Source organism: Solibacillus cecembensis, assembly GCF_050272495.1.
In the GTDB taxonomy this organism is placed as follows: Bacteria; Bacillota; Bacilli; order Bacillales_A; family Planococcaceae; genus Solibacillus; species Solibacillus cecembensis.
The window spans coordinates 1-57671 of sequence record NZ_JBNNMF010000007.1 but is presented as its reverse complement, the minus strand read 5'-3'; the positions used below and the strand labels follow the sequence as shown (position 1 = coordinate 57671).

The 57671-nt window shown below is 37.6% G+C and carries 51 protein-coding genes, 1 rRNA gene and 1 pseudogene (1 of these 53 running past the window's edge); 33 read left to right on the top strand and 20 right to left on the bottom strand.

Going from position 1 to position 57671, the window contains the following annotated elements; translation table 11 throughout:
- The 3 genes from ACQKIH_RS07910 to ACQKIH_RS07900 all read left to right on the top strand — a co-directional run.
- Nucleotides 1–1062, top strand: partial view of an acetamidase/formamidase family protein gene (locus ACQKIH_RS07910; protein WP_427764817.1) — the 3' portion only. It extends 318 nt beyond the left edge of the window; 1062 of the gene's 1380 nt are visible here — the last part of the coding sequence; its start codon lies beyond the left edge, outside the window; its stop codon occupies nucleotides 1060–1062.
- A gap of 61 nt (nucleotides 1063–1123) precedes the next feature.
- Nucleotides 1124–1639 carry a hypothetical protein gene (locus ACQKIH_RS07905; RefSeq protein ID WP_057985470.1) on the top strand — a complete coding sequence of 172 codons (516 nt, stop codon included), beginning with the start codon at nucleotides 1124–1126 and terminating at the stop codon, nucleotides 1637–1639.
- Between the two features lie 197 nt (nucleotides 1640–1836).
- Nucleotides 1837–3297 (top strand): Fe-S-cluster redox enzyme, encoded by a 1461-nt coding sequence (locus tag ACQKIH_RS07900; RefSeq protein ID WP_427764815.1) that lies wholly within the window; start codon nucleotides 1837–1839, stop codon nucleotides 3295–3297.
- 242 nt (nucleotides 3298–3539) lie between these two features.
- Here the strand turns inward: ACQKIH_RS07900 and ACQKIH_RS07895 are convergent, their stop codons facing one another.
- Together ACQKIH_RS07895 and ACQKIH_RS07890 are read right to left on the bottom strand one after the other, a co-directional pair.
- The gene (locus ACQKIH_RS07895) at nucleotides 3540–4724 is read right to left on the bottom strand and encodes a CaiB/BaiF CoA transferase family protein (RefSeq protein WP_057985472.1); all 1185 of its coding nucleotides are present in this window, start codon (nucleotides 4722–4724) and stop codon (nucleotides 3540–3542) included.
- 236 nt (nucleotides 4725–4960) lie between these two features.
- Complete coding sequence (locus tag ACQKIH_RS07890; RefSeq protein WP_427765004.1) at nucleotides 4961–6139, bottom strand: CAP-associated domain-containing protein; 1179 nt, start codon at nucleotides 6137–6139, stop codon at nucleotides 4961–4963.
- Nucleotides 6140–6713: 574 nt separating this feature from the next.
- Between ACQKIH_RS07890 and ACQKIH_RS07885 the strand changes: the two genes are divergently transcribed.
- A complete protein-coding gene (locus ACQKIH_RS07885) occupies nucleotides 6714–11093 on the top strand; it encodes an S-layer homology domain-containing protein (RefSeq protein ID WP_427764813.1) in 4380 nt (1459 codons plus the stop codon).
- A gap of 147 nt (nucleotides 11094–11240) precedes the next feature.
- On the opposite strand, the pseudogene ACQKIH_RS07880 reads toward ACQKIH_RS07885, so the two are convergent.
- A pseudogene (locus ACQKIH_RS07880) lies at nucleotides 11241–11978 on the bottom strand (SLC13 family permease); the annotation flags it as partial.
- Between the two features lie 908 nt (nucleotides 11979–12886).
- Between ACQKIH_RS07880 and ACQKIH_RS07875 the strand changes: the two are divergent.
- The 9 genes from ACQKIH_RS07875 (at nucleotide 12887) to ACQKIH_RS07835 (ending at nucleotide 22173) form a co-directional block, all read left to right on the top strand.
- Nucleotides 12887–14821: an S-layer protein gene (locus ACQKIH_RS07875; RefSeq protein WP_427764811.1), complete on the top strand. Its 1935-nt coding sequence runs from the start codon at nucleotides 12887–12889 to the stop codon at nucleotides 14819–14821.
- A gap of 843 nt (nucleotides 14822–15664) precedes the next feature.
- Nucleotides 15665–16441: an ABC transporter ATP-binding protein gene (locus ACQKIH_RS07870; RefSeq protein ID WP_427764808.1), complete on the top strand. Its 777-nt coding sequence runs from the start codon at nucleotides 15665–15667 to the stop codon at nucleotides 16439–16441.
- 10 nt (nucleotides 16442–16451) lie between these two features.
- Nucleotides 16452–17381, top strand: coding sequence for an ABC transporter substrate-binding protein (locus ACQKIH_RS07865; RefSeq protein ID WP_427764806.1), 930 nt, complete (start codon nucleotides 16452–16454; stop codon nucleotides 17379–17381).
- A gap of 19 nt (nucleotides 17382–17400) precedes the next feature.
- Nucleotides 17401–18162, top strand: coding sequence for an ABC transporter permease (locus tag ACQKIH_RS07860; RefSeq protein WP_427764804.1), 762 nt, complete (start codon nucleotides 17401–17403; stop codon nucleotides 18160–18162).
- A 20-nt stretch (nucleotides 18163–18182) separates the two neighbouring features.
- Nucleotides 18183–18698 (top strand): DUF4242 domain-containing protein, encoded by a 516-nt coding sequence (locus ACQKIH_RS07855; RefSeq protein WP_427764802.1) that lies wholly within the window; start codon nucleotides 18183–18185, stop codon nucleotides 18696–18698.
- A gap of 19 nt (nucleotides 18699–18717) precedes the next feature.
- Nucleotides 18718–19758 carry an acyl-CoA dehydrogenase family protein gene (locus tag ACQKIH_RS07850; RefSeq protein ID WP_427764799.1) on the top strand — a complete coding sequence of 347 codons (1041 nt, stop codon included), beginning with the start codon at nucleotides 18718–18720 and terminating at the stop codon, nucleotides 19756–19758.
- A gap of 131 nt (nucleotides 19759–19889) precedes the next feature.
- Nucleotides 19890–20012 (top strand): RAxF-45 family protein, encoded by a 123-nt coding sequence (locus tag ACQKIH_RS07845; RefSeq protein ID WP_427764797.1) that lies wholly within the window; start codon nucleotides 19890–19892, stop codon nucleotides 20010–20012.
- A 110-nt stretch (nucleotides 20013–20122) separates the two neighbouring features.
- A complete protein-coding gene (abc-f, locus tag ACQKIH_RS07840) occupies nucleotides 20123–21736 on the top strand; it encodes a ribosomal protection-like ABC-F family protein (RefSeq protein ID WP_427764794.1) in 1614 nt (537 codons plus the stop codon).
- Nucleotides 21733–22173 carry an ASCH domain-containing protein gene (locus ACQKIH_RS07835; RefSeq protein WP_427764792.1) on the top strand — a complete coding sequence of 147 codons (441 nt, stop codon included), beginning with the start codon at nucleotides 21733–21735 and terminating at the stop codon, nucleotides 22171–22173. The genes abc-f and ACQKIH_RS07835 overlap by 4 nt, the downstream gene beginning before the upstream one ends.
- Nucleotides 22174–22310: 137 nt before the next feature.
- On the opposite strand, the gene ACQKIH_RS07830 is transcribed toward ACQKIH_RS07835, so the two are convergent.
- Both ACQKIH_RS07830 and ACQKIH_RS07825 read right to left on the bottom strand, forming a co-directional pair.
- Nucleotides 22311–23591: a histidine--tRNA ligase gene (locus ACQKIH_RS07830; RefSeq protein ID WP_427764789.1), complete on the bottom strand. Its 1281-nt coding sequence runs from the start codon at nucleotides 23589–23591 to the stop codon at nucleotides 22311–22313.
- Between the two features lie 289 nt (nucleotides 23592–23880).
- The gene (locus ACQKIH_RS07825) at nucleotides 23881–24144 is read right to left on the bottom strand and encodes a Parvovirus coat protein VP1-like protein (RefSeq protein ID WP_427764786.1); all 264 of its coding nucleotides are present in this window, start codon (nucleotides 24142–24144) and stop codon (nucleotides 23881–23883) included.
- Between the two features lie 239 nt (nucleotides 24145–24383).
- On the opposite strand from ACQKIH_RS07825, the gene ACQKIH_RS07820 reads away from it, so the two are divergent.
- The 3 genes from ACQKIH_RS07820 (at nucleotide 24384) to ACQKIH_RS07810 (ending at nucleotide 27295) form a co-directional block, all read left to right on the top strand.
- Nucleotides 24384–25442 carry a PQQ-dependent sugar dehydrogenase gene (locus ACQKIH_RS07820; RefSeq protein WP_427764783.1) on the top strand — a complete coding sequence of 353 codons (1059 nt, stop codon included), beginning with the start codon at nucleotides 24384–24386 and terminating at the stop codon, nucleotides 25440–25442.
- 439 nt (nucleotides 25443–25881) lie between these two features.
- Entirely contained in the window at nucleotides 25882–26580 is a 699-nt protein-coding gene (locus tag ACQKIH_RS07815; protein ID WP_427764780.1) for a hypothetical protein, read from the top strand.
- Nucleotides 26573–27295, top strand: a complete 723-nt coding sequence (locus ACQKIH_RS07810; RefSeq protein WP_427764778.1) for a hypothetical protein — start codon at nucleotides 26573–26575, stop codon at nucleotides 27293–27295. Before ACQKIH_RS07815 ends, ACQKIH_RS07810 begins: the two co-directional genes overlap by 8 nt.
- Nucleotides 27296–27340: 45 nt before the next feature.
- Here the strand turns inward: ACQKIH_RS07810 and ACQKIH_RS07805 are convergent, their stop codons facing one another.
- From ACQKIH_RS07805 to ACQKIH_RS07780, 6 genes are all read right to left on the bottom strand, one after another.
- The gene (locus ACQKIH_RS07805; RefSeq protein ID WP_057985500.1) at nucleotides 27341–27979 is read right to left on the bottom strand and encodes a LysE family translocator; all 639 of its coding nucleotides are present in this window, start codon (nucleotides 27977–27979) and stop codon (nucleotides 27341–27343) included.
- Nucleotides 27980–28318: 339 nt separating this feature from the next.
- Nucleotides 28319–28516 (bottom strand): helix-turn-helix transcriptional regulator, encoded by a 198-nt coding sequence (locus ACQKIH_RS07800; RefSeq protein WP_427764775.1) that lies wholly within the window; start codon nucleotides 28514–28516, stop codon nucleotides 28319–28321.
- Between the two features lie 6 nt (nucleotides 28517–28522).
- Nucleotides 28523–29041 carry a DUF6773 family protein gene (locus ACQKIH_RS07795; protein ID WP_427764773.1) on the bottom strand — a complete coding sequence of 173 codons (519 nt, stop codon included), beginning with the start codon at nucleotides 29039–29041 and terminating at the stop codon, nucleotides 28523–28525.
- 319 nt (nucleotides 29042–29360) lie between these two features.
- Entirely contained in the window at nucleotides 29361–30344 is a 984-nt protein-coding gene (locus ACQKIH_RS07790) for a threonine ammonia-lyase (protein WP_427764770.1), read from the bottom strand.
- A 13-nt stretch (nucleotides 30345–30357) separates the two neighbouring features.
- Nucleotides 30358–30819 carry a RidA family protein gene (locus ACQKIH_RS07785; protein WP_427764767.1) on the bottom strand — a complete coding sequence of 154 codons (462 nt, stop codon included), beginning with the start codon at nucleotides 30817–30819 and terminating at the stop codon, nucleotides 30358–30360.
- A gap of 81 nt (nucleotides 30820–30900) precedes the next feature.
- Entirely contained in the window at nucleotides 30901–32082 is a 1182-nt protein-coding gene (locus ACQKIH_RS07780) for a M20 metallopeptidase family protein (protein WP_427764765.1), read from the bottom strand.
- Between the two features lie 123 nt (nucleotides 32083–32205).
- On the opposite strand from ACQKIH_RS07780, the gene ACQKIH_RS07775 reads away from it, so the two are divergent.
- Nucleotides 32206–32775, top strand: a complete 570-nt coding sequence (locus ACQKIH_RS07775; protein WP_427764763.1) for a hypothetical protein — start codon at nucleotides 32206–32208, stop codon at nucleotides 32773–32775.
- Nucleotides 32776–32921: 146 nt separating this feature from the next.
- On the opposite strand, the gene ACQKIH_RS07770 is transcribed toward ACQKIH_RS07775, so the two are convergent.
- Nucleotides 32922–33323, bottom strand: a complete 402-nt coding sequence (locus ACQKIH_RS07770; RefSeq protein ID WP_427764761.1) for a PH domain-containing protein — start codon at nucleotides 33321–33323, stop codon at nucleotides 32922–32924.
- A gap of 137 nt (nucleotides 33324–33460) precedes the next feature.
- On the opposite strand from ACQKIH_RS07770, the gene ACQKIH_RS07765 reads away from it, so the two are divergent.
- Nucleotides 33461–33895, top strand: a complete 435-nt coding sequence (locus ACQKIH_RS07765; RefSeq protein ID WP_057985514.1) for a MerR family transcriptional regulator — start codon at nucleotides 33461–33463, stop codon at nucleotides 33893–33895.
- Nucleotides 33888–34235: a DUF4260 domain-containing protein gene (locus tag ACQKIH_RS07760; protein ID WP_057985516.1), complete on the top strand. Its 348-nt coding sequence runs from the start codon at nucleotides 33888–33890 to the stop codon at nucleotides 34233–34235. Before ACQKIH_RS07765 ends, ACQKIH_RS07760 begins: the two co-directional genes overlap by 8 nt.
- Nucleotides 34236–34368: 133 nt before the next feature.
- On the opposite strand, the gene ACQKIH_RS07755 is transcribed toward ACQKIH_RS07760, so the two are convergent.
- A complete protein-coding gene (locus ACQKIH_RS07755) occupies nucleotides 34369–35475 on the bottom strand; it encodes a cysteine desulfurase family protein (RefSeq protein WP_427764759.1) in 1107 nt (368 codons plus the stop codon).
- A gap of 60 nt (nucleotides 35476–35535) precedes the next feature.
- Between ACQKIH_RS07755 and nadB the strand changes: the two genes are divergently transcribed.
- From nadB to nadA, 3 genes are read left to right on the top strand one after another with little or no spacing between them, the layout of a single operon-like run.
- The gene (gene nadB, locus ACQKIH_RS07750; protein WP_427764756.1) at nucleotides 35536–37158 is read left to right on the top strand and encodes an L-aspartate oxidase; all 1623 of its coding nucleotides are present in this window, start codon (nucleotides 35536–35538) and stop codon (nucleotides 37156–37158) included.
- The gene (gene nadC / locus ACQKIH_RS07745; protein ID WP_427764754.1) at nucleotides 37112–37972 is read left to right on the top strand and encodes a carboxylating nicotinate-nucleotide diphosphorylase; all 861 of its coding nucleotides are present in this window, start codon (nucleotides 37112–37114) and stop codon (nucleotides 37970–37972) included. Before nadB ends, nadC begins: the two co-directional genes overlap by 47 nt.
- Nucleotides 37973–37976: 4 nt before the next feature.
- Complete coding sequence (nadA, locus tag ACQKIH_RS07740) at nucleotides 37977–39065, top strand: quinolinate synthase NadA (protein WP_427764752.1); 1089 nt, start codon at nucleotides 37977–37979, stop codon at nucleotides 39063–39065.
- 84 nt (nucleotides 39066–39149) lie between these two features.
- On the opposite strand, the gene ACQKIH_RS07735 is transcribed toward nadA, so the two are convergent.
- From ACQKIH_RS07735 to ACQKIH_RS07725, 3 genes are read right to left on the bottom strand one after another with little or no spacing between them, the layout of a single operon-like run.
- A complete protein-coding gene (locus ACQKIH_RS07735) occupies nucleotides 39150–39950 on the bottom strand; it encodes an ABC transporter permease (protein ID WP_057985522.1) in 801 nt (266 codons plus the stop codon).
- On the bottom strand, nucleotides 39928–40683 hold the full coding sequence (locus ACQKIH_RS07730) for an ABC transporter ATP-binding protein (protein WP_057985524.1): 756 nt from the start codon (nucleotides 40681–40683) through the stop codon (nucleotides 39928–39930). Before ACQKIH_RS07730 ends, ACQKIH_RS07735 begins: the two co-directional genes overlap by 23 nt.
- Nucleotides 40684–41664 carry an ABC transporter substrate-binding protein gene (locus ACQKIH_RS07725; protein ID WP_427764748.1) on the bottom strand — a complete coding sequence of 327 codons (981 nt, stop codon included), beginning with the start codon at nucleotides 41662–41664 and terminating at the stop codon, nucleotides 40684–40686.
- Nucleotides 41665–41854: 190 nt separating this feature from the next.
- Here ACQKIH_RS07725 and ACQKIH_RS07720 point away from each other — a divergent pair, with 190 nt between their 5' ends.
- From ACQKIH_RS07720 to ACQKIH_RS07705, 4 genes are all read left to right on the top strand, one after another.
- Nucleotides 41855–42370, top strand: coding sequence for an RNA polymerase sigma factor (locus ACQKIH_RS07720; RefSeq protein ID WP_427764745.1), 516 nt, complete (start codon nucleotides 41855–41857; stop codon nucleotides 42368–42370).
- Nucleotides 42367–43302: a hypothetical protein gene (locus tag ACQKIH_RS07715; RefSeq protein WP_427764743.1), complete on the top strand. Its 936-nt coding sequence runs from the start codon at nucleotides 42367–42369 to the stop codon at nucleotides 43300–43302. Before ACQKIH_RS07720 ends, ACQKIH_RS07715 begins: the two co-directional genes overlap by 4 nt.
- 238 nt (nucleotides 43303–43540) lie before the next feature.
- Entirely contained in the window at nucleotides 43541–44209 is a 669-nt protein-coding gene (locus tag ACQKIH_RS07710; protein ID WP_427764740.1) for a hypothetical protein, read from the top strand.
- Between the two features lie 79 nt (nucleotides 44210–44288).
- Nucleotides 44289–44438: a hypothetical protein gene (locus tag ACQKIH_RS07705; protein ID WP_160320454.1), complete on the top strand. Its 150-nt coding sequence runs from the start codon at nucleotides 44289–44291 to the stop codon at nucleotides 44436–44438.
- A gap of 261 nt (nucleotides 44439–44699) precedes the next feature.
- Here ACQKIH_RS07705 and ACQKIH_RS07700 read toward each other — a convergent pair whose 3' ends face one another.
- Nucleotides 44700–46031: an arsenic transporter gene (locus ACQKIH_RS07700; protein ID WP_083493667.1), complete on the bottom strand. Its 1332-nt coding sequence runs from the start codon at nucleotides 46029–46031 to the stop codon at nucleotides 44700–44702.
- Nucleotides 46032–46598: 567 nt separating this feature from the next.
- Between ACQKIH_RS07700 and ACQKIH_RS07695 the strand changes: the two genes are divergently transcribed.
- From ACQKIH_RS07695 to ACQKIH_RS07685, 3 genes are all read left to right on the top strand, one after another.
- A complete protein-coding gene (locus ACQKIH_RS07695) occupies nucleotides 46599–47279 on the top strand; it encodes a hypothetical protein (protein WP_057985530.1) in 681 nt (226 codons plus the stop codon).
- A gap of 283 nt (nucleotides 47280–47562) precedes the next feature.
- Complete coding sequence (locus ACQKIH_RS07690; protein WP_427764736.1) at nucleotides 47563–48225, top strand: DedA family protein; 663 nt, start codon at nucleotides 47563–47565, stop codon at nucleotides 48223–48225.
- 71 nt (nucleotides 48226–48296) lie between these two features.
- On the top strand, nucleotides 48297–48911 hold the full coding sequence (locus ACQKIH_RS07685) for an NUDIX hydrolase (protein WP_427764734.1): 615 nt from the start codon (nucleotides 48297–48299) through the stop codon (nucleotides 48909–48911).
- A gap of 135 nt (nucleotides 48912–49046) precedes the next feature.
- On the opposite strand, the gene ACQKIH_RS07680 is transcribed toward ACQKIH_RS07685, so the two are convergent.
- Complete coding sequence (locus ACQKIH_RS07680; protein WP_057985536.1) at nucleotides 49047–49280, bottom strand: hypothetical protein; 234 nt, start codon at nucleotides 49278–49280, stop codon at nucleotides 49047–49049.
- Nucleotides 49281–49596: 316 nt separating this feature from the next.
- Nucleotides 49597–51585 (bottom strand): methyl-accepting chemotaxis protein, encoded by a 1989-nt coding sequence (locus tag ACQKIH_RS07675; protein WP_427764731.1) that lies wholly within the window; start codon nucleotides 51583–51585, stop codon nucleotides 49597–49599.
- Between the two features lie 369 nt (nucleotides 51586–51954).
- Here ACQKIH_RS07675 and psiE point away from each other — a divergent pair, with 369 nt between their 5' ends.
- Nucleotides 51955–52383 (top strand): phosphate-starvation-inducible protein PsiE, encoded by a 429-nt coding sequence (gene psiE, locus ACQKIH_RS07670; protein ID WP_427764728.1) that lies wholly within the window; start codon nucleotides 51955–51957, stop codon nucleotides 52381–52383.
- A 263-nt stretch (nucleotides 52384–52646) separates the two neighbouring features.
- Complete coding sequence (locus tag ACQKIH_RS07665) at nucleotides 52647–54053, top strand: diguanylate cyclase (protein WP_427765001.1); 1407 nt, start codon at nucleotides 52647–52649, stop codon at nucleotides 54051–54053.
- A 505-nt stretch (nucleotides 54054–54558) separates the two neighbouring features.
- Here ACQKIH_RS07665 and ACQKIH_RS07660 read toward each other — a convergent pair.
- Nucleotides 54559–56046, bottom strand: coding sequence for a carboxypeptidase M32 (locus tag ACQKIH_RS07660; protein WP_427764725.1), 1488 nt, complete (start codon nucleotides 56044–56046; stop codon nucleotides 54559–54561).
- A gap of 150 nt (nucleotides 56047–56196) precedes the next feature.
- On the opposite strand from ACQKIH_RS07660, the gene ACQKIH_RS07655 reads away from it, so the two are divergent.
- Nucleotides 56197–56577, top strand: a complete 381-nt coding sequence (locus ACQKIH_RS07655; RefSeq protein ID WP_427764723.1) for a hypothetical protein — start codon at nucleotides 56197–56199, stop codon at nucleotides 56575–56577.
- Between the two features lie 772 nt (nucleotides 56578–57349).
- Nucleotides 57350–57671 (top strand): 16S ribosomal RNA (locus ACQKIH_RS07650); the annotation flags it as partial.

The following is a 57671-nucleotide window of genomic DNA, read 5'->3' as shown; positions in this document are numbered from 1 at the left end:
GTGACGTCGCTTGCTACATCGTCGGGTACAGATGAAGCGCAGGAAGATCGTTTTATTGGCGATCCATTTGTGAAAGTGAAGTGTCCAGGATGTGGAAAATTGCATCCGAAAACAGTAATGCAAGGAATTGGGCAAGAGTCTGTTCGTTGTGCCACATGCAATACAGACACAACACCTTTTAAACTGACGAATGGTTATACAATGGCATTCCATCCGGGTAGTGAAATTGGTTTAACAGTAGGCAAGGAGGGGGCTCGTCGAATTGCGTTAAATGCTAAAGACTTTATGCGTACCCCTGAAAAGTCGATACAACATCCAATTGCAGGGTTTGGTCCAAGTGATCTAATTGGGCTGATGGCGAGAATGCGTCCGTTCGTAGGTCAACTGGGGACAACACCTTCAAAAGCGATGCCAGATTCCCATAATGCGGGTGATTTTGGTACATTTTTAATCGGGGCACCACATGAATTTACGATGACAGAGGACGAGTTAAACATTCACCGTACGGATGGTCATATGGACATTAGCCGAGTACGTGAAGGCGCGGTCCTCATTTGTCCAGTAAAGGTTGCTGGTGGTGGTGTGTATGTGGGTGATATGCATGCGATGCAGGGCGACGGAGAAATTGCAGGGCATACAACAGATGTTTCAGGCATCGTACAATTGCAAGTAAATGTCCTAAAGAAGGTGGCATTAGAAGGTCCAATTTTATTGCCAAATGAAGAGGATTTACCATATACAGCAAAGCCGTTTACGAAGGAAGAAAAACGTATCGCGCGTGACTTAGCGGAAGAATATGGTGTGAAGCAAATAGAGGATTGCTACCCATTATCTATTGTTGGGACGGGTGCTGATTTAAATCGTGCAACAGATAACGCATTGGAGCGAGCGGCAAAGTTATTTGACCTGTCCATAAATGAAGTGAAAAACCGCGCAACAATTACTGGGTCCATTGAAATTGGTCGCCATCCGGGTGTAGTAACAGCGACGATGCAAATTCCAAAGGTACTACTTAAAAAAGCGCGTATTTTTAAACCAGTCAAACGTCAATATGATTGCTAGAATGTTTTTCTAGCCTACTTTTCGGGAATAAGGAAAAAAAGAAATGTAGGGAGATGATGTTATGCAACCACTAGTCAAAAAAATTGAGGCGTCAGTCATCTCAATTAGCGTACAATCAGGGATTGGGATTATTGAAACTCTGAGCGATCGAGATGACAGGAAATCGATTGTTTTTCAAGTAACAGCAGAAACGCCACTCATGACAAAGGATGGGCAACGTTTGGGCGTCTCAGCTATTCCAGTTAAGGGGAAAATTACTGTTTACGTTGATTCACTTACCCCATTGCCGATGATTCAACCGCCACATGTCGTCCCACTATTGGTCATTTTTGAACAGTATGGCAAAAAAGGCGAAGTGTCAGTGGGCGTATTTGATGACCGATTATTCAGTGAGCAGCTCAAATTAAAGATACATGTAGGGAGCAAGACGGAAATTGTAGATTTAGCGGGGAAGTACGTCAGTTCGGAATGGTTAGCGGGCAAGCTATTGTTCGTATTTTACGAAAAGGTAACACGCAGTATACCGGTCCAAGCAAATCCAACGAAAATCATCGTGACCGACATAAAAGGAAATTAAATAGGTGCAAAAGCATATCGAACTCTAAAAGGCCTTTGTATGAACGACACTGTTGCAAGCAGCAGGCAAGATTTACAAAGCCAATAGAAGGAAGATATGCTTTTTCATGCACGTATTTAAGAGAATACTTCCATCAAAAGGATCGAACTTTTTGTATGATTTATATGGAAATAGTAGAAAAAAGGGGAGGGATTTGTTTGTTGCTATCATTTGATGAGCAGCTACTTCAAGTAACCAACGGACAAACAGGGGAAGGCTTGGAACGAATCTGTCTAGAGAAATTTTTAGCCGACCAAATACATCAGGGCAGTTGGGGCATTACATTGCCGAGTGCGCAATTTTTGATTGATCAAGACCAAGCAGAGCAGTTTTGCTTCCAATTAATTAAAAACTATTGGGGAAAAGCAAAATTATTTTTAGATGATACTTTTCAGGAAGCCCATTTCAATATTGAGGTGGCAAATGAGCGAGTGCAACAATTTTTTGATAACCCAAAAAATAGCCAGCAATTATTTAACTTCTTACATATTCACGGAGAAATGCGTTTTGAACAATTTATAGAACAGCTGTTTTCAAAACCAATTGGCGTGTCAAAATTAAAAAGTGGGCTCGATATCATCTATGTGTACAAAGTGAAAGAACAATTCCTTGTGCAGCCGATTTATTCACAGCACACATCATTTTGGGGGCATGTATTGGCGAAAAAGCTCTATTCCTTATTTTTGCAAGTACCATTACTCGAAATAGAACACCCTCTTGAATTGATGGGGATTTTGAAACAGCAACTTCAACATCATGTAACCATGAATCGAACGGCGTCCATTATTCATAAATTAGTGCAGCAAATTGATGGTGCAAATCCTCGTTCCATTGAGTTAAAACAGCTTCATTTATTAAATGCGAGAACTCATTTCACAAGTGGTAGACGCCATTTTTTAAGATTGAGAAAATGCATTGATGCTTTACAAGCCAATTGGTCAAGTGGGAGTTTAGCGCTGAATGAAAAGGAAAAAACGCTTCTTTCTTATATGCTTTTTCAAGAGGCCATTTTTAAAAAGGAACATGAAGCGATCATTGCATATGGACTGTATTTAATTGAAGGGGAACGGTTAAATAATCATGCGATTGAGCTAGTAGTGGAATATCAGGATGTGCTGAATAGCATGAATCCGCAGCCACATGCGATAGTGAAAAATTACAAAGAGAACTATTTAGAGCATGTGTTTTTTGTACTCATTGATACGTTAGTAAAGGAAAATCAGTTTGATATTGCGATTGCGCTACTTCGAAATCACGAATTAGCTACATGCACGGTACTTTTCGAAATGCTCCAATCACCTAATGGAATGCAGGAACTACATAAAATCGAAGCCAATGTTCAGCAAGATATTGCGATGCTAGTAGATGGCTCGACGCAGCTTATTCGGGAATCGTTAAAAACATGGCAAGAGCATTATTTAGAACGACACGGACCGTACATACAAATTGCAGAAATGACCTCTATGCACGTATGTAATATACTCAAAATATTATTTCATGAAGAACAGGATATTTTACTAGAAAAGTTATTAAGCGTTTATAAAAAGTATTTAGTCATCCCGAAGCATTTAAATAAATTACGGTTGTTTATTGAGCAACGAATGACAGTGAAAATGTAATGTACGGATTTTGTCATATAATTATAAGCGTACATGTGATATTTCTTACAGCGAATACCTATGTCTTTCTATTAAAATTTTAATAGAAGGGGTGATGAGAATGCTGAAGTATGTTTTATTAAGCTGTGTAGGTATTGTTTTATCCTTGGTTGCAAGTGTAGGCGTATATAATACCTTTGTTTCAGTTGGATGAAAAAAACATAGAAAAGGTGTGCCAAAACATTATTTGGACACACCTTTTTTTATTTTAGCACGCCGTTATTTTCAAGCTGCTCGATTTGTTGGGCAGAATATCCATACTGCTCTAAAATCTCCTCTGTATGTGCCCCAATTTTTGTTCCGACAAATTGATAACTTGGTTCAATCCCATCAAATTTTAATACTGTTCCGATTTGACGCTGCATTGTGCCATCTGGTTTCGGTACGTCTACGAGCATATCTCGCGCCTGAATTTGTGGATGCGCACAAGCTTCATCGAATGCTAAAACGGGTTCCACACAGCCATGAAAATCATCATTAAAAATATCTAGCCACTGCTCAAATGTTTTTGTACAAAAAGCATCGGATACAGCATCTTTAAAGCGTTTTTGCGTATAAGCTGAATCTTTAAATTTACTGTCGATTAGCTCAGGAATTCCAAGTGCTTCACAAAGGAGCTTGCGGAATTGTGGTTCCAAGCTTCCAACTGAAAAATAGCGCCCGTCTTTTGTACGGTAATAATCGTAAAATGTTCCACCGTTTAAAATTTCTTCTTCTGGCTGTGGTGAACGTCCGCTACCAAAATATTGAGCGCCATAGACGGCATTCATCGCAAACATCGCATCGGTCATCGAAACATCAATAAATTTACCCTCACCTGTTTTTTCGCGGTGTAATGCAGCAGCGAGCACCCCTACTGCTGCATGCATAGCCCCACCTGCCATATCGGCAATTTGAATGCCCATAGCAATCGGTTTTTTATCCTTCAAACGTGAATGATCCAATACTCCTGCCACCGATAAATAGTTATTGTCATGACCTGGACGGTTGGAGAACGGCCCAGTTTGCCCATAGCCCGTAATAGAACAGTAAATAATGCGCGGATTAATGGCGCGCAACGTGTCATAATCAATGCCGAGTCGCTTCATCACCCCAGGACGAAAACCTTCAATAACAATGTCGTAATCTGCAATTAACTTTTTCACAATAGCAATTGCTTCAGGTGTTTTTAAATTGAGCTGAAGTGAACGTTTGGAACGATTTAAATGTTGATGAATAAAAGATTCGTGCTCTTCATCATATGGTGGCATAATGCGCATTAAATCAACACGGCGTTCCGATTCGATATGGATGACATCTGCCCCTAAATCAGCAAACATCATCGTCGCAAATGGACCCGAAAAAAGCGAACAAAAATCAAGTACCTTTAAGCCATTTAAAATTGTCATTTGCCCATCCCCTTTTAGTAGTTAATAACGGAATTTTATGATAATACAGATTTTATTTGTGGTAATCCGTAGTATAACAGTTATTTTTGTGGAATTATATATCTATGCAACACTATTATTAAAATACTCTGAAAATTAACGTTCTGTTGTTTTAATTTTGTAACTTTTCTAGACACATAGACGACTAATGTAAAAAACCTACCCAATTGATCAGACTCAATTGGGTAGGCACTAATTTAGATGGAATAAAAATTCATAGTAAAGTACGGCTGATTTTTATTGTTAAATTCGACACCAACGAAAATATGTGTAAACTCTGTGCGTAAAATATTATCACGGTGACCGAGGGAATTCATCAATGCTTCATGTGCATAAATGGCGCTATATTGACCGTAAGCTAAATTTTCGCCCCACCAAGAATACGAGACACCGCCATTTTTCATACGAGCTCCACCACGTTCACCAGCTAAGTCCACGTGACCGAAGTAATCATTGTTGGCCATGCTTGCACTATGCTTACGTGCAACGCTATTGAAATCAGGTGTGTAAGTAAGTGGTTGTAACTCTTCCGTCACGCGAGCTTGATTAATTAGCTCGACCATTAAATGCTCAAAGCCTTCACGTAATTCGTCGGAAGGAGTCGCAAAAAATCCAGGTTTGGCCATTTCGGTCTGGGCATCTACCCATGTAATCGAACGTACCTTATTTTGTTTATGCGCATCATAAAAAAATGTTACGTACCGATCATCTATTAAATACGTGCCGCTTGTTTCGTTATCATATTTATCGATATATGTTTGCGTGTAGTTTGTATGATCTTTTTTAATATGTTTGAGCGGCTTGCCATATTTGGCCACCACCGTATTACGTGAGCTACCTACTTGAATACCAAAGGCAGCTTGTCCAATCGTAGTTTCGTAACCAGCAACAGTTTGTCCATTTTTAGTGCCGACTAAGTTAAATTGCCTATAGTCCGAAGAGGGCATATCCCATGTGAAGTCATATTCAGTAGGGAATGATTTAACGCTTGTATGTGTAGAAGGGGTATTATTGTTGGCCACCGTTTTAAATGGAATAACGACGCCTTGGTTCATCGACTTGCCGGCAGTTGTATTTAAATTATTTGTAACAACTACTTTATAGTTTGTGTTGTATTGCAAATTTTCCGTTGGGGAAATAGTTAATTTATTTTTAGAAACAGTGGATTGAATCGCAATTCTATTTGCCTTTTGATCTTGTATATAAACATTGTGTTTAACAGAATCCGCTGCGATGGAATTATTAAATGTGATGGTCCATTCTTTATTTACGGCAACATCTGAATAAGAATCCCATTCATTGGATTCGGTTGCGCCCGCGATTATTAATGTAGCGCTAAATACGATTGGAATGATAATCCCCATCATGGAACTCATTTTGTTCAATTGTAACATTTCCTTTCAAGCGAAAAATATTATATAACTCATGAGTATCTTATACTAGTTTTATAGGGGATTTCACGGATGGTGATTGAGCATATTGCTTGCATTGCACTGTGGTAACGTTGGTTTTATACGTTTTGGTCTATTTAATATCCAATTAAATGAAAGAGCGGAATACTAAATTAAGATTATGTTTGTATAATAAATAGATTGAAGGAGCGATTTTACACGCGAAGTAGTATATTTATGTTTATTTCTTTATAGAGGTGTTTTTGCGAAAAGGCCATTCATAATTCAGATATTTAGTTGTAGGTATTTGGGGTAGATTTTCCCTTTTAAGAAAATGAAAGTTTAGTAAAAGGTCATAGAAGTCAGTTGGGCAGAGGGTGCTACGGACTTTTATGAGAATTTAATGGATGAAATGGAAATTAAAATATACTGTATTCGGGAGGAAAGGAATCAATTTCTCTATAAAGGAAAAGGAGAATTTGACCGATATAAGAAGGGTAAAGTTATCAAGTTACATAATTCTGACTTCACAATTTAAAAAAGGGGAGGTACTCTCTAAATGGATTCGAAAAAAACGCATAAGCTATCAAAAGCATCGGTTGCAGCAGTACTTGCAGCGAGCGGCGTTATTGTAGCAATGCCACAGCCAACACATGCCTATGCATTCGGTGATTTAAATCCAAATGCAGATTATTATGAGCCAGTAATGGATTTATATAAACGAAATATCGCGACAGGTGAAAACGGGAATTTCCGTCCGAATGAAGCGATTACACGTGCAGATGTAGCAAGAATGATTGCATTGTCTATTGATATTAATACGAAAAATCCGAAAAATCCAAGGTTCACGGATGTACAAGCGACACATCCGAACTACAAATACATCGCCGCTTTAGCAGAAGCAGGTATTATTAGTGGTTTTCCAGATGATAGCTTTAAACCGGACGCGTATATTACACGTGGTCAAATGGCAAAAATTATGTCGCTTGGCTATAGATTTGGTGTGTCTACGAAGCTGACAAATACATTTCAAGATGTACCAGCAACAAATGCCAATGCCTATTTTATTCAAACACTTGTCGATTTAAATATCACAAAAGGAATAACGCCAATCGCATTTGAGCCGTCGAGTACTGTTACACGTGGTCAAATGGCAACATTCATTTGGCGCGCAGAGAAGGCAGATAAAGGAACTCCAGTGTATACAGTGGGTGATATTACAGGGGATAAAGTATATATAAACGGTGTACCGTATACAATTGCGTCGTCACTAAGCTCGATTTTCAATGCTGCCAACAAGCGTATTTTACAGGGCGCACATATTGAAGGCACCTTCACGAGCAATACGCTGACAGCTGTTTCTAAATTGACGCTCAATGCAAGTGGCACATCAACAAGCTTGCTTGCATTAGATGGAGATTATTCAACTTTTGGCGGCGAACTAATTATTAACGGAAGTTACTTGCGCTTGAAAAATATTGATCTTACAGGACGCGTAGAAGTAGCAGAAACCCCACGTAAATCATTAGCAAACTATATGACGAATCCATTGCAAAATGCACGGATTGCGAGCATAAATGGCTTTGGTTTTATTGACTGGGGCAAGCCAACAGATTCAGCTGAGGAAGGCTTCTTAAATCCAGATGAAGACGAAAAGTTAACGGTGAAGCCAGATCCAACAAAACCACTGTATAAGCAGCCGTATAATACACGTATGCCAAAAATTGAAAAGTACGTGGATTTTTCAAATTCAACAGTGCGCAACTTATTTATTACACAAAACCGTGCGTTTGTATCAGCAGAGGACCCGATTGATCGTATAACGGTGCAGCGAGATGTCACGCAATATGAGTTGTATGCAGATGCCAATGCCATGTATATCGATACGGATGTAAATGTAACAGTATTTGGTGTAAATGATATTAAGTATGTTTATAAAAATACGTTGAAAAATGTATTCTTCCATACGGATAGTTATTATGACTATTTATATGTCACAACAGGCAGTGGCTTTATTGATATTGGTGAACATGTTTATATCGGAGACGCAATTATACCACCTAATAAATCGGTGAATGATATTTTCGATGACTACGAAAATGATGATAGTAATATTGGCTGGATTGAAGATGAGAACGGTAACCCAGTAGAGCGCGATCCAGAAGAAGATTTGGTTGTACCCGATGTAACAGCACCAAAGATTTTGAATCTAGCAGTAACAGCAGGAGGAACACTTGCAAACGTTACATTAACAGCGGATGAAGATGGCATGTACTACTATATGGTGAAGAAAACGGACGAAAAACCACCTTCAATTAATGAAATCAAAACGGGTGGCGGTAAATCTAGCGGTAAAGGCCCGATAAAGCGAGACACGCCGGTTAATTTTACAGTCAATGATTTAGAAACGCTGACGGAATATACGATTTACGTCGTTGTCATTGATGGGTCAGACAACGTTTCAAATAAAGAATCTGAGGACTTCACAACAATTGATGGACAGCCACCAACATTAAAACTAAAAAAGGGCGATCCGATGTATGGTGGGAAACGCGTTCAGTTTGTCATCACACCAACTGAGGCAGGAACGTACTATTACTATATTCGACCAAAAACATCAGCTGCCGGTCCGACGGTGGATGATATTATTAAAACGCATACAGGTACAGGAAAAGCAACGAAACCTGGCGATATTATTGTGACAGAGAAGTATTACGGAGCAAAGCCAACCCTAGAAGAGATTCAGCCGAATACAACATACGAAATTTTCGCGGTTATGGTCGATGCATCGGGCAATAAAATGCGTACTGTATCTGATATTGAAATAAAAACAGAAGGACCGGATACAGATCATCCTTTTGTAAATGATACAGGTTTAAAACTTGTCGATAGAGAGAACGGCATTTTTGAATTAACGGTAAGTGAAAAGTTAGATAAAGAATCTGCTGAAGATGTGAATAACTATATTTTATCAGGTACCGGTATTGTTAACGTATCTGGACAAAAGGAAATTAAACCGTCTAAAGTTGAATATGTAGAAAACGGAACGAAAATTCGTTTAACAATTCCTTCAATTACAGCATTAGTAAAAGGCGATACGATTCGTGCAACGATATTACCAGGCGTAACGGACTTAGCAGAAAATCCGTTTGAAAATATTGATACGGTGCCAGTACAACAAGTGCCACGTAACTATGCGGAGTATCGTCATGAGGATTCGGATTTACCAGAAATTAAGATTGATAATGTAATTACTGGACTAACTAAATATGAAGTAGAAGTAACGACGAAAAAAGCCGGTACGTACTACTACATGATTTTACCGGACAACTATTTCACAGGCAAAGATATTAAAAGCCGTGACTTCGTCGATGAGTTCTCACTGGATCCATCAATCGTGACAGGTAAATTCCAAACGGGTGGTAAGGATGATTATTTATACAAAGAAGGAGATAAACCAGCTGAGCTTGGTACATTCAAATTCGATGTAGAAAAGCCTAAAAACCTTGATCCATTTACAAGTTACTCAATCTATATGGTATTAAAAGACCGTTCAGGCCAATTGTCGATAATTGAAAGCAAGTCATTAATTAGCGATTCGAAGCCACCATTAGTATCGAATATTAGAGTAGAATCGATTAAAGATAATGACACAGCAGTAAAAATAAAATTGAATGTCGATGAAAAAGCAAAATTCTATGCCATTCCGGTTAAGAAGTTTATTTTAGATGCAGATGGTAATCGAGTGCTTAATACAGAGTACTTTAATACAGATGGCACGCTGAAAGACGTTGATGGTACGATGGGTTCGAACTTATCGGATGCTGAGCGCAAAGCAAGTTTTATGAGCATTAAGGGCACATTAAAAGAGGCAAGCTCAGATAAATTTGGTGAGATTGATTTTGACATTTCAGGATTAGGTGCACATGAGGAATATGGTATTTACATTGCAGCAGAGGATACGTATGGTAACTTTACTGTAAGGCAGCGTAGCAATTCGACATCTACGGATCCTAATGAACCAAGTGGCGGAATGATGAAGAAAACATTCTATACGGATGGGACGAAGCCGTTTATTACAAATGATCAAATTGTTTATAGAAGTTCGGATGCAACAAACTTCACTATTACTTTTAATGAAACGATTATGCGTCAAAAAAGCGATATTGACATAAGTAAATATAATAAAACTTTAATTCCACAAAATGGATCATATGAAATTGGTGAAATACTGGTTATTGAAGATAAGGCTGGAAACCCTCTTTCAGATAAATTCGAATTTGTAAGTTACACAGTTGGTACAAAAACTACAGATCAATCTAAGTTAGTCATTAAGCCGAAACCTGATTCAATAGGAAACCAAACATTTACTGTGAGGATGAAGAAGGATATTTTAGTTACAGACGAGGATAAATCTGTTGCATATGACTATGTAGATCAAAATGGATTTGTTTTAGATAAGATAGGTAAGTATGAGTGGCCAGGCGATATTATTAAGAGTGAGATTAAAGATGCCGTTCTTACAGGTAAAAATGTAGGATCACCTAACGTGCCAGCTTCGACAACAATGAGAGCCATTATGTATTTAGATATCGATTTAACGTTAAAACAAACTTATTATTATGCAGTTACAGATAGTTCGAAAAAATCAGTCGATCCACAACTTGTGATGGACTTAGTAAGGGATCCAAATACGTCAAATAATGATATATTTGCATATGGTTCGGGGGCACTTGGGACTGTGAACGCAGCAAATAAGCAAGTTAAACTTGACTTAGTCGCACCACCAGGAGTTGGACCTGAAACACCAATATTTACAAAAGGGAATAACTTCTTTATCTTTACGCTTGATAAATACGGAAATATCATATGGGCTAAGGATGAGAGTAATGGCCTGATATACCGTCCGATTAGTAATGCCTTTAATATACAACAATAGTGTGTTGAATAACCTGCACCGGGTGCACAAACAATTCACTACAATTTATAAAGATATATGATGTAAAGTTAGAATGGAGGGAGTCCCGTGTGAAATACATGGGACTCTTTTTAGTTTGTTTTAGTTCATATTTTGAATTGAAGTCGATTACAATATGCCAATCCATTTCCAGTAAGTCGCACTAAAAATTAAAATTAAGATGAATCCGAAAATAGTTAAAGGAATCCCTGATTTTAAGAAATCCTTCGTTGTAAACGCGCCAGTATCATAAGCAAGCATATTTTGCGGTGCGCTTACTGGCAATAGGAATCAGAAGCAAATGACGAATTGTTGAATAATAACGAAGCCGATTTGGTTTTCAACAGGCATTGGTAAAGTCATGGATAATGCGATAAATACCGGAATTAATGTAGAAGCTAAACTGGTTGCAGAAGCAAACCCTAAGTGAATAATAATATTAAAGATTGTAACTAATGCAATCGTCTCTAAAAATTGCATTATATTTAAGCCAAGCGAACCGAAAATTGTATCTGATAACCAAGCGGCACCTTTTGTGCTTAATAATGTAGAACCTAAAGAGATCCCTACTGAGAATACAATTAATGTTCCCCAGTCGATGCGGCTAGAGGCTTCTTACCAGTTGAATACGCCTACTTTAGGAGTTAGTAAAAAGACAATTGCCACAATAGTAATTGTTGTCGTGTCGAATGGGTGCAACATTCCTTCTGTTGCCCAGAAAAATAATAAAATTAATGAAGTAATAATTAATGTGATTTCTTTTCGCTTTAATGGACCAAGTTCGGTTAATTGATGGCGAATAACATTTTTGCCACTCGCGATATTATTCGTTTCCGGTTTGATTAATTTAATCATGATAAAAAAGAGTAAAGGGCAAGTACTACTACTTAAATGAGTTTTCCCTGTATACATATAAGAAGGAGATATGAAGTGCTATTCGACAAAAAAAGACCCGGAAATTAAATTCCGGGTTTGAATATCACTTACATTGAATACTCCATGACACACTGCCTCGCTTTCGCATTGAATCTTAAGAATGTCCTAAGAAAACGTTGCTTAGCTGCACTCAGTATTGATGGTCCTTCTGAGTTATTGATCATTCGCACTCATCGGGTTAACCCTCCTAGTCATTTAGATTCGAAGTGAAATCTTTAATAGTATAGTTTATTTTTAATTTTCTATACATGGGTCGGTGAAAAATGTGTACCAGGTGCACAAATAATATAAAGCTGCCACGCCAAACTAGCAAACATCGGTGAATAAAGAAGGTTAATTTATTTTTGATAAGAAAATGTAGTGGCGTGAGGTTTATGGGGTGTAATGGGTGAATAAGGAAATGATTTCGTTTGAATAATAAAGGGGTGGTTTGGCATATATAAATAAAGATGGAAGGAAAATAAGGACTAAAAATGCCTGTTTTCTAAAGTTTTTATGTGTTTTAATAGCTTTTCTCATCAAATATTTGTAGGTCTATTTACATGAGTTGGTTAGATTGAAACATCATGTGAGGGTAAAAATAGACGCTATTTTATGTTGTTTTCGGCTCGTTTTGGATTAAAAACATCTCAATTTCATCTTGAAATGAACAAAAATTTTGCTCGTTTACCTCAAAAAGATACAAATTATAGCGTTGGAATATACCCATCTCTGTGACCATTATACCGTTTCTTCTTTTAGTAAATAGTAAAGATTAAAAGAATACGCTACATTAATTAACGAAATATTTACAAATATGGTACATTGTATATGAAATATTTTAATTAGGAGTGATTATTTTGAAGAAAAAGGCACTAAATACTTTTATGGCAACTGCCCTGACAGCAACCCTAATATTACCTGTTTCAACGGCAACTGCTTCCATTAATCCTGAATCGATTGTTGTGGCGGATCAAGGGTCAAAAATACCTTCAGGAACCGTGTCACTTACAATTACGAGTTTTTCAAATGATACGATTTATACATCTAGTGGGCAAATGACAGTTAACAATGCATTAAAGCCTATTTTTAAATCAGAAAACCGAACGGCGCTTGCAAATGCCCAAGCTACAGTAACTATAGAAAATGGGAAAATCACAAATATTACATCGCTAATCTTATCTAAAAAAGGTACGGCTAAAAAGCCAATCGTTTTTGATGGTGGAGAGGCTACGATTTCTGGGAGTTTAACGGTAGCTGCTGACTATACAAAGATTCAAAATGTTGTGATTAAGAAAGAATTGATTGTATCGAGCCGCGTCAAAAAGGGACTTACGCTTAATAATGTTTCAGTTGGAGATAAAATAAAATTCCAGCCGTTGCGCATGAATAAGATTAATTGGTTCAACGTTTCTCTTACGAATATGCCGAAAACTGAAATTAATGTTCAACGTAATAAAGTTGGTCTTATTTCTGACAAATCACTTACACAAATTAACGTAACGGATGATGTGCCTCAATTAAAAGTGGAGTCAGATGTTGAGAAGCTTTTAATCGATGTTAAGAAGGATTTTAGTCTTAGCGGAGAAGGGCAAATTAAACATGTGACAGTTAAAAAGGGGAAAAAGGTTGATTTAGATTCCTCTCACCAATTTAAAGATGTAAAAATCGATGATAAAAATGCAAATGTTACGGTTACAATCGTGGACAAAACAGCTCTTAACGCATTAATTGCTGTTTCTGGTTATGTTGCTGTGTCTGTTACCGGGCATGATGTTGCTTCTACAGATAAATGGACAACTCAAGCAGAAAAAAGTACATTTGAGGCAATATTTAATAGTGCTCAAGCAGTGGCTAATGATAAAAAATCTTCACAAGATCAAATAAATGTTGCACACACACAATTAAACAGTGCTCTAGCAACGTACAAAGCTGCTCAAAAGAACGGTAAAAAGCATGTAACAGGTGATAAATCTGCAATTACAGTGTTAATTAATAGCGTGCAGTACGTAACAGTTTCTTGGAGAAATGGTAGTGAGCTGTCTTCAAATTCAGCGTGGACAACTCAAGCCGAAAAAGATGCATTAGTTTCAGCGGTTACATCTGCTCAATCAGTTGTGAATAGTTACAACCCTTCGCTAGAACAGATTGTGAACGCTCTGAATTATTTAGAAAGTGCGATTACAACGTATAAGAGCGCTCAGAAATACGGTATGTCTGGATATGCAGGTGATAGATCTACACTGCAGTCACTTATTAATTCTGTGCAATATGTAGAGGTTTCTTGGAATGAAGGTATTTACTTACCGACGAACATACCATGGACAACACAAGGAGAAAAGGATGCATTAATTTCTGTGGTTGAGTCTGCTCAATCGGTATCGAATAATTACAATACAACACAAAATATAATAACAAATGCGATAAACAATTTAAATAATGCCCTTGCAATTTATAAGAGCGCACAGAAATATGGTCCTTATGGTAATAACAATGGGGGATATTATGGTGATAGATCAAAGCTGACAGGGCTTATCGATTCAACTTATAAATATTATGTGACTAGTTATAATTATTGGGATAACATTCCGTATAATGCGACGATATGGACAACCCAAGAAGCGAAAGATGCCTTTGATACTGCTATTACAAACGCACGATATGTTGCAGAAAACTATAATTATTCGCAATATGACATCGCGACTGCAATTGATAGTTTAAATGCTGCCATTAAAAATTATGAAAACTCTTATAAATATGGACCGGATGGTGATCCATATTGGTGGAATAGGTAATACCACCATATAACTTGAATATATGGACTGGAAGCTAGATAAAAAGCGTCATCTTCCACAATTCAAAAGAAGAAAAACGCTTCGTGGCTAATGCTATGAAGCGTTTTTCATTTATGATAGGGAGCATTTTTCTAACGTCTAATTAAAAGTATTCCGTAATTTAAAAAAGTTATAAAACCGTTTAGCATCTCTTCCCATCTTGCTATGAGTGTTCATTTGCGGTAATAAACACTTTTGAAACAATTCATCACACTGCTTTGTACGAACATAGCGCGCGCAACATTCATCATGTAATTTACAACAAGAATCAACTGGGTTAGTTGACTCGCCAGGACCAGAACAGCCAGGCCCACATTATTTATATCCAGGAAAAAAAGTCAGTTTTTTCATTCTACTTATCATCTAACCTCCCCATTAAAAAGTTTTGGATACTATAAAATATGTGATTTTTGATAGGAAATAAGGGGTTAAAAACTAGAGGGAATATATGAAATACAAAATGCCAAAACGTTGATTTTAACAGCGTTTTGGCATTTTTAAATTCAAGCGATTTTTTGTAACAGGTATTTATTAGACAGCCTCTTCTAAAATCATATTTCACTATAGAACCACAGTTTGCGAGAGGCGCCCTTCTTTATACCAAGCTTCTCTTTCACCGCATGGTCCACTTTTAAATTATGTTGCTCTTCGCCCGTTCTGAAATTGATTAAACAGAAGTTGAATAAATCAGAAAAAATAAATTATTTTGACTAAAAGGGTTGTTTTATTGGAACGTATAGAATAATATAATTCATATATTACAAAACCTAGTTGAATAATAGGTATTAAAAGAGGTGATTAATTTTGGCAGGATCGCTCGTATCCATTGACGGTGTATCGAAAACATACGGTGAGCACGGACCACTTGTTTTAAATAATGTGTCTTTTAATATTGCAAAAGGCGAGGTCATCGCGATTCTTGGGAAGAGTGGTTGCGGAAAGAGTACGTTACTGAATTGTATTGGTGGCTTTGAACCAATGAATGAAGGGCGAGTGCTGCTTGACGGGCAACCGATTACGAAGCCAAGTAAGCGCTGTGTCATGCTCATGCAAAATTACGGGCTATTGCCATGGCGTTCTGTTCGCAAAAATGTCGAATTAGGGTTAGAGAGTGCAGGGTTACCTAAGCAAGAGGTGGAAGAGAGAGTTACACATTATTTAGAAATGGTAGGTCTTGCAGATCGTGCGGGATCGTTGCCAAGCGAATTGTCTGGGGGAATGCAGCAACGTGTCGCCATTGCAAGAGCACTTGCGATTCAGCCTGAGGTCATTTTAATGGATGAACCATTCGGCGCACTGGATACTTTTACACGCTATTACTTGCAAGATGAGCTTATGCAAATTCAGCAACGCGAGAAAATGACTATTATTTTAGTGACGCATGATATTGATGAGGCGCTTTATTTATCAGATCGTATCTTTATTATGAAGCCTAATCCGGGCGAGATTCATAAAGAAGTTTCACTGAAGTTAGCAAAACCACGTGATCGTTCGGATTCGGATTTCCAACATTACCGCGAATTAATTTTTAATGAGTTTCAATTTACTCAGGAAAAAGCAACAATCGAATTTAATATTTAGGAGGCAAGGGATGAAGAGAATTTATGCACTAGCATTACTAATGGTCGTACTCCTATTAGCTGCTTGTGGTGGAGAAGAGTCTGTAGATGGTGCAAAACCGACCATTAAAATTGGTTATTTACCAATCACACATGCCGTACCGCTTTACATGCAAGCCGATACTGAATATGACGAATATCAGTTGGAGCTCGTGAAATTTGGTTCTTGGCCAGAGTTAATGGATGCGCTGAATACAGGTGCTATTGACGGGGCTTCTGTACTAATTCAGTTAGCAATGAATGCGAAGGAAAAGGGTATTGATTTAAAAGCAGTAGCTCTAGGACACCGGGATGGAAACGTGCTCATTGGTGGCAATGACATACGGGCAGTAGAAGATTTAAAAGGCAAGTCATTCGCGATTCCGAGCCGCTTTTCTACACATAATATTTTACTGTATGAAATGCTGCAAAAGCATGGCATTCATTATGATGAAGTAGATGTGATTGAACTACCACCTGCGGAAATGCCGGCTGCGCTTGCGGAAGGGCGAATTGCTGGCTATGTTGTAGCGGAGCCATTTGGTGCGATGTCCGTTGCGCTTGAAAATGGTACGGTGCTCTATCAATCTGAAGAAATTTGGCAAGATTCGATTGACTGCGGCTTAGTACTGCGAGGTCAATTTATCGAAAAAAATAAAGAACTTGTACAAAGCTTTATGGATGATTACGTAGCTGGTGGTGAATTAGCAGAGCAGAAGGATAATCATACACATGAAGTAGTAGGCAAGTATTTAACAGTAGAAAAAGAGGTTCTAGATTTGTCGCTTGCATGGATTTCATACGATAACTTAAAAATACAAGAAGAAAGCTATACCATTTTACGAGATGCTTTAACGACAATGGGCTTATCAGAAAATCCACCACTATTTGAGGAATTTGTCGATGTCAGCTTTGTAAAATAGCATTGGACGGAGGGGAGTTATGGCTAGGTTGAAAAAATTCCTATTCATTGTAATGGGCTTTGTGTTGCTCATTGCGGTATGGCAAATTGCAGCCATTATCGGTGGACATCAGGCGGCGCTTTTCCCTCCGCCATTAAAAGTGGGAGAAGCATTGGTTTCCACCATAGTAGATGGCTCCATATTTACACATATTCAAATTAGTTTATTTCGTTTCTTTACGGGTTATGTAACGGCGGTTTTCGTAGCCGTATTACTCGGGTTAGTTTTAGGTCGCTTACCCGTTGTATGGCAAGTACTAGACCCGGTCGTTCAAGTGTTAAGACCCGTGTCTCCAATTGCTTGGTCACCGTTTATCGTTCTATGGTTTGGGATTGGCAATATGCCAGCCATCGTAATTATTTTCATCGCTGCATTTTTCCCAGTCTTATTATCGACTGTTTCAGCGGTAAAAAAGGTTGATAAAACGTATTTGCGCATTGCTGCAAACTTCGAAATGAGCCGAGTAGAGACGTTATGGAAAATCGTATTGCCCGCTTCATTTCCAATGGTCGCCAATGGTTTACATATGGCGCTAGGATCTGCTTGGATTTTCTTAGTAGCAGGTGAGATGGTGGGGGCACAGTCGGGACTTGGTTTCTTAATTGTTGATGCACGCAATTCCCTCAGTTTAGATCTTGTCATGGCATGCATCGTGGTCATCGGGGGGCTTGGTTTAATTTTGGATAAATGTATTCATTATTTCGAAACATGGGTGAACCGCATTTGGGGCGGTACCCAATAAAAAACTAGGAGGAATTACAAATGAATTTATTTTTAGTCGAATCAACAATTAACGAGGTTACATCAAAAGAGGCATTTTCAGCTTTGGTCGAGAAAATCCACGCAACAGAAGGGATTGTGGTCGTTGAAGTACAAGTAGCGAAAGACTTTTCACGTAGCTATTTCATCATTGAAGCAACAGATGGAGCGGCGGCAATAAAGGCGATTGTTTTACAAAATATAATCATCGATTTAGTAAAAGAAGTGCGTTTAATCGGAAAAGAATTAGCGGAAGTAAAAGCGGGTGTTGAGCAAGTAAACTACTTAGTAGAGTGGGAAATTCCAGCAGAAATCACAATGGAAAAATATTTAGAGCGTAAAAAGAAAAACTCTGTGAAATATGAAGAAGTACCCGATGTAAAATTTTCTCGCACGTATGTGTGTGAAGATATGACAAAATGCTTATGTTTCTATGATGCACCAGACGAAGCAGCGGTAAAACGTGCACGTGAAGCCGTATCAACACCGATTACTTCATTAACTGAATTAGCGGATTAATAGGAAGGATGCGGTGACAATGGCTATCGATACAAATCACCTACAACAGATCATTGGGAAAAAATTAAAACCCGTCGTTAAAAAAGTAGATGAGCAGGCGCATTATGCAGAAGATTATATACTCGCGCTAAGTGAAGCAGGTTTTTTCAATTCTGCTGGTAAAGAGCAGGCGACGATTTTACAAGATGGGGCAGCCGTTGTGCGTGAAACGGCAAAAGTTTGCATGACAACAGCGTTTTGTATTTGGTGCCATTTAGCCGCATTAACGTACTTACGCACGAGTAAAAATGAGCATTTGCAGGCAATGATTTTACCAAAGCTTGAGCAAGGTGAGCTGCTCGGGGCTACCGGTTTATCAAATCCAATGAAGCATTATTCTGGGCTTGAAGAATTGCTTTTAACAGCACGGCAAACAGCAGAGGGCTATATGATTAACGGGGTTTTACCGGCTGTTTCGAATTTAGGGAATCGCCATTATTTCGGTGCCATTGCTGCATTAGGAGACCGAGATGTTATGGTACTCGTTTCAACTAATACACCTGGTCTAGAGCTGAAAGAAAAAGTAGGTTTCATCGGTGTTAATGGGAGTGCGACTTATACGTGTAAATTTAATCAAGTATTTATTCCTACGAACCAAGTTATTGCAGAGGATGCGCGCGCTTTTTGTGATGAAATTCGTCCTACTTTTATTTATTATCAAATTCCACTTGGTCTTGGTGTAATTGCAGCGGCTGGAGATGGCATTGAAAAAGTAAAAGCTAAGCAAAATGGTTGTAATGACTATTTACAAGTGCAGGCAAGGGAGTTATTTGCGCAGTATGATCGCCTAAATGCGGAATTGGAGCATGCAGCGCGGCAGGTGGATTTAAAAGAAGTTGTTAACATCCGTTTGGAAACCGTGCAAGCTACATTAGCAGCAGTTCAAGCAAATATGATGCATAACGGGGCAGCGGGTTATGTAGCAGGTAGCGTTGCCTCGCGCAAATTACGTGAAGCGTATTTCTTTGCGAATTTAACACCAACTGTTCGTCATTTAGAGAAGTTAAGGGCGAGTTTTTAGCGTTTTGCTCCTGGTGTATGGGGAATTTTACATTGATGAAGAGCTCTTCATGGCTACAGCTGTGAGGAGCTTTTCATTTTAATTGAAATATGGTAATATTAAGAAAGATTAGATGGACGGAGGTGAGAAGGATGATGAAATTAGCTATGACGACAGGTGTAAAGGTAGATACAGCGATGTATTTTGCACGTGTCATTACTTTTGATTTTGCGCTCAACGGGATAAGTGTGCCCTTTTTTAAGCAAATTCAATAGTAAACCGTAGCTGATTGACGTCATTCTTTTCACAAATTGTGGAAGACTGCTCAGTTAATGAGTGGTCTTTTTTGTATGCATTTTCAGCTACGCAATGGAGGCGTAGATTTATGCAATTAAAAGCAGAAAATATAACGATGATAATGGGTGGCAACACCATCTTTAAAGGACTTTCATTTGAAGTAAAGGCTGGAGAACGTATTGCGATTGTTGGTCGCAATGGTAGTGGGAAAACGACATTATTTAAAGTGCTGGCAGGTATTGAGCAACCAGATCAAGGCCGTGTCATGAAAGTAAAGGGGAAAACAATTGGATATATGCATCAAATTCCTGCCTACACAGATGTAACTGTCTTTGATGTATTGTCTGAGGCATTTACAAAGTTACATGCTATAAAAGCTCGTTTAGTAAATTTGGAGCAGCGTATGCTTACGGATACTAATGAGAAAATTCTTCTTCAGTACGGAGATTTACAAGAGCAATATATGGCTAGTGGTGGTTATGAAATAGAAGCGAAAATTTCTTCGATTGCAAATGGATTAAAGATTACGAAACTATTAGAACAACCATTTGTAGCTTTAAGTGGTGGCGAAAAGACGAAGGTGATGCTCGCGCAAATTTTACTAAAGCAGCCAGATATTCTTTTGTTAGATGAACCGACTAACCATTTAGATTTAGCTGCTATTGAATGGTTAGAAGATTATTTGCATTATTTCAAAGGTGCTGTCGTTGTCGTTTCACACGACCGTATGTTTTTAAATAACATCGTACAAAAGGTTGCAGAAATTGAAGATGGCGATATTTGGATGAGTAAAGGCAACTATGATGATTATCTTCAGCAAAAAGAAGCAAAACTAGCTGAGCAGTTCGCAGCTTATCAAGAACAGCAGAAAAAGATTCAAAAAATAAAGGAGGCAATTCGTCGCTTACGTCAATGGGCAAATGAAGCTTCTCCTCCAAATCCAGATTTATTCCGAAAAGCGAAGGCGATGGAAAAAATGTTGGAGCGAATAGAATTAGTGAAGAAGCCAAAAACAGAGAGAGCAATGAATTTACAATTAAAAGCGGATGATCGAACAGGAAAAGAAGTGTTTGTATTACAAAATATTACGCATGGTTTTGAACATGATTTTTTATTCATGGATTTGCAGCTGTCGGTGTATTATCAGGATCGATTAGCGATTGTTGGCAATAACGGGACAGGAAAATCCACATTATTAAAAATACTGTTAGGTGAAATAGTACCACTTGATGGAGAATTAAAACATGGGAGTAACTTAAAAATCGGCTATCTCGCCCAGCAGTTTGACCAATTTGATGGCAAACAACGACTTATCGATGCGTTTCGAGAGGAAGTATCACTGACAGAATATGATGCACGGCACATGCTGGCACGATTTTTATTTTACGGCCACGACGTGTTTAAAAAAGTAGAGCAATTAAGTGGTGGCGAAAAAATGCGACTGCGTTTAGCGCAGCTAATGGTACAAAAATGCAATGTACTCGTACTAGATGAACCAACGAATCATTTAGATATTGAATCGAGAGAAGCGTTAGAGGAAGCACTTGAACATTTCGAAGGAACAATTGTGACAATTAGTCATGACCGTTTCTTCTTACAAAAATTATTTACAAAAACGGCTTGGTTAGCAAATCAACAATTAACCTTGCATGAAGGTCCATTTAAGTGGGCGAATTTAAAACAAAGGGAGTTACAACAATGAATAATATTGATGCTTATTGGCAGCATTTTTGCGAGCAAGAGGACTTACAAAACATTCGCTATACAGAAGCATTTCAATTTGGAGAGAAAGCAGATTGGTTAGCAAGCTTAGTGCTAGATGGAACGAAACGTGCGACGTGTTCAAGTTATCCTTTATATGAAGTAGAAGGCGATAAACTGCCGGTCGTCGGTGATTACCAAATCATTTTGAATAGTAAAGATGAACCTGTTGCTATTATTAAGACTTATTCAATTGAAATATATCCATTTAAAAATGTGCCGGTTGATTTTGCATTACAAGAGGGTGCGGGTACGTATGAAGAATGGAAACAAGCACATATAGCATTCTTTGACCGAATATTGCCTGAATATGATATGGCGTTTACGGAAGACATGCTCGTTGTCTGTGATCGGTTTGAAAGAGTATATCCTAAATAATTGTAGTTGGATGATAGAGCAACTTTTAAAGTGAAAAATAGCAACGGGCGCTAGGTTTACGCCGGTTGCTATTATCTTTAGATAAAATATAAATGTAAATGTAAGTTCCATTATCAAATAGAACCCCGTGCACTCTATTATTGTTCAAATGGAAAATTAAACACCTGCTCTTCTCCACTAACCATATCTTTAATTTTATAAATATTAGCAAATACTTCATTTTCCCCAAGTACAATCGTCTTCTGGATATTTTCGCGGTTGGCTCGCTCCATTGCCTTTCGTACCTTTTTACCACTGAGCTCAACCTCAACTTTATAGCCATCATTGCGTAACTTTGCAGCTAAAATCAGCGCCTGCTTTTTCATATCGATTGGAATAATGTAAATATCGATATCCGAGGAATTATTCACTATTTTCCCTGTTAGCTCCAAAGCTGTATAAATAACATCTAATCCAAATGAGATTCCCACTGTTGCGTATGACTGATCAGTACCAAGTAGACCACCTATTGCATTATCATAGCGTCCGCCACTACCGATGCTTGATTTTATGCTTCCGTCTGCTAAAAAGATTTCATAAATGGTTCCTGTATAAATTTCGAGCCCTCTTGCTAAAAATGGATTGAAAATGCATTCTAGTTCAATGCCTAGAGCAGATAAATAGGCAGCTAGTTTTGTTAACTCCTGCACTCCTTGTTTCACAAATTCATTAGTAAAAGTATAGGATTCAAAGTATTTGAGTGTTGGTTGTGCATCTAAAAATTGCTCAATTTCCTGCAAAGTCTTTTCTGAAAGCTCAATCTCTGCCAATTCCTTCACTAACATTGCTCGATCAATTTTCTCCATTTTGTCTAAAATTAAAATAACACGATTCATTTTTTCCGATGGCACGTTAAATAACGTCAACATTCCGTATAACAATTTGCGGTTATTGTATTGAATCGTAATCTTTACATCTAACTTCTTAAATGCGTCTACTGCCATCATCATTAGTTCGGCTTCTGCTGCTTGGGATTCTACACCAACAATATCAACATCACATTGCGTAAATTCACGGAAACGCCCAGCCTTAATCGGACCGTCGCGAAAAACCTTGCCAATTTCATATCGTTTGAATGGCATTGAAATAGTCGGATTCATTGCGATTATTTTGGCAAAAGGAATTGTTAAATCATAACGCAATGCTAAATCCCTTTCTCCACGGTCTGTTAGTGTATACATTTCCTGTAAGATTTCTGAACCACCCGCATATTTGGAAGCCATTAGCTCGGTGTAGTTAATAATTGGCGTCTCTAACGGTTTACAACCATACGAAATGAAAGTGTCTTCTAGCGTCCTACGAATTTTACGACGAACAACTTCCTGCTTCGGCAAATAATCTTGAGTTCCACGTACATTTTGATAATCCATCTTTTTCATCCTAACGACCTCCTTATTTTTGGGAAACAAAAAAATCGTATAGTCATAAAGCTCCTAAATCGGCTTTATTTATACGATTTCACGAAAAATAGTCTTCCTATTCGATATTAAAAAAATAATAAAGATAGCAAGACTATTCCATATGATGATGTGTTGTAGTAAAGGTTTTTCTTGCTGGTTTTAGCATAGTATTACCTCCCTTAAAGTTAAGGGTACTATACAGCAATATCCTTAAAATGTAAAGAGGTTAAATGATATTGGAAGCATAGAAACGAAAAGCGCCCTTCATTTACAAAAAAGTATTCCGTATTTTGAAAACATTATAAAACAGTTTGGCGTTCCTTCCCATTCGGCTGTGAGAGTTCATTTTTGGTAATAAACACTTTTGAAATATTTCATCGCACTGCTTTGTTCTACCATGTTTTGAATAACATTCGTCATGTAATTTACAACAGGCATCAACAGCGTTCGTTGGTTTTCCTGGACCAGAACAGCCGGGACCACAGTATTTATAACCAGGATAACAAAAACCAGTTTTTCTACTTCTGCTCATCATTTTTCACCCTTTCTAAAATGTATTTATACTCTAAAATATGTAATTTTTAATTGTGGAGAAGAGGCTAAAAACTAGAGAAGGTGTGAGAGGGAATAGTAAATTTATCTTAATGTTTTGTTTGGCTCTTATTCTAGTTTGGAGAATAGATTTTAAAGAAAATTTTCAACAAAAGAGGTTATGAGAACGGCTATGGGGAAAATAAAAAGGAGAAACGTTACTAGGAAGGGGGATTCTAAATGCTAAAGTTTATGGCAAGTTTCGGTGTGACGTTGTTATTGTTAGCTGGCTGCTCGAAAAAAGATCAACAAACTGTGATGGAAATAGGGCAAGCAAAGGGAGTAAATGTAGCAGAGGTAATCGCACAAAATTTACAGGCACCATGGGCTATTGAAAAAATAGAAAACACTTTTTTCATAACGGAGCGTACGGGGGCAATTGTAAAAATCCAAGATGATAAAACGGTGCGCCAAAAAGTACAACTTAAACAGCACTTATCAACAGCGTCAGAGGCAGGGTTACTTGGCTTTGTATTAGCACCGGATTTTGTAGATTCAAATCAAGCTTTTGCCTATTATACGTATGAAAAAGGGAGCGAACAATTTAATCGTATCGTTTTGCTGCAGCTTAAAAAAGATGTGTGGTATGAAGAAAAAGTACTCATAGATAAAATTCCAAGTGGAACGTATCATCACGGAGGGCGGTTGAAAATAGGACCAGATCGCAAGCTTTATGCAACGACTGGTGATGCATCAAACCCAGAGCTTGCACAAGACAAACTTTCGCTTGCTGGTAAAATATTGCGCCTTAATATAGATGGCTCAATTCCTGACGATAATCCGTTCGATCATTATTATATATTTAGTTATGGACACCGCAATCCTCAAGGACTTACTTGGACGGCAGATGGGAAAATGTATGCAACGGAGCATGGGCAAAACGCGAATGATGAAGTAAATGAAATTCAAGCAGGTAAAAACTATGGTTGGCCAATTATTGAAGGTAGTGAACAACAGCAAGGGCTCGTTACACCAATCTTCACGTCTGGTGCAAGCACAACTTGGGCTCCATCTGGCATGGTGAGTGCTAATGGGGAATTATATGTAGCGGCATTAAGAGGGACGGCCATTTTAGCATTTGATATACAAACGCAGGATGTACGCACGATTATCAATTATGTTGGGCGGATTCGCGATGTTTGGATAGAAGGGGACACGTTGTATTGGATTACTAATAATACGGACTGTCGAGGTCAAGCAAGTAAGGTAGATGACCGATTATTTAAATTAGAGTTATAAAGGTTTAAATAAAAGGGATCAACACCGAAATTTGTTCTTGAAATAAATTTGCACAACCTTTTAGTATTTGCGGTCGTTATAGTAGCTTTAAAAATTGAAGTTATGGGTTAGTTTGGGATGAATTACAATGGAATCTTTTTTGGAGCAGGGAAATTGGCTGGTAAATGAATAAATTTGGCGAGTAAAACGTGGTTTGGCTAGTTACTACACTAATTCGGCTAGTTTTCGATGTATTTTGGCGAGTAACGTTTGAAAAGTGGCGAGTTTAAACGGTTTAATGGCTAGTTTACGGAAAAGTTTGGCTAGTTACTGCGTGAAAATGGGGAAATCTATTGAAGAATGATCATGATAGAGGATTATTTAGCTACTGCCTTGAATGGGTTAAAAGAGTATTCATTTGAATTTGTCGAATTAGTTTATTGGAAAGGGGGTATGGAAAGTGAATATCGTAACAGTCATTTTGATGACAAGTGCCTGGTTAATCATTGGGGCACTGGCTTTTAAAATTTACCGCCAACAACTGGAGAAACCGATTTGGTGGAAGGTAATAATAGCTATTTTAGTTGGATTATTTTCATTTTCCTTTACGTTCTCATTGTTAAAGCAAGCCGTTCAAATTGCTATTTTACCGTTAGGATTATGGCTGCTCTATGGGATATTAAGGTGGCGAAATAGCTGGGAGAAATATCGGAAATATGCTTGGTTAGGGTTCTTTGCAAATTATCTTTTCTTTACATTTACAGTAGGCGGACTATTTATTCATCAAGCCATTTATCCTAAAGGAAATATTCATACATATATAAGCGATTTGTCCGAAGCAAAAATAATTCCTACGCACCCATCCGCTAAGGGAAATATACAGTTTGAACTAGATGCATTCCAAAGAATAGAGAGTTTTAAGGAACATCATTTTTTTAGTGATGAATGGTATAGGGAAGTATATGGAGGGGAGGATGGAGTTCATAATGAGCGCTTTCCTTATTTAGTAATAGGTTCTAATGCAAAATGGGGTAGTGGTTTTACACCGCTTATTTACATCGAACGCGATGGCAAAGGGATATTAATTACGACGAGAAATGATCAAATGTATTTTAAATCTGAGCAATCGATCATTGGTGAGGTGAGCACAGATGAATAAAAAACGGATTATTATAATTAGTTTGGCAGTAGTCGTGAGTTGCATCATCTATTATTTATATTTCACAAAGCCCGTACAATTTTTAAATGAGCAGCAAATTTTGGACGAAATGAGTGCATCGAATGACCGCATCAAGGTGGAGAAAATCGAGGAAATTATTAAGCTAGATGAGGAGCATTATTTCGTACCTTTTGTAAGGGAGAATGGGCAACTGGGAATGAGTTATTATCGTTGGTCAAGGGCGAAGTGGCGTTTAATTTCATTTGGCTATAATAAATTTGCAGAAGTATGGCAGCTCGATAAAAATGCGCCAGAAACGAAATATATTGTGTGGCATTACCCGCCGGATGAAGTGGATTACATGAAATTGTATTTAATGAATGACCGTTATTATAGTATTTCGGGGGATGATAGTTACTATGAACCGAAAACGCAACTTGTGGAGAAAATAGGTGAGGGCAAAAATTATGGCGCGTTAAAAATTCCAGAAGACTTTTCAACGATCATAAAAGCGCTTGAACTTCCTTATAACAATGGATCTGACTTTTTTGGCATGTTTAATGTAAGACACACGTATTATTTAGGATTAAATTTCTTTAAAGGGGGAGAGGAAACATATCCAGAAAGCTCGGGAAGTGCTACCCATTATATGGATAAATATACGAAGGGGAAATTTGATTACCTTCTTGTTGTAGGTAAGTCGCAATTGGAGTAAGTACGATAAGCCGTACTAAAATGAAAATCTAGTACGGCATACACGTTATGCTTGGCGTTCAAAGGCAAGCTTAACCCCCAATGAAATTAACACAATGCCGGTAATTTTATTAAAAACGGATTGTACAGATGGGCGTAAAAACCACGCGCGGATAATGTTTAGTATGTAAACGACTAACACAAGCCAAATAATCGAAATCGCGATTAATATTGCCGCAAGCATGAGTAGTTGCGGGGTAACGGCTGCGTCTGTATTAATAAATTGCGGCATCAATGTTACATACAGCAATAATGTTTTCGGGTTCAGTAAATCGGTCACAATTCCTTGTGTAAAACAATGGCGATATGTTTTTTCAGGAATTTGTATATGTTGATCCTTTATCAATAAATCCCCCATTGAGGACTTCTTCGCGAGTAATGCTTGAATACCTAACCAAATTAAATAGAGCGCACCTAAATATTTGATGATTGTAAATAACACAATTGAACTTGCCACAACCGTTGCGAGACCAAGCACTGCGAGTAATGTCCAAATAAATAGTGCTAAAATGATGCCCAACGTTGTAAAATGACCTGCATTTTTGCCGAAGTTTAATGTATTTTTTGTGACGAGCAAAAAGTCGACGCCTGGGATGACAACAATTAATGTAGCAATCATCACAAACACCCAAAGATTTTCGATCATTGTTTCACCTCTGTTTTTCAATATGAATTGAACTATATCATAATGACAACAGTTGTAAATGGTTTTTTCGGAATAGATTTAATATTCAAAGTGGGTCAAGCAGATAGCTTATTAGTTTCTCATCAAGGGTAATAAATATTGATTGATGCGGGAGAGGGGAAATTGGACGACGCGAAAAAGAGATGTTGAATTTAGTTCGGACTGTGAAGAAATAGAAGTGAAGGAGTGGAGGGATAATGAGGAGCCTGTATCGAGAGTCCAGTAATTAAAATAAAGAAAACGCCATTTTTCAAATACACTTATTGTATTTGAGAAGTGGCGTTTTTATTGGAAATTTGTTTAGGATTGCTCCCAAAATAATTCATCTAGTGTTTTATTTAATGTTTTGCAAATGGCGATACACACACTCAATGTAGGGTTGTATTTGCCAAGTTCAATTAAACCAATTGTTTGGCGTGTAACTCCAACTTTTTTTGCAAGTTCTTCTTGTGACAAGTCCATTTCGATACGAGCCATTTTTAAGCGTACATTTTTCATTCCATTTCACCACTTATCTTCATCATCTTCAAGCATTTTATCATTAATTTGCTTGCTTTTTTTAATAGCTGACTGGTGGCTTGTGTATAAAACCACCGCTAAAAAAGGCACATAAATAATTAACGAAATAAAAAATACCATAAAGAAATATTCAAGTGCTTGTGTGTTATTGTCTGCGTAATTGATGGCACTATTTAATCCCATTGCTAGAGCGATTACTACACCACAAAGGATACCAAGAAAGATTGTTTTCGTGCTAAAGCGGTATTTGCTGTTGGCATCATGGATCTCAACCTCTTCGGATAAAACGCCGCTATACATCCCACGAAAACTATAATAAATGCCACATGCTGCTAAAATGACAAGCTCCGTTGCCACATGTTCAACCCCTCGGCCATAAATTACTGTTTTGGCAATTAATGAAATAAAGCAGATGACAGACACGATATAGTAAATTTCACGATAAATTTTGTTTTGCGTATTTTGGACGCGTTCATCAATGACTTTACGTTTGAACAACCCCATAAATAATTCCTCCCCATTCCTTTTGTTAATTTTATTATACAATATAATATGCATAATGCAATTTATATGTGACATTTAGGAATATATTTTTGTCTTTTCGGAATTATTTTAGTGTTGATTTGGGGAGTAATGGTGAAAATGAATCTCCAAATTTTTATGAAAGTTCTAGAACAGTTGGAAGTAGATTCATTTGATAATACTTTAATCGCGGATATCAACCTATCAATGATAGGAAAGTAAAGCGTAGAAGTGAAAGGGGGGAGGGAGAAGGATAGCCGCTAATTTTTATATTAGCGGCCTCTTAGGTTGGAATGATTTACTACATGTTCATAGTTTTTGCTTTTGCTTTTGCTGTATCCACAATCAATCCTTGCACAGTTTCAATATCCACATTGCCACCAGAAATAAGTGTGACGATGTTTTTCCCTTGCATATTAAGCTTATTATAAAGCGCGGCTGCGACAGTTGTGGCACTTGAAGGTTCGATTAGTTGCTTTGTACGTTCGAGCACAAGACTAAAGGCCATACGAATTTCGTCCTCACTTACGAGAACTAAATCATCTAAATATTTTGCTAGCACTGGAAACGTTAAATCACCGGGTTGGTTTGTTCGTAAGCCATCTGCAATCGTATTTGTTGCAGGAATCGCAGTAATTTTTTTGTTTTTTAATGATAAATATGTATCATTCGCTAGCTCAGGCTCAACACCAATTATTCGAATAGCAGGGTTTGTTTCTTTTACCGCGGTTAAAATACCTGAAATTAAGCCGCCACCTCCAATTGGTACAATGATGGCATCAATGTCATGAAGCTGCTGTAAAATTTCAAGCCCGACCGTTCCTTGTCCAGCCATAATAAGTGGATCGTCATAAGGGGGAATATAGATGCCGTTTTGTTCATCGGCAATTTGCTGTGCCCTTGGCAGACGTTCTCCAGACGTAGTTCCACACTTTTCAACCTGCCCATTGTAACCAAGGATGGCATTAATTTTGCATTGGCTCGCGTTTTCAGGCACAACAATGGTTGAAGGAACGCTGTATTTATTAGCAACGTAGCTAACCGCTTGCCCGTGATTGCCAGATGATGCGGTTGTAACATGCTGTGCGCCGTTTTCAATCGCATGGATGACCATATTACTTGCCCCTCGTATTTTAAATGAACCAGTTTTTTGTAGGTGTTCTGCTTTAAAAAATAACTGATTGCCACATAAATTCGAAAGTTGCTCTGATTGAAGAAGTGGCGTTTCATAGACGACGTTTTGTATACGCTGTTTTGCAACTTGAATATTTTTTAATGTAATCATCGTTTATCCCCCCTTATTTAATTGCGATTATAAAATCAATTTCAACGGGTGTGTTGCTAGGTAATGTCGCGACCCCAACAGCAGTGCGCGTATGGCGACCTTTTTCACCAAAGATTTTTTCGAGTAGAGCAGAAGCTGCATCGAGCACTTTTGATGGCTCATAAAAGTCAGTTGCTGCTTGAACGTAGCCCGTTATTTTAAGGATTTGTTCGACCTGATCGAGTGAACCAATCTGTGCCTTCAAACAGCTAAGACCTTTTAACACACAGTATTCCGCGAGCTCACTTGCTTGCTCGATTGTGACATCTTGTCCAACTTTACCGGGAAACGGAATCTGTCCATTAATACGCGGTACTTGTCCGCTAACATACGCAACATTTTGATGAATTGTTATAGGTACATAATGGTAAAGTGGAGGTGTTGCCTCAGGTAGTTGTAAGCCTAATTCATGTAGGCGCTGTTCAATGGTATTCAAGAAAAAAACTCCTCTCGATATCGTATTGCTTCATTTACATTCAAAACAACACACCCGTTTAAGGATGTGTTGAGAGGAACTTTATTTAATAACACCGTGTAATTGCAACGCTTGTAAAAATACATCGCCAATATGCAACATCGACTTTTCATCCACGTCAAATTTTGGATGATGATGTGGATAAACGGCATTGATAGATGGATTGCCACCTCCGACAAAGAAAAATGTCCCCGGTTTTTCTTGTAAATAGTAGGTGAAATCTTCTGCACCCATGCGTGGTGGTACATCAACGATTTGAAGCTCAGGCAAATGAATTGAAACGGCTTCACGTAATGCGGCTGTTTCATTTGGGTGATTATAAACGGCATCATAACCGCGCGTATACTTGAAATTAAGCTTGGCATCATATTGAATTTCAATGGCCTTGCATAAGTTATTTAATTTTTGCTCCACCATATCGCGTATTTGTGGATTAAATGTACGCACAGTTCCCATTAAATAAGCTTTGTCTGGAATAACATTGCCGACCGTACCACTTTCAATTTTTCCAACTGTAATAACTGCTGATTGAATTGGATCGGTATTGCGGCTTACGATTGGCTGTACTCCAAAAACAAATTGTGCTGCTGCAACAATCGGGTCAATCGTTTCATGCGGAGATGCACCATGACCGCCTTTCCCTTGAATTGTTAGCTCAAAAAAGTCTGCCGCAGCCATTGCGTAGCCTTCACAAAATAGTACGGTACCCAGCTCGCTCCAAGAAGAAACATGTGAACCGTATACGTAATCTACACCATCTAAGCAACCAGCCTCAACCATCGCCTTTGCACCACCTGGAACAACCTCTTCAGCAAACTGGTGGATGAACACAACGTTTCCGTGCAATGAATCACGGGCATCAGATAGTGCTTTTGCTAAGCCTAGAAGCGCGGCAGTATGAATATCATGACCACAAGCATGGCTTACCCCATCAATTTTGGATTTATAGGCAACTTCCTTTTCATCCTGAATTGGCAGTGCATCAAAATCGGCACGTAATGCAATCGTCGGACCGTCAAATGCGCCCTTTAAGAAACCAACAACCCCATTACCACCAACATTTTCTTTTACTTCAATGCCAAAGGATGCAAGCTTTTCTGCAATTAACTTTGGTGTGTTCACTTCTTTAAAGGAAAGCTCCGGATACATGTGTAAATGTCTCCGAATGTCGACCATTTCATTAAAATTCGCTTGTAGTTTTTCTGCAATACTCAATACATACACCCCTTATTAGTAGTTGGACTTTGGAAAATGCCCCGATTCTCCCTATATATGATTTTATCAGAAAATTGAGATAAGGTGCTATAATAAATGGTAAAGATGTTCTTTAATGAATGAGGTGGGGAAATGAGCGGACGGAAAAAGGGCATACTAATTGTGCTGGGATGCGTTACGTTACTAGGACTGTTCTATTATTTTGTGTTTTCATCGTCAGCTGTTTTAAAAAATGTGTCACACTCTCGCGGTTATAATGTACACGTATCAGAAAATACAATTCCAGTTGAAATGTTTATCGCACCAGAAATGTACGATATTGAAATGGGTAGTGAAAAGGTATTGAATGAAGTAATGTACGACGAGCATCATACTAAAATTATTTTAGAATGGGTACATTTGGATGAAGATGAGTTATCCTTTAGTTTTACGACAGATCATGATTTACCATTATTAGAAGGGAATTTTTTGTATAGCGGTATACTTCATCCAGGTGGTTCAATTACTCGTAATTCTGGACATAGTAATTATGAAGCGACAACCCCGAATAATGAAACTTTACAAATTGGGCAAACAGGCAGTGGACCAAACTCAGATTTTGGATTTGCTCTCCGTCAGCCACCGTTGGAAATGCTACATGAAGGATTTACGGTGCGTTATTATGGCATGTATTTGCATGAATATCAATTGAAGTGGAAATAGGCGACCGGCAATGAAACGTTATTCAATTTATAACTTTTACTCAATGGAGGCTGCTAGTTATTCGGTTGTAGGCGACATGGAAATAAAGAATATAAAACGTATTTTTAAAATCCGCGACAGGCAAAGTAGCTTGTACGCGGATTTTTTTACGGAAGAAGCTTAATCGTTGAGTTAACTTCTAATAACTTTTTTACAAATAATTCTTTATCTTTTGGTGAAACGAGTGTTACTTGCATATCTGGATCAAATGTAATTTCAATTCGGTCTATAGACATTGCTGGCGCAGACAAAGGATTTTTTGATGGGCGCAAGCTACGGATTTGTGCAATAGTAATCTTTGTTTTTGTAATCCCACCATGGACGATTAACTCATTACCAATAATGACGTATTTTGTACCGAAAAATAACGTAGCCAATAGTGCAATTAAAGCAATTGTAACAACTATTATAACGATATCAGGCTCCGTAATAGCTCCATAAACCATTAAGGCAGGAACGCAAATAAAAATAGCCGCCATCCAAACATCAACTTTTGATTTAAATACCATAGGAAAACCACCTTTAAATACTTCAATTTTACCATTTTCCTTGTATAAGGAAATAGTTGCTACTATTAAAAAACTTTAATTAAATACATTGACCCTAGAGTAAGCTTCAATGTTATCGTTGTATGGAGGTGATGAATATGCAAATAAAAGCGTTCTCGAAAAAGTTCAACGTTCCAATAGATACAATTCGTTATTATGAAAAGGAAGGTTTACTTCAACCGAAAAGATTGGAAAATGGCTATCGACAGTACGATGAAAGCTGTGCGGATCAATTAAAAATGATTATTGTATTAAAGCAGCTTGATTTTACGTTGCAAGAAATATATCAGTTAAGTGGTTTGAAGATGGAGCAAATTACACCAGAATGTAATCAAGCAACGGTGTCTATATTCAATCAAAAACTGCAGCAAATAACGGACAGAATTGAGTTTTATCAACATGCGATGCAAACGCTTGAAATGGCCAAACAGTTAATCCAAGAGGAGAAGTATTCGGAAAATCAAATGATTATTAATCAATCAGTAGAGGAACTTTTTAATCGAAGTCATCTAAAGGATGTGCGATATGATTAAACTATTCATCCGAGTGGAATATGGCATTGCCTTTTTACTGTTATTGTTTATTTATATGCGACTAGATTTTTCACTTTGGTTATTTTTCATTTTATTATTAGTGCCGGATTTAACGATGGTTGGTTATGCAATGAACAAAAAAATCGGTGCTGTCATTTATAACTTTGGTCATACTCTCATCATACCGTTCCTTTTATTAATCGTTTCGTTTAGTAGTTCAAATGAGTTAGTAGTAATGTTCTCTTTAATTTGGACTGCGCATATTTTGATGGATCGTTGCTTTGGATTTGGTTTGAAATACGAGGATACTTTTAAAAATACGCATCTGCAACGTATATAAACATATTGTACCGGGGATATAAACAGCAATAAGATTCTACCGTCACTCACCAAATGCAGAAAGCTCTAGAACTACCAGACTTCAAGGTACTAGCTTGCATAAAGAACTTTCTAACTTATACACTCAAATGTATTTATTCATTATACAAATTCCGCAAAGCCTCCCCACACAACACAACCTCATCCATCTGTGTAGCAGCTCCAAAGGATATCCTAAAAAATTGCCGCGCTTCTGTGATCGTTTTGCCCATTGCTAAAATGGCTTTCGTTCCTGAAGCGTTGTTTATATCACACGCACTGCCAGTTGAAATATGGAAATTTTGTTCATTGAGCTTGAGCATAACCAATTGTCCTTCCATACCAGTTTTGCAAATGCCGACAATATTCGGTAACTGACTTTCTGCTTGTCCTTCAATTACTTGAAACGCATCTCCCGGTAGCATGTGTAGGAGATTTTCACGTAATTTCCATTGCTTGTCCATATCATATGTATACTGTTCCACTGCGACAGCAAAAGCGACTAACGCGGGCGTATCTAATGTTCCGCCGCGTAATCCACGCTCATGCGTTACTCCTGGGAAAATAGGTAAGGCACGTACAAATGGATTTAAGTAAACCGCACCGCAACCTTTAGGACCGCCAACTTTATGCGCGGAAACAGAAATTGCATCTGCAAGGCGTGCATCAAAAGAGACAACTAGCTTACAAAATGATTGAACGCAGTCGACATGATATAAAATGCCGTGAGCTTTTGCGAGTTGTGCAATTTTCGCAATCGGTTGGATTGTTCCAATTTCTGAATTGACATGCTGAATCGAAATTAATGTTGTATCAGGACGAATCGCTTTCTCCAAAACATTCATATCTATGACCCCGCCTGCTGTTAAAGGCAGACGAGTTACCTCAAAACCTTCTCTTTCTAACGTATTCATCGCCGCGTGGACAGAAGTATGCTCCGCCATGGATGTAATAATATGACGTCCTCTTTTTTCACTACGAGCTAAAGATAAAATGGCTACAATATTTGCCTCTGTACCGCTCCCTGTAAAGATCACCCCATCTGAATGCACGCCAAGTTTGCGAGCAATGACACCTCGTGCCCAAGCTACCGCACTCGCCGCTTGTCCACCTGCATCATGTAAACTCGAAGGATTTCCGTATATTTTTGTTGCTACTTCTACATAAGCATCTATCGCTTGCTTCGTCATCGGTGTAGACGCCGCATAATCTAAATAAGTCATTTATTTTCCCCGTTTCTAAAAGATAAGAAATACTTGTCTATTTCTCTATTTTATGCAAAGATGTGTGTCAAGACAACTGTAAAGTGGGTGCGTTGTATAAACATTCAAACAGACATCGTCATACTTGGAGGTGGCATTGCAGCATTGCAAGCCGCACAAAAACTTGGGCATCATTTTAAGGTTCATCTATTAACAAAAGCTGATTTTACAATGAGTAGTTCTTATAAAGCACAAGGCGGAATTGCAGCCGTTATGACCGCCAATGATCATCTGACATTACATATAGAAGACACACTAGCTGCGGGTGAATATCATCATCATGAAGAAAACGTAAAAACTTTAGTAGAACACGGTGCGAATTATGTAAAGCAATTATTGAACAATGGGTTTCCTGCTGATTATACAGATGAAGGGGAATTATCGCTCGGTTTAGAAGGGGCGCATAGTAGACACCGAATTGTACATGCAGGTGGCGATGCAACGGGGGAAAAAATAATTGACTATTATATAGAAGGTTCCCGTAAAATACATCAACTTGTCATGAATACGTATGAATTTGCATATGAACTGTTATTGAATTGTGATGGGGAATGTTGCGGAGTGCGTGTCAAAACAGCAGAAGGGGATAAAACATATTACGCCTCGTATATTATTTTGGCTACAGGTGGGGCAGGTGCTTTATATAGCTGTACATCCAACCAATCAAATAGTTACGGGGATGGCATTGCTTTAGCTTACTTAGCGGGTGCAGAAGTAACGGATATGGAGTTTGTCCAATTTCATCCGAGCCTCCTGTATGTAAATGGGGCACGTGGTCTAGTTTCGGAAGCTGTTCGAGGTGCAGGTGCACGATTTGTAAATCGTCATAATAAGCCAATTATGGAAGGCAAACATCCATTAGGTGATTTGGCTCCACGTCATATTACCGCATATGAAATGTATAAAATGCGTGCAGAAGGCGAAGAGGTATTTCTCGATATTTCAATGATTGAATCTTTTGATAAGAAATTTCCGACCATTACAAAGCTTTGTCAAAACGAGCAAATTGATTTAACAAAGGGCAAAATTCCAGTGGCACCGGGCAGTCATTTTTTAATGGGGGGCATTGTAGCAACGGCAAAAGGTGAAACATCCATTCCCCGGTTATTTGCGGTTGGTGAAGTTGCTTGTACTGGTGTACATGGTGCGAATCGTTTAGCGAGTAATTCTTTATTAGAAGGGATTACGTTTGGGCATTTAATGGCGGAACATTTAGTACAAACCGGGACAAAACAGCGTAATTTTATGTTAGTAGCGCGTCCAGTAGCAACGGATTTTCCTCCACTTTTACAAAAGGAGCAGTTGCAAAAATCGATGTTGGAAGCAGCGGGGATTGTACGTTCTACCGAGGCATTGCAAATTTTATTGGCACAACTCCGGACAGCTTGGCAGCAAATAGACTTATCCAATGCTAATCAAGAACAGATTGAGCTGTATTTTATGCATGTGACCGCTTCGTTAATTGTACAAGCAGCACTTTTAAGAACAGAATCACGCGGGGCACATATCCGAAGGGAATATAAGCAACAACAGTCAGAATGGGCAAAAAAATGGATTGTCTTTCAACAAGGCAATGTGAATGTGAGGGATACTTTATATGAATACAATCAAATTAAAAGAGATGTTAAAGCAGTTTTTCAATGAGGATATAGGGGATGGGGATCTTTCAAGTGAGTCCATATTTAGTGCGATAGAGCAAGGGGCTTTCACGTTTTACGCCAAACAAGAGGGTATTTTTTGCGGCAAACAAATTATTGAAATCGGCTTTCCTTTACTGGACCCGAATTTGCACGTAACAGTTTTCAAAGAAGATGGTGAAAAAGTTCAAAATGGGGAGCAAATTGCCCGTATTGAAGGTTCTTTACGCAGTCTTCTAACAGGAGAGCGTGTCATTTTAAATTGTATTCAACGTATGAGTGGCATTGCGACACAAGCATATGCAGCTGTGCAATTAACGCAAGGAACGGATGCTCATATTTGTGATACGCGTAAAACGATTCCGGGTTTACGAATGCTGGATAAATACGCTGTACGTGCAGGTGGTGCATACAATCATCGCAGTGGTTTATATGACGCGATCATGTTAAAGGATAATCATATATCTTTTGCTGGTGGGATTACTGAGGCAGTTCAAACAGCACGCGGGAAAATCGGACATACCGTGAAAATCGAAGTAGAAATTGAAACGAAAGAGCAATTAATCGAAGCCATAGCAGCAGGTGCGGACATTATTATGTTTGATAATCGTACACCAGAGGAAATTAAAAACTGGCTACCACTTGTACCAGCACATATCGCAACGGAAGCGAGTGGAGGCATTACACTCGACAATTTACGAAGTTACGCACAATCCGGTGTGCAGTGGATATCATTAGGTGCACTAACACATTCGGTTACTGCGTTAGATATTAGTGCACTAGTAGAACAGAAAGGAGCGGTGACAATTGGTGCTCGCTAAATTTATGGATAGTTCCATGCTGCCGGAACAATATAAAACATTAACAAATTCAGAAATGAAAAATCGCATTCATGCAATTAAAGAAAAATTAGGTGAAGATTTATTTATCCCAGGTCACCATTACCAACGGGATGAAGTCATTCAATTTGCGGATACGGTAGGGGACTCTTTGCAGCTTGCGCAAGTAGCAGCGGCGAATAAAAAGGCAAAACATATTGTTTTTTGCGGTGTTCATTTTATGGCAGAAACGGCGGATATGCTAACGGAAGATGGGCAGGTTGTTTATTTACCAGATATGCGCGCGGGCTGTTCGATGGCAGATATGGCGAATATTTATCAAACGGAAGAAGCGTGGGTAGAACTACAAAAATTATTTGGCGATACAATTATTCCGTTAACATATGTCAATTCAACTGCGGCAATTAAAGCATTTACAGGGCGCAATGGCGGGGCTTGTGTCACAAGTTCCAATGCCAAAACACTTGTAGAGTGGGCATTTACGCAAAAGGAACGTCTTTTCTTCTTACCAGATCAACATTTAGGGCGTAATACGGCGTTTGATTTAGGTGTTCCACTTGATCAAATGGCGATATGGAATCCGATTAAAGGGGAACTGGAATTTGAAGGGGACGACATCGAACAAATTAAAGTAATTTTATGGAAGGGTCACTGCTCTGTGCATGAAGGCTTTACCATTTACAATATTCGTGAAGTGCGAAAAAAGTATCCGGACATGAATATACTTGTACACCCTGAATGTTCACGAGAGGTTGTGGCACTATCAGATGACTTTGGCTCTACAAAATACATTTGTGATGTCATTGATAATGCGCCCGCTGGATCAAGCTGGGCAATCGGTACGGAAATGAATCTTGTGAAGCGTTTAATTGCTAATCATCCCGACAAGCATATTATTTCATTAAATGAGAATATGTGTCCGTGCTTAACGATGAATCGAATTGATTTGCCGCATTTGTTATGGGCGCTTGAAACAATTGAACATGGGAAACAAGGAAATGTTATTGAAGTGGATGAGCTGACAACGCAAGAAGCAATTTTATCGTTAAATCGGATGTTGCAGCATAGTTCTTAATTTACGTGGTAGACGGATATAAATCAAAATGTGACGGATAGCCACAAAAAAGCTTAGAGGAACCGTTCCCTAAGCTTTTTCCTATTAAAAATTAAATTTTTTCAACAAAAATCGTTCAATCATTTCCACACACTTATACATAATCGTTGCCAAAATCACAATCATAATAAGTGATAAAAACACGAGATTGAAATTGAAAATTTGGAAACCCGAAATGATTAAATAGCCAAGCCCCTTTGACGAAACTAAAAACTCACCGACAATGACCCCAACCCAGCTCAATCCGACATTTACCTTTAACGTGGATATAATTGTTGGGATGGAGGCAGGAAGAACGACATGTTTAAATGTTTGAGCCTTACTCGCATTGAATAGTTGCATAACTTTTAAGTAATTTTCATTTACTTGTTGGAATGCAGAAAAAATGACAATTGTTGAAACGATGACAGAAATGGAGATTGCCATCACAATGACTGATAAAACGTTCGGACCAAAAATAACGAGAATCATTGGCCCAAGCGCGACTTTTGGCATCGCATTTAAAACAACGAGGTACGGATCCATAACTTTTGCGACAGTTATAGAGGACCACAAGGAAATGGCAATTAAGGTTCCTAAAAGTGTGCCTAACAAAAATCCGATAACGGTTTCCATTAGTGTGAACCATACGTGAGGGAAGAGTGTAGCGTCCATCACTTTTGTGACAAGCAATTTCGCAACGGCAAGAGGGCTACTAAAAATGAGTGGATCGAGAATTCTGTAGTGTGTAGTGATTTGCCAAAATAGAAAAATTAGGACGAGTAAAAGTAGTTGAAACAGCAGTATTTTACGTGATTCAAGCCGCCGCTTTCGTTTAAATTGTTCATGTAACGTTTCCGTATCCATTGGCTTCAAGCTCCTTCCAAATGGTTTGGAATATAGGTTGGTATTCTGGGGCGTTTCGTGCATCGAATGGTACTAAATTTCGTATTTCGTCCGGAATGGTAAAGGACTTGAGAATGGTACCAGGTCGATTGCTAAACAAGTAAACTTTATCGCTCATTGCAATGGCCTCGCCGATATCATGAGTGACTAAAATAGCGGTTTTAGAAAACTGCTTTAATGTTTCGGAAACAAAATTCTCTAGGTCGAGCTTCGAGTGGAAATCAAGCGCGGAAAAGGGTTCATCTAGTAGAAGCAATGTTGGATTCACAGCGAGTGTTCTTGCAAGAGCAATCCGTTGACGCATACCCCCAGATAGTTGCTGGGGGTAGAGTTTAGCAGTATGAGATAGGCGGAATTGCTTTAATAGGTCCTCAACAATTTGCCCTTCATCTTTATTTAAAATCGTCAATCCAAGCGAAATATTTTCCTCAATCGTTTTCCACGGGAATAAAAAATCTTGCTGGAGCATGTAGCCAATGTCAATCGAAGGGGCTTCATGTGTAATAACTCCAGAAGTCGGTTCAATTAATCCCGCGATGATGGAAAGAAGCGTTGATTTACCGCACCCACTTGGTCCAATAAAAGATATAAATTCGCCTTCATTGATCGAAAATGAAATATCTTTTAGTGCAGTTGTATAGGAGTGATCATTAAAAAAATGATGCTGAATATTACAAACGTCAATAAAGGCCATTTATTTCACGACCTTATCAGAAAATGATCGATTTACAAGTTCTTCATATTTTGCATCATATTCAAGTACACCAGCCTCCGTCATGACATTTAAAAGATTTTGGAATTCTTCTTCATCAATGATCGGATCTGTTGCATAGGATTGTTGGTCACGATAGCGTGTTACTACTTTTTCAATAAGGGCAAGGTCCGTATCTTCAAAGTAAGGAGCAATTGATTTCGCAACATCTGCAGCAGGTTGTTCATACACCCAGTTTTGCGCTTTATATAATGCTTTTGTAAAGCTTTCAATCATTTCTTTATCTTTATCAAACTTGCTTTCTTTTGCCATAAACCCAGTATACGGAATACGACCTAGTTCTTCACCGAATGATGCAACGATTTTACCTGTGCCTTGTTGTTCAAAAATACTCGCTGTCGGTTCGAATAATTGCACGTAATCCCCTGTACCTGAAGCAAAGGCGTTCGCAATATTCGCAAAATCAATATTTTGAATAAGGGTTAAATCATTCTGCGGGTCAATATCATGACCTTTCAACACGAATTCCCCAGCCATTTGCGGCATGCCTCCAACACGTTGCCCTAAAAACGTACTACCTTTTAACATCTCCCAATCGAAGTTTTCAACATCTTCCCGTGCTACTAAAAACGTCCCATCTGTTTGTGTTAATTGTGCAAAGTTAACAACGACATCATTTGGATTTTGACCCGCCACATAAATGGATGTTTCAGCACCAATTAATGCGATATCAATACCATCAGAAAGAAGTGCAGTCATCGTTTTATCACCACCAGGAATCGTGGATAATTCGATGTTTAAGCCTTCCTCTTCAAAAAAGCCTTCTTCAATCGCAGCATAGAGTGGTGCGTAGAAAATGGATCTTGTCACTTCACCAATCTTCACATCCTGCATTTCTTTATCGCCACAGCCAACGACTAACATTATGACACCAAATAGGCAGAGGTAACGAATCCATTTCATTCAGCCATCCTTCTCTCTCTTCGTAATATGCCCTATCATATGCCGTATAGAAATGATGCGTGCCTAAGTGGGACGGCTAGCATTTTGTAAAGCCGATTGAACGACATTTCCATTACAATAAAATAGGTTAGAAAATATTGTCACAAAAAGCGCGCGTTAATTGTCTTATTTAATAGAGAGGGGGGCGCATATGTATTCGAAAACATGGGCATATCGTTCAGAAATAGACGGTAGCCAACTAAAGGAACAGTTATTTGCGCAATACAACGATAAAATTTACCACTACTGTTATAGCATTTTGAGAAATTTACATGATGCAGAAGATGCAACACAGGAAATATTTATGAAGGTAGTAGAAAGTACAGAGTTATTAAATATTGAAAATAAAAATGCCTGGTTGTACAAAATTGCTTACCACCATTGTATGAATAAAGTGAAACGGAAAAGGTTATTGCAATTCATTCCTTTTATCGAAACGACAAATGTTGAATATGTTCAGACAGACGAAGAAGATTTAGAGCTGAATGCGATTTTAATTCACTTAAAACCATCTGAACGGGCATTAATTGTCCTGCGAATTGTTGAAGATAAATCATTTGATGAAATCGCGACTATTTTATCAATTTCGCCTTCTACGGCTCGAAAAAGGTATGAACGAATAAAAGAGAAAATACGGAAAACCATTGAAAGGAGCGCTTGGCAATGAAGGAGAAAATCAAATCATACGAACAGTTTGAACAAAGATTAAAACAAGAAGCAGTACGGATTGAATCGCTAGAAAAGCCAGCTATGTCGAAAGAAAGGTCTATTCGAACTTCCAAAAAGTTAAGAATAGCCCCTTCATTACTTATCGCCCTTTTTGTCATCACTTTGTCTGGAACGGTCGTTATTGCGATGGAATGGACAGGATTGCACTTTTTTAATAATGGAAAATCTGTATTTGAAATGACGGAGATGAATGAAGATGAAGCGGCTTCTCATTTTTCATATGATGAATTGATGGGGAAAAACCGAAGCTTATTGGATAGGATACACAAAGAAGTCCCAGAAGGAAAATTTATCACCTTTTTAGATGTGGAGACGTATGAAGCTTTAGGAATTTCAGCAGTAACAAATCTGATTAATTACAAGGAATTTAAAAGTTTTTCTGAGATGCCCCTTGAGTTTTTTGCCCCTTTAAACTTTAAAGAGAGCGTAAATGGAACGTATTTATTTGAAAATGCCCAATACTATTATGAATTTCCTGAAGAAAGTTTGGACGCCATAATTGCGCGAGCGGAAGAAATGTACAAGGAGGCGTTGCAGCTAAATGTCCCGTATATTACGAAAGAGAGAGAACTATCAAATGAAATCGATCAAGTTCGCCTTGATTATCAAGGGTTAAATGATAAGTTTAATCTAGAGATTTGGGTGCAAACAATTGGTGAGGGAATGTCTACAACGCAAGATTTATCGAGCTATGTGCAACTGAATGAGAATGGACTTGATTATTATTATAGTGAATTCCAACAACAGCTGTATTTCGTATATGAACGACAAGAGGGGAATTTGTTAGTTTCCATCCGAAATACGTTAATTTATAGTGAAAAAATTTCTTTGAAAGAGCTACTTGAAATTTCCAATGCAATTATTCCTTGATTGAAAAGGAAGGAAATATCCCACTATTGAAAAATAGAGTACTACTATTAATCCCGGACCCTTTCATAGAATAAAGATATATTAAGCGGCGCACATCTGGCTAGGTGTGCTTTTTTTTATGGATGAACTAGTAGAAGGCGGTTAGTGAATTTTCAAATAAATAGGCAATTCCCATATGTAATTTATTTAAATACACATATAGATAGCAAGCAAGGTAATAAAAATAGGAGGTTAAATAATGAATAAAAATCTGCTTCTTTCATTAATGAATAAAGTTGTAAGGGTGGATCGTGGAGGACCTGAATCACGGATCGGCAAGTTAATGGCTGCTGAAGACGATCATTTCGTAATGCTCACTGAAAAAGACGGGATTATTTATTATAAAATGCAACATGTTAAAAGTATTACGATAAATTCAAGAGATGGGATGGAGTTTAACGCTAAAGATCCAGCGGCGAATTCTTATGCACTTGCATCTGATTTTAAATCCATTGTCGACAGTTTACGTTACCAATGGGTTAAAGTGAACCGTGGTGGACCTGAAATGATAGAAGGAATTATGAATGAAGTTACAGACGAATATATTACTATTTTTGCTGAAGGTGAAGTAATACGTCTTGCTATGTTCCATGTTCGCAATATTAGTTTAGGGACGACTAGTAAAAAAGAGGATAAAGGAAAAGGGAAAGATGAAAAAGGAAAAGCAAGTGAAGGAAATAGTGAAAAAGCAAAAAGTAACGAATCAAGCAATAATTCGGCAAATGATAATAAAGCAAGTAATAATGTAGCGGCCAGCGAAACAACGAATGATACTACAGCAACAAATGCGGCTGAAAGTAATGCACCGGAAACGGATGGAGAAGCGAAAAATACAGGGGATAATTTGCGCCCTCGCAGAAGACGTTGATTTTGTATAATTTACTGTTGAGTAGTTAGATGACATTGAATCATCATACTAAACCTAGTTAAAGAAAGGAGGAAGGAATGTGATCATGCTCCTTTACTTTACTGTCGTTGGAGGGTTAATTTATAAAATTTTTGTTGCAACACCTAACGAGCAGGGGGAAGACATCAAGATTAAGTCTCCACAATCAACCATGATCAAACATAATGCAGCTGATGTGAATATAGGATAGAAATACGGTCATGTTAGTCGTAATTATTTAACAGCATCCCCGTAACCATATAACGTATATAATTTTCATGGCACTTCCGATACGATAGACATATCAAATGGAGGAAGTGCTTTTCTTATGTGGGGGAACAAATTAACAATCAGACCGGAAATACTTGACTCCATTTACATAACTACTTGCTTTGGTTGGGGAATATTACAAAAAGCCATCTACCCATGAAAAATCAGGATAGATGGCTTTATATCGTGTTTACTCAGGAAGTCAAAATAACCAAGTAACCCAATAATATAACAATACTAATGTAAACAATACGGTTGGTGGTATAACAACAATTGTAACCTTTATATATTGCCACCAAGTAATTTTTACATTACCTTTTCTGACAATATGCATCCACATGAGTGTAGCTAGTGTTCCCATCGGAATAAGTAATGCACCAACATCACTACCAACTACATTTGCCAAATAGGCAACCTTCAAAGAAAGTGGATCTAAATCCATGTTCATAAGCGTAAGCGTCCCGACCATTAGTGCGGGATGATTATTAAATACATTAGAGAGTACGGATAGCAGTATCCCCATCATCACACTTGTATGAAGTAAGTTCCCTGTAACTAAAGGACGCATAAATCCAATCAGCCATTCTGTTAAACCAATATTGTTCAACCCATATATAATAACGTACATACTAAACGCAAAGATGATAATGTACCACGGTGTTTTTTTCAACATATCTCCAGGGGATATTTTTAAATAAATCCATCGCCAACCTAAAAGTACTAAGGAACCCAATACGGCCATAAGAGAGACCGGAATGTTAACGTATGAAGCGAAAAAAAGGCTAATACGTACAGCGAAGACGAAAAATAAGATGTTGCGCATAAACTTTGAACGATCTGCTCCTGAGTTATAAATGGTATTTTGCATGAGTGGATGATAAGACGGGAGCGATATGCCTTTTACGTTTGTAGGAATGATCTTAGGTATATCCTTCCTAAGTTTTAAAAATAAAAGACCGACTAAAAGCAATAAACCGAGCGTTGCGGGAACAAACATCATTGCTGCATGGGAATACAAACTCATATTTACAATTTTTAAAGCAATTAAATTCACAATATTGCTTACGCCAATTGGAGCGCTGGAAGCCGTTGCGATTAATGCGCCAGATAATAAGTATGGAATCTTTTGGTGATTCTTTAAATTCATATTGTTTAATAACATAACTAAAATAGGCGTGGTTATTAAAATACTGCCATCATTATTGAAAAAGAGTGTCATAAGGAAACATAAAAGATTCACATACCAAAACAATCGAATACCTGACCCGCGCGCTTTTTCAGCCAGCCTTTCAGCTACCCAGTTAAAAAATCCGAAACTTTCTAAGACGATGGCCATAACAATCGTCGCCATAATGGTTATTGCTGCGCCACTGATTGTTTCAGCAATTATACCGAGCTCGCTCAGCGTAACACTCCCGCTTATGATGACAACAATTGCACCGATTGTGGCAGGTATTGCTTCATTCATGCCTCTAGGTCTCCAAAGTATAAATATTAGTGTAAAAAGAAATGCTAAAATGGTTATCCAAGCCATTGGTTGCATAGTTTTTCCTCCTTTCTGACGTATTTCCAAATGCCGTTTATCTACATTGATGTAGACTTTCCCTTTATATTAAAACCGCCTATACCACCTCTCCTAGCTAACCTATTGAATTTCTCCTTCCACTTATTTATATGTACATAGGTGAATCCTCGCTTGGCTTAGTACCTATTTTAATAAAATATTATTGAATCTATTTATTGAAATCTAAACATCGAGGCGCACAAACTACTAAACTAGGCGCTTCTTTTACTGCGCTTATCATAAGTAAAAGTGCTTACGGTTTTACATGATATCCATGTTTGGAAGGGGGATTAGAATAAATGAACCGGACCATTTGCTTTTCTTTAAGAAATTGAATGCATCAATAATAATCGGTCTACTATGCACATAGCCATCATATATTTTTAACAGTTTCCTAAAAGAAGCGTCCCAGCCCCAAGGAATGTGAAGGGTGAAGTCCAATGAGTAGGTGGGAAATGAATTTCAGTTAGTGACAGCCAAAACATCCTTCATTATAATGGATGTTTTTGGAGGTATTGAATAAAAGGAGGAAAGGTTTTGAAAAATCTATTTCAAAATTTCGATAAAGAAGTTGTGAAAATGGAGATTACGGGGAAAAAGGTCCTCAAAGGAAAAATTATTGATAACAGTAGCGAAATGGTTGTTTTATTTGATGGGGAGGAATTCCTTTACATTCCTGTTTGTCATATTCATGAAATAACAATTGATAATTCCAATGAAGATGGACTCGAAATACCTTCAACTTTAACACAGGATAAAATTTTCAATGGTACAAAGGAAGAAATGACGCTCTTAAAAGTGCTTGCGAAGACATTAGGGGGCTATTTAGAAATTCGTGTGTTGAATAACCAGCCATTGCACGGATATATTTCTAATGTTTTACAGGATTATATTGTATTCCAATCTCCTATTTATAAGCAGATGTTTATTCCCATTCAGCATTTAAAAACACTCGTTCCATATAACCAAAACCAAAAACCATATCGATTATCTGACGATGAGTTTTCAATCCATGCGAGTAACGAAATTTTCCAAAGCACGTTTGAAGCACAAATGGGAACGTTAAAAAATAAATTGACCGTATTAAATATTGGGGAAAAGAACAATTTTACAGGCATTATATCCGAGGTTAAAGGAACGATGGTAGTATTTCAACCAGCGAGGGAGAATATGATCCATTACAATATGCAGCATATAAAAACGATTCATCTATCTTGATTCGAATTTTTTAAATTAACGAAAAATATACCTATTATGGACTGCACAAACTTTTTTAAGTATGTGTGGTCTTTTTAACTTGATTCAGCTACCCGCATATAAACCACAAAAAATGTATTATTGAGTCATTTTTTGGTATGATGATAGTAACATAATAGAGACGATGTTTATTCCCGTAATCAACAAGTTTGATTATGGGATTTTCTTTTTATTTATCCTGTATGTACTCGTTCGGGAATACCCATTGGATTAAAAAATAACATTAAGGGGATGAGCGGAAAAGTTGGTAGGTTTAGCTCAAGCAATTCACAGTATTGAACTGTTCTTGGATTCTATGTTGCAGCAGTATGGCACGTTTATTTATATTATTTTGTTCCTCATTATATTTAGTAAGACCGCTTTTATCATCTTTACCTTCTTACCAGGTGATGCCCTTGTTTTTGCGGCGGCCATGTTAGTGGCGCTTGGTGAATTAAATGGGTGGATTTTATTTGGATCGCTTCTCGTAGCAACAATTGCGGGGGATGCGCATAATTTTTTCCTAGGCATATTATTTCGGAAAAAATTTGGCGTGAAGATGGTGAGCCGATTTATTTCTACGGACACCATTACAAAAACAGAGCAATTGGTTCAACGGCGCGGGGAAATCGTCATTATTTTTTCTCGATTTATCCCACTGATGCGTACAACAGTCCCATTTGTTTGTGCATATACAAATTATTCATTTCGAAGCTTTTTAACCGCCAATAGTATAGGTGGATTCTTCTGGTTAGTTCTGTGGTTTGGTGCCGGAATATCGTTAGGGCAGTTGGAATGGATGGAAGAAAACTTAGTGTATGCATTAATGATTGTCATGTGTATTCCATTTAGTATTCCTATTTTCTTTTATATTTTCAAACTGATTATGAAGCAACGAGCGATTGCGAAAAATAGAAAATCATTGTAATCGTTTGTCTTTTTAAACAATAGCCCATTCATGTTACGATAGGAGCAGAAAGAAATAAGGTGGAGAATTTTATGTTTTTAGGTAAGTTGAAAGGACAGTTAGATGGGCCACAACCATTATTTTTAGGTGAGGAGTCTGCTTTTCGCTCGGCTGTATTAATTCCATTGGTACAGGTTCATGGTGAATGGCATGTATTGTTTGAAGTACGTGCCTTTACGATGAGAAAGCAGCCGGGAGATATTAGTTTTCCAGGTGGGAAAATTGATGCAACTGACGCATCACCACTAGCAGCAGCCTTACGAGAAACATCAGAAGAACTAGGTGTCGATCCAAAAACAATCGAGGTTTTAGGGAAACTCAGTCCATTTGTGTTATCTCCGTCCTTTGTTGTCTATCCATTTATCGGGATTATTGAAGAATCGCAGCTTCATACGTATAACAAAGATGAGGTAGAGGAAGTTTTTATGGTACCGATGAAATGGTTGCTTGAGCACGAGCCTTATATTCATTATGTAGCAGTTGAACCAAAGCCTCCAGCGGATTTCCCATATGAGAAGATCGCTAATGGGGAAAACTATCAGTGGCGGACGAACTATATGGAAGAATGGTTTTTCGAATATGGAAACTATACAATATGGGGTTTAACCGCAAGATTATTAAAGCATTTTGTAGACAAGTTAAAGTAAAAAAATCCACGTAACAATACCACGGCTAGAGGTTCAATTTGACCTTCGTTGTATTTGCGTGGATTTTTGCATTCTATGAGTTTTTTTCAAATAGAGAAACTGATGAAGGGGGATATTCGTGCAGCGCTATAGAGGTTAAGGGAGTTTAAAGGATTTTTGTGTGATGTTATTCTTAATTTCGCAGGATTTTGCCCCATCTAAATAAGCCTCAATGATGAAAAGCTCCTCTGAGGTAAATGTTTTAACCGTTTGGATATCAAGTGGTTTTGTGTTGGCGTGGTGCATAGAAATAATGAGTGTGTCATTGTTTGTGTGAAAATGAAGACGCTGATCATCCGCAGTAGTAATTATTACTAAAAAAGTTTTCATTCAATCACCTCTTTGCTTTTATTATAGTGTCAAAAATAATAGATGTAAATATATAGATTGAATATTCGGATATTTATAGTTTTCCTAAAAAGAGCGACGCCTACTTGAAATGGTAGGGTCGCTTTTATCAATTAGGCCTCGGCGTAATTGTGTCCAGATTTATTTCGAGCTCAGGGCCACAGGACGTGGGTCAGTCAGCCGTTGTCACACGATGTGACGCCTTTAGGCTGACCTCCTCTTTAAATCCCCTAAAAATCTGTGACATCCGCCGGGGCATTAACTTGCTTCAGCTAGGGTTTGCTGAAGCAAGTTAAAATTAACTCACTTTAAAAACACTAACCTCCGATAGTAAATCATCGACAATACTTTCTAATGCTTCGGCTGTAGCTGAAATCTCCTCAATCGAGCATAGCTGCGCTTCTGTTGAAATGGATACGGATTCAAGAAGTTTTTTCGATTTAGCGGAAATTTGCTCAACCATTTCAATATCTCCAACGACAAAATCACTATCATCTGCAATTTGATGCGCACGATCTTGAATTTCTTGTAATTGCTCGGTTAAGTTACTGATGAATGTTTTCACCTCTAGGAAATTTTTTTCTGTTTGAGAGAACATTTCTAAGCCTTTATTCACTTCCCCTAAACTTACTTTCATAGAATCAACAGATTTGGACGACTCACGTTGAATGGCGGTAATAATGCCCTTTACTTGAATCGATGAGTTATTTGTTTGTTCAGCTAACTTGCGAACTTCTTCGGCAACAACTGCAAAGCCTTTACCATGTTCACCAGCACGAGCAGCCTCAATCGATGCATTCAAGGCTAATAAATTAGTTTGATCAGCAATCGTCGTAATCACATTAACAATTTCATTAATTTCATTTGCATAGGTGTTCACTGTGCCAATATCTGCAGAAAGTTTATGGAAAGTACCCTCGATATTCGCCATTTGTTGCTGCGTTGAAATGACGATATCATGTCCAATCTCCGCAGCACTTACAGCATTTTGTGCACTCGCTGTCACTTTTACAGTATTATCTGAGATAGAGTGAATATTGCTAGACACCTTTTTCAAAGATTTAAAGCTTTTTGATAATTTTGTAGTTTGTTGTTCAAAGCCATCTTGTACATCATTCATGGCTAGGGCAATTTGCTCGGATGCTGTGCGATTTTCCGTTAAAGTTGCTGTAAGTTCCTCGGAAGAAGCAGAAATGACGGAAGATTTATTATGGATATGCTTAATAATGGATGATAGCATTTCGCTCATTTTACCGAATGATTGACTTAGCAAGCCGATTTCATCATTCTTTTTAATCGATAAATTTGTACGTAAATCACCAGAACTCATTACAACTGCTGCATTTGATATTTCTTCTAAAGGTTTCGTAATCGAACGGATAATGACGATTAAAAATAGCCCTAATACAAGTAATGAACCGATGACAACGAGTAATGTCGTATATAAAATCGGTTTCGTTGCGTCATTCACTTCGCCAGTAAACATCGTACCACCGATTTTCCAGTTTGTTAGCGCGTTTGTTTGGACGTACATTTGCTTATTAGCACCTTCGAAAACATATTCAAATGACCCTTCTTCCACAGTTAAAACCTGATCTGCCCAACTTTCAGCGGAAACATCTGTCCCACCTTCTAATGTTGGATGGGCAATAATTGTTTTATCTGTAGTCATTAAAAAAGTATAGCCGGTCGTCCCAACTTGAATGCTATTAATAATTTCAAATAATCCATCCATACCTAAGTTAGCAGCATAAACACCACTGCCGTCTGCAAGTTGTTTTGATATGGTTACGACCCAATCACCAGTTGAAGCCGATTGGTGAGGATTTGAAATAATCACTTGCCCAGGGTTTGCTTCAGCCTGTTGATACCATGTGCGTGTACGAGGATCGAACTCCGGATTATTCATTAATCCAAGGTCCGGGTGCTGGATCATGTCTCCATTTTTTGTCCCGACGAAAGAAGAAATAATCCCCTGACTCGTTTCGAAATATTGTTCTAGCTTTTGAAGGAGGATTGTCCAATCATCTGTTTCCCAGTTACTTTGCTTGAAGTTACCTGCAAAATAGTCGACATCGCTAACAATGGGGGAGACATGTTTTTCAATAAATGTATCGACAGTAGCGACACTTTGTAATTCACTCGTATGAATCTGTGTCTCAATTTCACTTTTTGCCGAGTAAAAAGAAGTAAATGCAATTAATAAAGCAGGGATTAGTAAAGCAATTAAAAACGCAAAACCTACCTTGTATTTAATCGAGGCTTTTAAAGTTTTATTCTTGTCCATTTATAGTTTCCCCCTAAGTGTAATTCCTAAATATACCTTTTATGTATCTTATTCCATTATATAATAATACAGTGACTTAGGATTTCTAATCATGGCGAAAAGATGAAATTATTAAAGAAAAATCAAGATTGTTGAAGGGAGTTCCGTGTGATGCAGGTCAGTTACCCGTTGTTGGATGGACACGACGAACTTAGGTTAATATCCTCTGAGCGAACTCGAAGAAAATTTGGACGCAATGACACCGAGGTATAATCGTTTGAGATTGTGGACGTAAACGATTTCATTGTGACAATTCTAGTAATTCTGCAAGTACTCGTTTTTTTATGTGAAAAAGGTGCATATTCTGTTATATGAAATGGAGGAATGTGCATGGAGGAGAAGTTAAAAAGGATTCGCAATGTAAAGAAAGTAGTGCCACAATTCTTCCAAATCGTTTTAAATATGAGCTTGACGATTTTAGCGCTAGTGTTAAGCATCATGCTGTTCGTAGAAATTATTGATTTTTTGCAAATGGTTTTATCTACTGAAAAGCGGGATTATAAATACTTTTTAGCAAATATTCTCGTGTTCTTTATGTATTTTGAGTTTATTACGATGATAGTTAAATACTTCAAAGAGGATTACCATTTTCCGTTACGATACTTTATGTATATTGGTATTACCGCGATGATTCGGCTCATTATTGTCGAGCATGATAGCGCGCTGGATACACTGTTATTTTCGCTTGTTATTTTAGTGCTTATCATTGGTTATTACATTATTAACATCACACCACGTGAACGACCGTTAAAAAAATAAAATTATCAAAAGTGCCTGCTCATTTTTTAAAAGTGCTTTTTTGTTGGATAGAAACTTATCTGACTTACTAGCATCTACATAAAATAGGTAAGTAGTATAATGGATAAAAAGAGAGTGATTACATAAAAATGGATTAATAAACTAAATTTAGTGTAAAGAAATAGTATAATAAGGGTTCAATTGTAAGAAAATTCTATAATTTTTTTGTAAATATTAATTATGTAGTTTAGTAGACTGTAAATGGAGGGTTTACTTTGGGGAAAATGTTAACGTTAGAACAACAGCAAAATTATTATGATCGTGCCCAACAATTTCTTTTAGCCGGTGATTATAAACAAGCGGAAGAATGGCTACAAATTGTTATTACAAGCGCATTTCAGCATGAAGATTACCCAACCTATACCGCTGCTAACATTACCCTACTTCGAATTTTGATAAATTCAATTCGATATGACGAATTGTTCCCGATTTTAGAAGGTGTATCACCTTATATTTCCCGTTATGCAACAGATGCAGAGGAATTTTCGTATCGATCTACACGTGCGGTATTTCATTACACAGCGGGCATTGGGACACCGTTTGAAGATTTAGAGCAACTGTATAAAGAGTCGAAGGAAAAGCACTTTTTCACACAAATTTTTAGCACAGGAAATAATTTATTGCATGCGTATTATGAAAAAGGTGATTTTGAAAAAGGGATAGTCCTTGCAAATGAACTAAAAACTTTAGTCGACCATTCAAAATTTCCCGACCCGGTTATCCCTTTTGTGTATTACGTAAATTCGTTTAAACTGTATTATCGCATGGGTAACTTTAGAAAGGCAGAAGTTAATCTTCTCGTAATTGAAGAGCAAAATTTTCATATAAAGGTTCCAACGCTTGAGAGTCATTATTGGTTTTGCAAGGCATTGGTGGAGGCGCAGCATGGGACCTTTAAGACGGCGTATCATTATTTTGATAAAGCACTTAATTTGATGGAGAATAAATATTATTTTTTATCCGAACTTGAGCTTTGGATACAAGTATTGAATTTGAAGGATAAAGTAGCTGATGTTATTTATTATCAAAAAATAATGATTAATACGCTTCGTGACTATGTCAATATTGAAGAAAGTTTACGCAGAACGAAAATTATTGAACAAATGACGACAGCAAATTTAGAGGAACGATTGCATACGGATCGTTTAACAAATGTAAAAAATAGAGCGTTTTACGAAGATAAACTATTAAAAAATCGTTTGTATATGAATTATACAGTTGCTTTTTTTGATATTGATAAATTTAAAGCGATTAATGATAAATATGGTCATCTAATTGGAGATCAGGCACTCAAATTTATTGCGTCCCATGTTGTAAAACAATTGCCAAAACGGGATATGGACCTAATTCGTTATGGTGGCGATGAATTTATATTATTATTTCCATATCATAAAGATCAAGTACATGATTTGATTGTTTCGATTCACGAAAGTATTCCGAAAAAGGAATTTATTATTCGAGAAACAAACGAAAAAATAAACTTACAAGTAAGTCTAGGTATAAGTTATACGAATGAGGAACCCGCGACACTAAAAGAACTATTTAAAGAAGCAGATAAAGCATTGTATAAAGCAAAGGAAAATGGTCGTAATCAAATACAGGTGTTAAAATATACAAAGCATAGTAGCTAATCGGTACTTATACTTTCTGAGGAATGTATAAGTGCTTTTTCAATTGCACGAGTTCATTTCGCATAAAGCTGAAATAAAGATAGCCTTTGTCGAAAAATAGCTTATGATTAGAAGGAATACAGAAACGTCGGAGGATTCAACATGAATAATAAAAAAAGTTTATATATGGCAGTGGGCGCGGTGATCGTAATCGCAACGGCACTTGATATAGTGTTTAAAGGAATCGGTTATCAGCTTTTGCAAAAATTATTTTAGTCGAAAAAAGGTATTTGACCCACCATCAAATACCTTTTTTACGTTTATAATTGGAATGTCACTCTAGATAATTGAACATATAAAGTTTAAAAATAACTAAAAATAATTTGTTTTTTTAACCCAGTTTTAACCTTTGCCCTTTATAACTATAAATGAACCACGAAACAAATGGTTTTTATTCCGTTTTTTTCTCCTTCTCCTTTAACCTTTTACTTATTTATAAGTAGAAGGTCTTTTTTCGGGAAAAAAATTAAAGTTGGTAAAGTTTCGTATACTTTTGCTGTAAATAATCTGTTAAATATTTTGCAGTTAATGCTTCACCTGTGCCTTCTTGGATCAATTCATGAGGTTTTTTTAATGCCCCGAATTGATGAACTTTTTTCGTTAACCATTCGCGAATCGGAGTTAAATTACCGCTTAGGCATAATTCGTCGAAATTTGGAATATCTTGAATCATGGCATGTTTCCACTGGGCAGCATACATGAAACCAAGTGCATAGCTTGGGAAGTAACCAAAACTCCCCCCACTCCAGTGCGTGTCCTGTAAAATTCCTTGAGCATCATTTTCTGGTCGAATACCTAAATATTCCTCGTATTTATCGTTCCAAACGTTCGGTAAATCTTCAGCTGTTAGATCACCGTTGAAAATTTCCCGTTCGATTTCATAGCGAATCATGATATGAAGCGGGTAAGTTAACTCATCTGCCTCAATTCGAATAAATGATGGCTCCGAATAATTGATTGCTTTTAAGAAGTCTTCCACGTCTACATTAGCAAATTGCGCAGGTGAGTATTTTTGTAGAATACTAAAATTATGTGTCCAGAAACTTTCATTGCGCCCGATAAAGTTTTCGTAAAATAATGATTGGGACTCATGAATACCCATGGAAGCTCCAGTTGATAAAGGCAGTCCATTTAGCTGTGGATCAATATTTTGCTCATAAAGGGCATGCCCACACTCGTGAATTGTACCGAAAATTGCTGAGCGAAAGTCCATTTCATCATACTTAGTCGTAACGCGAATATCGCCGCTGTTCAAACCAATCATAAATGGATGAACGGTTTCGTCTAAGCGGCCAGCTTCAAAATCGTAACCGAGCTGTTTTAAAAGCTCCAGAGAAGCATCACGTTGCCCGGCTTTCGGGAAATGCTGAAACAAAATGGCTGTATCCGGTTTAATTAGTGATGCTTGGATCGCTTTTACTAATGGTACAATGGTTGCCTTTAGTTCGCCAAAGAGTGTATCTAATACATCGGTTGTCATTCCGAGTTCATATTTATCAAGCAATGTATTATAAGCCGAGCCGTTTTTAATACCCCAGTATTGAACGAATTTTTTTTGGTAATCAATCACTCCCTTTAAGTAAGGGAGGAAAATTTGATAATCTGATTTCGCCTTTGCTTCTTCCCAAGCAGCTTCTGATTTTGCTTTTAAAATCGTATAAGCTTTGAATTCTTCTGCTGGGATTTTCTTTGATTCTTCATAGGAATCTTTCACTTCCTCATATAAACGACGCGTTACAAAATCTAGCTTTTCTGGTTCGAGCTGTTGCAACATAGAGCCTAATTCAGCGCTCGTTTGTAAAGTGAATAATTCAGCAGATAATGTACCGATTACTTCTGCTCTCTGTGGTAAACCTTTACGCGGAGCCCCAGTGCGCATATCCCAATAAATCACAGACAACGCCTCGGAATAGTTATGCATTTTCTTCACATAGTCGATAAACGTTTGTTTCATGTGTAAACACTCCTTTCATTTGTAATTATAAAAGAAATGAATCGATCTTTACTAGAAGGGGGGAATAAAAAATCCATTAATAGTTGTATAAGGGTGTAAAAAAGGTGAGTACAGAAATTCAAATTTGATTAAATAGAATGGAGGGTTATTATGGGAGCGAAGTGGGTAAAAATATCGGTCGTTTATTTAGTAATGGGTATTCTGTTTGGATTATTTATGCATTATACAATTCAGCTTCAATGGGGAGCGACACATGCGCATATTAATGTAGTGGGCTGGTTGTCTACAGGACTAATTGGTGTCATCTATTCGATTTATCCGAAAGCAGGAAATAGCCGTTTAGGAGTTATTCATTTTTGGTTGCAAAATATTTCTTTACCATTTTTATTAGTGGGAATGATGTTAATTCACACAGATTTCCCGAGATGGGTAATGGAGTTTTGTGTTTCAGGTGGAGGAATTGGCTTTGCTTTAGCTATTTTAATTTTCTTAATGAATATATTCCAAAATGTTGAACCAAACCATCAATAATTTAATGTAAATTTAAAAATGACAAGCCGATTCTTTAATTAGCTTGTCATTTTATTTTGTCTTACTTTGCATCTAGGTCTTACCTTTATTGAAACAGTTGATCATTAGGCATCATGAAATGTTCGTTACATTTTCACTTATATTACCAATGGTTATCGGATTATTATTATTAAATAAACACATACTCCAATGGTTCATATTTTTTGATGAAGTATTATTTACACAATCGTTGCATTCATTATGGGTCTTTTTAGAGTATGGTCTAAGAAGCACGATTAATTGTTGTAATATCAGACAGTGTTTCGAAATAGGGAATGAAGACATAGGTTTAAGTAGCGATATGTATTATTTTGGTTCAAAGTTTGAGTTTTAGATTGAGATATTTTACGGTTATATATGCATTATTAAAATATTTTTCTAAAAACTAAATAGAATTTTGTTTATATAATATTGGAAAGGGAGATATTTTTTTGTTTGAAAGGTAAAGTTAACGATGGAAAGCTGAAATGTTATTACTTTATATTAATAGGAAGAAAAGCGATTTATAAAAAACATTCTAAAAAACTTTTGAAAAAGTGTTGACGTATTCCTTATTTGGGTGTAATATTCTAAGAGTCGTCAGTGACAAGCTGATAACAACGACAACATGAACCTTGAAAACTGAACAAGCAAACGTTAATGATTTAAACGTTTAAGTGATGAACTTAAACAAATTATAGATATCAACTTTATGTTGATACGCTAGCAAAGCAAATGAGCTTTCAAACTAACTATTATGGAGAGTTTGATCCTGGCTCAGGACGAACGCTGGCGGCGTGCCTAATACATGCAAGTCGAGCGGACTTTCATTGGTGCTTGCACCTTTGAAAGTTAGCGGCGGACGGGTGAGTAACACGTGGGTAACCTACCCTGTAGATTGGGATAACTCCGGGAAACCGGGGCTAATACCGAATAACACTTTTGACCTCATGGTCGAATGTTAAAAGACGGTTTCGGCTGTCACTACAGGATGGGCCCGCGGCGCATTAGCTAGTTGGTGAGGTAACGGCTCACCAAGGCAACGATGCGTAGCCGACCTGAGAGGGTGATCGGCC

Excerpts from the sequence above, each read along its gene's own strand:
- ACQKIH_RS07905 (WP_057985470.1), top strand. The coding sequence starts at position 1,124 with ATGCAACCACTAGTCAAAAAAATTGAGGCGTCAGTCATCTCAATTAGC.
- ACQKIH_RS07895 (WP_057985472.1), bottom strand. The coding sequence starts at position 4,724 with ATGACAATTTTAAATGGCTTAAAGGTACTTGATTTTTGTTCGCTTTTT.
- ACQKIH_RS07890 (WP_427765004.1), bottom strand. The coding sequence starts at position 6,139 with ATGAGTTCCATGATGGGGATTATCATTCCAATCGTATTTAGCGCTACA.
- ACQKIH_RS07885 (WP_427764813.1), top strand. The coding sequence starts at position 6,714 with ATGGATTCGAAAAAAACGCATAAGCTATCAAAAGCATCGGTTGCAGCA.
- ACQKIH_RS07865 (WP_427764806.1), top strand. The coding sequence starts at position 16,452 with ATGAAGAGAATTTATGCACTAGCATTACTAATGGTCGTACTCCTATTA.
- ACQKIH_RS07860 (WP_427764804.1), top strand. The coding sequence starts at position 17,401 with ATGGCTAGGTTGAAAAAATTCCTATTCATTGTAATGGGCTTTGTGTTG.
- ACQKIH_RS07855 (WP_427764802.1), top strand. The coding sequence starts at position 18,183 with ATGAATTTATTTTTAGTCGAATCAACAATTAACGAGGTTACATCAAAA.
- ACQKIH_RS07850 (WP_427764799.1), top strand. The coding sequence starts at position 18,718 with ATGGCTATCGATACAAATCACCTACAACAGATCATTGGGAAAAAATTA.
- ACQKIH_RS07845 (WP_427764797.1), top strand. The coding sequence starts at position 19,890 with ATGATGAAATTAGCTATGACGACAGGTGTAAAGGTAGATACAGCGATG.
- abc-f (WP_427764794.1), top strand. The coding sequence starts at position 20,123 with ATGCAATTAAAAGCAGAAAATATAACGATGATAATGGGTGGCAACACC.
- ACQKIH_RS07835 (WP_427764792.1), top strand. The coding sequence starts at position 21,733 with ATGAATAATATTGATGCTTATTGGCAGCATTTTTGCGAGCAAGAGGAC.
- ACQKIH_RS07830 (WP_427764789.1), bottom strand. The coding sequence starts at position 23,591 with ATGAAAAAGATGGATTATCAAAATGTACGTGGAACTCAAGATTATTTG.
- ACQKIH_RS07825 (WP_427764786.1), bottom strand. The coding sequence starts at position 24,144 with ATGAGCAGAAGTAGAAAAACTGGTTTTTGTTATCCTGGTTATAAATAC.
- ACQKIH_RS07820 (WP_427764783.1), top strand. The coding sequence starts at position 24,384 with ATGCTAAAGTTTATGGCAAGTTTCGGTGTGACGTTGTTATTGTTAGCT.
- ACQKIH_RS07810 (WP_427764778.1), top strand. The coding sequence starts at position 26,573 with ATGAATAAAAAACGGATTATTATAATTAGTTTGGCAGTAGTCGTGAGT.
- ACQKIH_RS07805 (WP_057985500.1), bottom strand. The coding sequence starts at position 27,979 with ATGATCGAAAATCTTTGGGTGTTTGTGATGATTGCTACATTAATTGTT.
- ACQKIH_RS07800 (WP_427764775.1), bottom strand. The coding sequence starts at position 28,516 with ATGAAAAATGTACGCTTAAAAATGGCTCGTATCGAAATGGACTTGTCA.
- ACQKIH_RS07795 (WP_427764773.1), bottom strand. The coding sequence starts at position 29,041 with ATGGGGTTGTTCAAACGTAAAGTCATTGATGAACGCGTCCAAAATACG.
- ACQKIH_RS07790 (WP_427764770.1), bottom strand. The coding sequence starts at position 30,344 with ATGATTACATTAAAAAATATTCAAGTTGCAAAACAGCGTATACAAAAC.
- ACQKIH_RS07775 (WP_427764763.1), top strand. The coding sequence starts at position 32,206 with ATGAGCGGACGGAAAAAGGGCATACTAATTGTGCTGGGATGCGTTACG.
- ACQKIH_RS07770 (WP_427764761.1), bottom strand. The coding sequence starts at position 33,323 with ATGGTATTTAAATCAAAAGTTGATGTTTGGATGGCGGCTATTTTTATT.
- ACQKIH_RS07765 (WP_057985514.1), top strand. The coding sequence starts at position 33,461 with ATGCAAATAAAAGCGTTCTCGAAAAAGTTCAACGTTCCAATAGATACA.
- ACQKIH_RS07760 (WP_057985516.1), top strand. The coding sequence starts at position 33,888 with ATGATTAAACTATTCATCCGAGTGGAATATGGCATTGCCTTTTTACTG.
- ACQKIH_RS07755 (WP_427764759.1), bottom strand. The coding sequence starts at position 35,475 with ATGACTTATTTAGATTATGCGGCGTCTACACCGATGACGAAGCAAGCG.
- nadB (WP_427764756.1), top strand. The coding sequence starts at position 35,536 with ATGTGTGTCAAGACAACTGTAAAGTGGGTGCGTTGTATAAACATTCAA.
- nadC (WP_427764754.1), top strand. The coding sequence starts at position 37,112 with ATGAATACAATCAAATTAAAAGAGATGTTAAAGCAGTTTTTCAATGAG.
- nadA (WP_427764752.1), top strand. The coding sequence starts at position 37,977 with ATGGATAGTTCCATGCTGCCGGAACAATATAAAACATTAACAAATTCA.
- ACQKIH_RS07735 (WP_057985522.1), bottom strand. The coding sequence starts at position 39,950 with ATGGATACGGAAACGTTACATGAACAATTTAAACGAAAGCGGCGGCTT.
- ACQKIH_RS07730 (WP_057985524.1), bottom strand. The coding sequence starts at position 40,683 with ATGGCCTTTATTGACGTTTGTAATATTCAGCATCATTTTTTTAATGAT.
- ACQKIH_RS07725 (WP_427764748.1), bottom strand. The coding sequence starts at position 41,664 with ATGAAATGGATTCGTTACCTCTGCCTATTTGGTGTCATAATGTTAGTC.
- ACQKIH_RS07720 (WP_427764745.1), top strand. The coding sequence starts at position 41,855 with ATGTATTCGAAAACATGGGCATATCGTTCAGAAATAGACGGTAGCCAA.
- ACQKIH_RS07715 (WP_427764743.1), top strand. The coding sequence starts at position 42,367 with ATGAAGGAGAAAATCAAATCATACGAACAGTTTGAACAAAGATTAAAA.
- ACQKIH_RS07710 (WP_427764740.1), top strand. The coding sequence starts at position 43,541 with ATGAATAAAAATCTGCTTCTTTCATTAATGAATAAAGTTGTAAGGGTG.
- ACQKIH_RS07700 (WP_083493667.1), bottom strand. The coding sequence starts at position 46,031 with ATGGCTTGGATAACCATTTTAGCATTTCTTTTTACACTAATATTTATA.
- ACQKIH_RS07685 (WP_427764734.1), top strand. The coding sequence starts at position 48,297 with ATGTTTTTAGGTAAGTTGAAAGGACAGTTAGATGGGCCACAACCATTA.
- ACQKIH_RS07680 (WP_057985536.1), bottom strand. The coding sequence starts at position 49,280 with ATGAAAACTTTTTTAGTAATAATTACTACTGCGGATGATCAGCGTCTT.
- ACQKIH_RS07675 (WP_427764731.1), bottom strand. The coding sequence starts at position 51,585 with ATGGACAAGAATAAAACTTTAAAAGCCTCGATTAAATACAAGGTAGGT.
- psiE (WP_427764728.1), top strand. The coding sequence starts at position 51,955 with ATGGAGGAGAAGTTAAAAAGGATTCGCAATGTAAAGAAAGTAGTGCCA.
- ACQKIH_RS07665 (WP_427765001.1), top strand. The coding sequence starts at position 52,647 with ATGTTAACGTTAGAACAACAGCAAAATTATTATGATCGTGCCCAACAA.
- ACQKIH_RS07660 (WP_427764725.1), bottom strand. The coding sequence starts at position 56,046 with ATGAAACAAACGTTTATCGACTATGTGAAGAAAATGCATAACTATTCC.
- ACQKIH_RS07655 (WP_427764723.1), top strand. The coding sequence starts at position 56,197 with ATGGGAGCGAAGTGGGTAAAAATATCGGTCGTTTATTTAGTAATGGGT.